Source organism: Flavobacterium enshiense (assembly GCF_040750275.1).
GTDB classification, from domain to species: domain Bacteria; phylum Bacteroidota; class Bacteroidia; order Flavobacteriales; family Flavobacteriaceae; genus Flavobacterium; species Flavobacterium enshiense_B.
In genome coordinates this window covers 115,344-173,014 of sequence record NZ_JBDOCV010000002.1, presented here as the reverse complement: position 1 = coordinate 173,014, position 57,671 = coordinate 115,344, and the positions used below count along the sequence as shown (strand labels likewise).

The 57,671-nt window shown below is 35.9% G+C and carries 56 protein-coding genes and 3 tRNA genes (2 of these 59 cut by a window edge); 35 read left to right on the top strand and 24 right to left on the bottom strand.

The features are described from left to right. The 3 genes from ABGT15_RS03515 to ABGT15_RS03505 form a co-directional block, all read left to right on the top strand. Window positions 1–1,005, top strand: the 3' portion of a protein-coding gene (locus ABGT15_RS03515; RefSeq protein ID WP_367230033.1) for a cupin domain-containing protein. Its footprint begins 105 nt before the window's first position; the window shows 1,005 of its 1,110 coding nt (coding positions 106–1,110); its start codon lies off the left edge, out of view; the stop codon is at window positions 1,003–1,005. Between the two features lie 45 nt (window positions 1,006–1,050). Continuing rightward, window positions 1,051–1,959: a fumarylacetoacetate hydrolase family protein gene (locus ABGT15_RS03510; RefSeq protein ID WP_367230032.1), complete on the top strand. Its 909-nt coding sequence runs from the start codon at window positions 1,051–1,053 to the stop codon at window positions 1,957–1,959. A gap of 65 nt (window positions 1,960–2,024) precedes the next feature. Next, window positions 2,025–2,774, top strand: a complete 750-nt coding sequence (locus tag ABGT15_RS03505) for a maleate cis-trans isomerase family protein (RefSeq protein WP_317245447.1) — start codon at window positions 2,025–2,027, stop codon at window positions 2,772–2,774. A gap of 111 nt (window positions 2,775–2,885) precedes the next feature. Here the strand turns inward: ABGT15_RS03505 and ABGT15_RS03500 are convergent, their stop codons facing one another. Beyond that, entirely contained in the window at window positions 2,886–4,325 is a 1,440-nt protein-coding gene (locus ABGT15_RS03500; RefSeq protein ID WP_367230031.1) for a T9SS type A sorting domain-containing protein, read from the bottom strand. 264 nt (window positions 4,326–4,589) lie between these two features. Between ABGT15_RS03500 and ABGT15_RS03495 the strand changes: the two genes are divergently transcribed. After that, window positions 4,590–5,003 (top strand): OsmC family protein, encoded by a 414-nt coding sequence (locus tag ABGT15_RS03495; RefSeq protein WP_367230030.1) that lies wholly within the window; start codon window positions 4,590–4,592, stop codon window positions 5,001–5,003. 58 nt (window positions 5,004–5,061) lie between these two features. Here ABGT15_RS03495 and ABGT15_RS03490 read toward each other — a convergent pair whose 3' ends face one another. Then, complete coding sequence (locus ABGT15_RS03490) at window positions 5,062–5,685, bottom strand: matrixin family metalloprotease (protein ID WP_367230029.1); 624 nt, start codon at window positions 5,683–5,685, stop codon at window positions 5,062–5,064. A gap of 250 nt (window positions 5,686–5,935) precedes the next feature. Between ABGT15_RS03490 and ABGT15_RS03485 the strand changes: the two genes are divergently transcribed. From ABGT15_RS03485 to ABGT15_RS03475, 3 genes are all read left to right on the top strand, one after another. Continuing rightward, on the top strand, window positions 5,936–6,289 hold the full coding sequence (locus ABGT15_RS03485) for a DUF2200 domain-containing protein (protein WP_367230028.1): 354 nt from the start codon (window positions 5,936–5,938) through the stop codon (window positions 6,287–6,289). Between the two features lie 88 nt (window positions 6,290–6,377). Continuing rightward, entirely contained in the window at window positions 6,378–7,187 is an 810-nt protein-coding gene (locus ABGT15_RS03480; RefSeq protein ID WP_367230027.1) for a cyclase family protein, read from the top strand. A 58-nt stretch (window positions 7,188–7,245) separates the two neighbouring features. Next, window positions 7,246–7,815 carry a dihydrofolate reductase family protein gene (locus ABGT15_RS03475; RefSeq protein ID WP_367230026.1) on the top strand — a complete coding sequence of 190 codons (570 nt, stop codon included), beginning with the start codon at window positions 7,246–7,248 and terminating at the stop codon, window positions 7,813–7,815. A 124-nt stretch (window positions 7,816–7,939) separates the two neighbouring features. Here the strand turns inward: ABGT15_RS03475 and ABGT15_RS03470 are convergent, their stop codons facing one another. Continuing rightward, complete coding sequence (locus ABGT15_RS03470) at window positions 7,940–9,916, bottom strand: alpha-ketoacid dehydrogenase subunit alpha/beta (RefSeq protein WP_367230025.1); 1,977 nt, start codon at window positions 9,914–9,916, stop codon at window positions 7,940–7,942. Between the two features lie 220 nt (window positions 9,917–10,136). Here ABGT15_RS03470 and ABGT15_RS03465 point away from each other — a divergent pair, with 220 nt between their 5' ends. From ABGT15_RS03465 to ABGT15_RS03415, 11 genes are all read left to right on the top strand, one after another. Continuing rightward, entirely contained in the window at window positions 10,137–11,090 is a 954-nt protein-coding gene (locus tag ABGT15_RS03465) for an isopenicillin N synthase family dioxygenase (RefSeq protein WP_367230024.1), read from the top strand. Between the two features lie 75 nt (window positions 11,091–11,165). Further along, on the top strand, window positions 11,166–11,498 hold the full coding sequence (locus ABGT15_RS03460; RefSeq protein WP_367230023.1) for a translation initiation factor: 333 nt from the start codon (window positions 11,166–11,168) through the stop codon (window positions 11,496–11,498). An 84-nt stretch (window positions 11,499–11,582) separates the two neighbouring features. After that, on the top strand, window positions 11,583–12,455 hold the full coding sequence (locus ABGT15_RS03455) for a nucleoside phosphorylase (protein ID WP_367230022.1): 873 nt from the start codon (window positions 11,583–11,585) through the stop codon (window positions 12,453–12,455). Further along, window positions 12,456–12,833, top strand: a complete 378-nt coding sequence (locus tag ABGT15_RS03450; protein ID WP_367230021.1) for a VOC family protein — start codon at window positions 12,456–12,458, stop codon at window positions 12,831–12,833. Continuing rightward, the gene (locus ABGT15_RS03445; RefSeq protein WP_367230020.1) at window positions 12,830–13,366 is read left to right on the top strand and encodes a GNAT family N-acetyltransferase; all 537 of its coding nucleotides are present in this window, start codon (window positions 12,830–12,832) and stop codon (window positions 13,364–13,366) included. The genes ABGT15_RS03450 and ABGT15_RS03445 overlap by 4 nt, the downstream gene beginning before the upstream one ends. Beyond that, entirely contained in the window at window positions 13,363–13,905 is a 543-nt protein-coding gene (locus ABGT15_RS03440) for a GNAT family N-acetyltransferase (protein WP_367230019.1), read from the top strand. The genes ABGT15_RS03445 and ABGT15_RS03440 overlap by 4 nt, the downstream gene beginning before the upstream one ends. Continuing rightward, entirely contained in the window at window positions 13,892–14,446 is a 555-nt protein-coding gene (locus tag ABGT15_RS03435; RefSeq protein WP_367230018.1) for a hypothetical protein, read from the top strand. Before ABGT15_RS03440 ends, ABGT15_RS03435 begins: the two co-directional genes overlap by 14 nt. Before the next feature lie 38 nt (window positions 14,447–14,484). After that, window positions 14,485–15,333 (top strand): substrate-binding domain-containing protein, encoded by an 849-nt coding sequence (locus tag ABGT15_RS03430; protein ID WP_367230017.1) that lies wholly within the window; start codon window positions 14,485–14,487, stop codon window positions 15,331–15,333. Window positions 15,334–15,346: 13 nt separating this feature from the next. After that, window positions 15,347–16,279, top strand: coding sequence for a transglutaminase (locus ABGT15_RS03425; RefSeq protein ID WP_367230016.1), 933 nt, complete (start codon window positions 15,347–15,349; stop codon window positions 16,277–16,279). 43 nt (window positions 16,280–16,322) lie between these two features. Continuing rightward, window positions 16,323–16,913 (top strand): hypothetical protein, encoded by a 591-nt coding sequence (locus tag ABGT15_RS03420; protein ID WP_367230015.1) that lies wholly within the window; start codon window positions 16,323–16,325, stop codon window positions 16,911–16,913. A gap of 11 nt (window positions 16,914–16,924) precedes the next feature. Then, on the top strand, window positions 16,925–17,461 hold the full coding sequence (locus ABGT15_RS03415) for a hypothetical protein (protein WP_367230014.1): 537 nt from the start codon (window positions 16,925–16,927) through the stop codon (window positions 17,459–17,461). Between the two features lie 33 nt (window positions 17,462–17,494). Here ABGT15_RS03415 and ung read toward each other — a convergent pair whose 3' ends face one another. Beyond that, window positions 17,495–18,160 (bottom strand): uracil-DNA glycosylase, encoded by a 666-nt coding sequence (gene ung / locus ABGT15_RS03410; protein WP_367230013.1) that lies wholly within the window; start codon window positions 18,158–18,160, stop codon window positions 17,495–17,497. Between the two features lie 83 nt (window positions 18,161–18,243). Here ung and ABGT15_RS03405 point away from each other — a divergent pair, with 83 nt between their 5' ends. Together ABGT15_RS03405 and ABGT15_RS03400 are read left to right on the top strand one after the other, a co-directional pair. Then, window positions 18,244–20,415 carry an endonuclease MutS2 gene (locus ABGT15_RS03405; protein WP_367230012.1) on the top strand — a complete coding sequence of 724 codons (2,172 nt, stop codon included), beginning with the start codon at window positions 18,244–18,246 and terminating at the stop codon, window positions 20,413–20,415. Between the two features lies 1 nt (window position 20,416). Then, window positions 20,417–20,833 (top strand): thiol-disulfide oxidoreductase DCC family protein, encoded by a 417-nt coding sequence (locus tag ABGT15_RS03400; RefSeq protein WP_367230011.1) that lies wholly within the window; start codon window positions 20,417–20,419, stop codon window positions 20,831–20,833. A gap of 47 nt (window positions 20,834–20,880) precedes the next feature. Here ABGT15_RS03400 and ABGT15_RS03395 read toward each other — a convergent pair whose 3' ends face one another. Together ABGT15_RS03395 and aroC are read right to left on the bottom strand one after the other, a co-directional pair. Next, window positions 20,881–21,834, bottom strand: a complete 954-nt coding sequence (locus ABGT15_RS03395) for a T9SS-dependent choice-of-anchor J family protein (protein WP_367230010.1) — start codon at window positions 21,832–21,834, stop codon at window positions 20,881–20,883. A 69-nt stretch (window positions 21,835–21,903) separates the two neighbouring features. Further along, entirely contained in the window at window positions 21,904–22,947 is a 1,044-nt protein-coding gene (gene aroC / locus ABGT15_RS03390) for a chorismate synthase (protein WP_367230009.1), read from the bottom strand. Window positions 22,948–23,094: 147 nt separating this feature from the next. Here aroC and ABGT15_RS03385 point away from each other — a divergent pair, with 147 nt between their 5' ends. From ABGT15_RS03385 to ABGT15_RS03375, 3 genes are all read left to right on the top strand, one after another. After that, complete coding sequence (locus ABGT15_RS03385; RefSeq protein WP_367230008.1) at window positions 23,095–23,931, top strand: UDP-2,3-diacylglucosamine diphosphatase; 837 nt, start codon at window positions 23,095–23,097, stop codon at window positions 23,929–23,931. Window positions 23,932–23,976: 45 nt separating this feature from the next. Next, window positions 23,977–24,777: a hypothetical protein gene (locus ABGT15_RS03380; RefSeq protein WP_367230007.1), complete on the top strand. Its 801-nt coding sequence runs from the start codon at window positions 23,977–23,979 to the stop codon at window positions 24,775–24,777. A 111-nt stretch (window positions 24,778–24,888) separates the two neighbouring features. Continuing rightward, window positions 24,889–25,398: a hypothetical protein gene (locus ABGT15_RS03375; RefSeq protein ID WP_367230006.1), complete on the top strand. Its 510-nt coding sequence runs from the start codon at window positions 24,889–24,891 to the stop codon at window positions 25,396–25,398. A gap of 54 nt (window positions 25,399–25,452) precedes the next feature. Here the strand turns inward: ABGT15_RS03375 and bshA are convergent, their stop codons facing one another. From bshA to ABGT15_RS03325, 10 genes are all read right to left on the bottom strand, one after another. Then, window positions 25,453–26,604 carry an N-acetyl-alpha-D-glucosaminyl L-malate synthase BshA gene (gene bshA, locus ABGT15_RS03370; protein ID WP_367230005.1) on the bottom strand — a complete coding sequence of 384 codons (1,152 nt, stop codon included), beginning with the start codon at window positions 26,602–26,604 and terminating at the stop codon, window positions 25,453–25,455. Window positions 26,605–26,672: 68 nt separating this feature from the next. After that, window positions 26,673–27,143, bottom strand: a complete 471-nt coding sequence (locus tag ABGT15_RS03365) for a DUF1801 domain-containing protein (RefSeq protein ID WP_367230004.1) — start codon at window positions 27,141–27,143, stop codon at window positions 26,673–26,675. A 37-nt stretch (window positions 27,144–27,180) separates the two neighbouring features. After that, on the bottom strand, window positions 27,181–30,090 hold the full coding sequence (locus tag ABGT15_RS03360) for a glycoside hydrolase family 3 N-terminal domain-containing protein (RefSeq protein WP_367230003.1): 2,910 nt from the start codon (window positions 30,088–30,090) through the stop codon (window positions 27,181–27,183). A gap of 36 nt (window positions 30,091–30,126) precedes the next feature. Then, window positions 30,127–30,609: an ABC transporter ATPase gene (locus ABGT15_RS03355; protein ID WP_367230002.1), complete on the bottom strand. Its 483-nt coding sequence runs from the start codon at window positions 30,607–30,609 to the stop codon at window positions 30,127–30,129. A 167-nt stretch (window positions 30,610–30,776) separates the two neighbouring features. Further along, the gene (locus ABGT15_RS03350) at window positions 30,777–31,391 is read right to left on the bottom strand and encodes a hypothetical protein (protein ID WP_367230001.1); all 615 of its coding nucleotides are present in this window, start codon (window positions 31,389–31,391) and stop codon (window positions 30,777–30,779) included. 174 nt (window positions 31,392–31,565) lie between these two features. Next, entirely contained in the window at window positions 31,566–32,198 is a 633-nt protein-coding gene (locus ABGT15_RS03345; protein WP_367230000.1) for a hypothetical protein, read from the bottom strand. Next, window positions 32,198–32,989, bottom strand: coding sequence for a (Fe-S)-binding protein (locus tag ABGT15_RS03340; RefSeq protein ID WP_367229999.1), 792 nt, complete (start codon window positions 32,987–32,989; stop codon window positions 32,198–32,200). The genes ABGT15_RS03345 and ABGT15_RS03340 overlap by 1 nt, the downstream gene beginning before the upstream one ends. An 83-nt stretch (window positions 32,990–33,072) precedes the next feature. Further along, the gene (locus ABGT15_RS03335) at window positions 33,073–34,407 is read right to left on the bottom strand and encodes a 4Fe-4S dicluster domain-containing protein (protein WP_367229998.1); all 1,335 of its coding nucleotides are present in this window, start codon (window positions 34,405–34,407) and stop codon (window positions 33,073–33,075) included. 19 nt (window positions 34,408–34,426) lie between these two features. Continuing rightward, window positions 34,427–35,386, bottom strand: a complete 960-nt coding sequence (locus tag ABGT15_RS03330) for an MlaD family protein (protein ID WP_367229997.1) — start codon at window positions 35,384–35,386, stop codon at window positions 34,427–34,429. Between the two features lie 54 nt (window positions 35,387–35,440). After that, window positions 35,441–36,544: an N-acetylmuramoyl-L-alanine amidase family protein gene (locus ABGT15_RS03325; RefSeq protein ID WP_367229996.1), complete on the bottom strand. Its 1,104-nt coding sequence runs from the start codon at window positions 36,542–36,544 to the stop codon at window positions 35,441–35,443. A 72-nt stretch (window positions 36,545–36,616) separates the two neighbouring features. Here ABGT15_RS03325 and ABGT15_RS03320 point away from each other — a divergent pair, with 72 nt between their 5' ends. The 3 genes from ABGT15_RS03320 (at window position 36,617) to ABGT15_RS03310 (ending at window position 40,283) form a co-directional block, all read left to right on the top strand. Continuing rightward, the gene (locus ABGT15_RS03320; protein WP_367229995.1) at window positions 36,617–39,337 is read left to right on the top strand and encodes a putative LPS assembly protein LptD; all 2,721 of its coding nucleotides are present in this window, start codon (window positions 36,617–36,619) and stop codon (window positions 39,335–39,337) included. 70 nt (window positions 39,338–39,407) lie between these two features. Beyond that, window positions 39,408–39,893: a GNAT family N-acetyltransferase gene (locus tag ABGT15_RS03315; RefSeq protein WP_367229994.1), complete on the top strand. Its 486-nt coding sequence runs from the start codon at window positions 39,408–39,410 to the stop codon at window positions 39,891–39,893. A 9-nt stretch (window positions 39,894–39,902) separates the two neighbouring features. Beyond that, entirely contained in the window at window positions 39,903–40,283 is a 381-nt protein-coding gene (locus ABGT15_RS03310; RefSeq protein ID WP_367229993.1) for a RidA family protein, read from the top strand. On the opposite strand, the gene ABGT15_RS03305 is transcribed toward ABGT15_RS03310, so the two are convergent. The 5 genes from ABGT15_RS03305 to ABGT15_RS03285 all read right to left on the bottom strand — a co-directional run bounded on the left by ABGT15_RS03305 (window position 40,276) and on the right by ABGT15_RS03285 (window position 48,182). Then, complete coding sequence (locus ABGT15_RS03305) at window positions 40,276–40,644, bottom strand: methylglyoxal synthase (RefSeq protein ID WP_367229992.1); 369 nt, start codon at window positions 40,642–40,644, stop codon at window positions 40,276–40,278. The two genes, ABGT15_RS03310 and ABGT15_RS03305, sit on opposite strands and share 8 nt — an antisense overlap. A 2-nt stretch (window positions 40,645–40,646) precedes the next feature. After that, window positions 40,647–41,498, bottom strand: a complete 852-nt coding sequence (locus tag ABGT15_RS03300; RefSeq protein ID WP_367229991.1) for a BadF/BadG/BcrA/BcrD ATPase family protein — start codon at window positions 41,496–41,498, stop codon at window positions 40,647–40,649. A 58-nt stretch (window positions 41,499–41,556) separates the two neighbouring features. Beyond that, window positions 41,557–42,558 (bottom strand): type I glyceraldehyde-3-phosphate dehydrogenase, encoded by a 1,002-nt coding sequence (gene gap, locus ABGT15_RS03295; protein WP_367229990.1) that lies wholly within the window; start codon window positions 42,556–42,558, stop codon window positions 41,557–41,559. Between the two features lie 33 nt (window positions 42,559–42,591). Continuing rightward, entirely contained in the window at window positions 42,592–43,578 is a 987-nt protein-coding gene (gene pfkA / locus ABGT15_RS03290) for a 6-phosphofructokinase (protein WP_367229989.1), read from the bottom strand. 179 nt (window positions 43,579–43,757) lie between these two features. After that, the gene (locus ABGT15_RS03285; protein ID WP_367229988.1) at window positions 43,758–48,182 is read right to left on the bottom strand and encodes a translocation/assembly module TamB domain-containing protein; all 4,425 of its coding nucleotides are present in this window, start codon (window positions 48,180–48,182) and stop codon (window positions 43,758–43,760) included. Window positions 48,183–48,394: 212 nt separating this feature from the next. Here ABGT15_RS03285 and tsaD point away from each other — a divergent pair, with 212 nt between their 5' ends. The 9 genes from tsaD to ABGT15_RS03240 all read left to right on the top strand — a co-directional run bounded on the left by tsaD (window position 48,395) and on the right by ABGT15_RS03240 (window position 57,349). Continuing rightward, window positions 48,395–49,417, top strand: coding sequence for a tRNA (adenosine(37)-N6)-threonylcarbamoyltransferase complex transferase subunit TsaD (gene tsaD / locus ABGT15_RS03280; RefSeq protein ID WP_367229987.1), 1,023 nt, complete (start codon window positions 48,395–48,397; stop codon window positions 49,415–49,417). A gap of 3 nt (window positions 49,418–49,420) precedes the next feature. Continuing rightward, a complete protein-coding gene (locus ABGT15_RS03275; RefSeq protein WP_367229986.1) occupies window positions 49,421–50,395 on the top strand; it encodes an alpha/beta hydrolase family protein in 975 nt (324 codons plus the stop codon). Between the two features lie 7 nt (window positions 50,396–50,402). Continuing rightward, window positions 50,403–51,107, top strand: a complete 705-nt coding sequence (locus ABGT15_RS03270) for a 16S rRNA (uracil(1498)-N(3))-methyltransferase (RefSeq protein WP_367229985.1) — start codon at window positions 50,403–50,405, stop codon at window positions 51,105–51,107. A 42-nt stretch (window positions 51,108–51,149) separates the two neighbouring features. Further along, a complete protein-coding gene (locus ABGT15_RS03265) occupies window positions 51,150–51,797 on the top strand; it encodes a DUF4159 domain-containing protein (protein ID WP_367230459.1) in 648 nt (215 codons plus the stop codon). Window positions 51,798–52,228: 431 nt separating this feature from the next. Continuing rightward, complete coding sequence (locus ABGT15_RS03260; RefSeq protein WP_367229984.1) at window positions 52,229–53,182, top strand: zinc metalloprotease; 954 nt, start codon at window positions 52,229–52,231, stop codon at window positions 53,180–53,182. 292 nt (window positions 53,183–53,474) lie between these two features. Further along, the gene (locus ABGT15_RS03255; RefSeq protein ID WP_367229983.1) at window positions 53,475–54,428 is read left to right on the top strand and encodes a zinc metalloprotease; all 954 of its coding nucleotides are present in this window, start codon (window positions 53,475–53,477) and stop codon (window positions 54,426–54,428) included. Window positions 54,429–54,511: 83 nt separating this feature from the next. Further along, window positions 54,512–55,600 (top strand): AI-2E family transporter, encoded by a 1,089-nt coding sequence (locus ABGT15_RS03250; protein ID WP_367229982.1) that lies wholly within the window; start codon window positions 54,512–54,514, stop codon window positions 55,598–55,600. 1 nt (window position 55,601) lies between these two features. Beyond that, window positions 55,602–56,780 (top strand): THUMP-like domain-containing protein, encoded by a 1,179-nt coding sequence (locus ABGT15_RS03245; RefSeq protein ID WP_367229981.1) that lies wholly within the window; start codon window positions 55,602–55,604, stop codon window positions 56,778–56,780. Window positions 56,781–56,782: 2 nt separating this feature from the next. Then, window positions 56,783–57,349 (top strand): hypothetical protein, encoded by a 567-nt coding sequence (locus ABGT15_RS03240; RefSeq protein WP_367229980.1) that lies wholly within the window; start codon window positions 56,783–56,785, stop codon window positions 57,347–57,349. A 54-nt stretch (window positions 57,350–57,403) separates the two neighbouring features. Here the strand turns inward: ABGT15_RS03240 and ABGT15_RS03235 are convergent. The 3 genes from ABGT15_RS03235 to ABGT15_RS03225 form a co-directional block, all read right to left on the bottom strand. After that, window positions 57,404–57,477: transfer RNA gene (locus ABGT15_RS03235), tRNA-Arg, on the bottom strand. A gap of 45 nt (window positions 57,478–57,522) precedes the next feature. Beyond that, window positions 57,523–57,597, bottom strand: a tRNA-Pro gene (locus ABGT15_RS03230). A 5-nt stretch (window positions 57,598–57,602) separates the two neighbouring features. Further along, window positions 57,603–57,671 (bottom strand) — tRNA-Ser (locus tag ABGT15_RS03225) (it continues 15 nt past the right edge of the window).

The following is a 57,671-nucleotide window of genomic DNA, read 5'->3' as shown; positions in this document are numbered from 1 at the left end:
TTATGGACGGTTGCCAACGATATTGAGCCTTGGGAACCACGCACATCCTCTGTTCCAATGCTTTGGAAATACGAAGATTTGCGCGAATTAGTTTTAAAATCATCCGAATTGGTAACGCCGGAACAAGCGGGACGTCGCGTGGTTTATTTGGTAAACGACAAACGTAAAGATGTATCAGCTGCTGTGGGTTGGTTGTACACCGGAATTCAGGTGACACGTCCAGGAGAAAGTACATCGGCACACCGACATAAGGCTTCTGCCCTACGCTTCATTATGGAAGGCGAAGGTGGTTATACCGTAGTGGATGGCAACAAAGTAACGTTTGAAGTAAATGATTTTGTAATCACTCCAAATTCTGCTTGGCACGAACATGGTGTTGCAGAAGGTGGAAAAACTTGTGTTTGGCAAGACGGTTTGGATATACCGCTAGTGAACGCATTGGAAGCAAATGATTATGCGGTTTTTGACGGAAAACAACCTTTACAGGCACCAGTTAATTATTTGCCTTTATCCTATGGTGGCGCCGGTATTATTCCTGCTGATAAAGTATGGGACAAGCCTTATTCACCATTGTTCAAATATTCCTGGAAACAAGTTTATCCGGCTTTATTGGAAGCTGCCAAAGTAAACGATGGTTCTCCTTATGATGGGATTATCATGCAGTATTCCAATCCGTTAACAGGCGGTCATGTGATGCAGACTATGGGCGCTTCGATGCAAATGCTGCGTCCGGGAGAGCATACCAAAGCACATAAACATACTGGTTCTTTTGTGTACCAGTGTGCAAAAGGAAAAGGCTATTCGATCATTGGTGGAAGACGCTTTGATTGGAAGGAACGCGATATTTTCTGTGTTCCGTCATGGGTATATCACGAGCATGTGAATTTATCAGAAACGGAAGACGCTTGTTTATTCTCTTTCAATGATTTACCGGTAATTGAAAAATTGGGATTATATCAGGAGAAAGCGTATCCGGAAAATAATGGACATCAAAAAATAGATTAACGATTTAAGGCTTAAAACCTTAGTAACTTAGTACCTTTATACAAAATGAAATTAGCAACGTATCAAATAAACCACGCGGCACCAAGATTGGGTGTTGTTCAAAATAACCACATGATCGATTTGGAAGATGTGGCGCAAATCAAAAAAGAGAATATGCCAAAAACCATGTTGGATTTAATTGACATGGGATTGATTGAAGTAACTCGTATTCAAGGAATTATCAATAGTTTAACTTCGGAAGAATTGAGTAATTGCTCGTATCCGTTATCAAATATTACGTTCTTGGCTCCTATCCCAAAACCTAGAAAAAACATCATCGGGATTGGTTTAAATTACACCGAACACGTTGCGGAAAGTGCAAGAACATTGGATACTACTGGGAAATTACCTCAAAAACCAATTATTTTCTCTAAACCACCAACATCGGTAACGGCTACCGAAACCAACATTTTACTGAATCCTAAATTGACACAACAATTAGATTGGGAAGTGGAATTGGCTGTAATTATTGGTAAAGGAGGAAAATACATTTCAAAAGACGAAGCGTTAAATCACGTTTTTGGTTATACAGTAATCAACGATATTTCTGCGAGAGATTGCCGTCGTGAAGGACAATGGATCGTTTCCAAAGGACAAGATACGTTTGCACCGATGGGACCGGTTTTGGTGACTGCGGATGAAATAGAAAATCCTCACAATTTAAACCTGTCTTTAAAATTGAACGGCGTTGAAAAACAGAATTCAAACACAAAATTCTTGTTGTTCAACATCAACGATTTAATTGAAGATTTGAGCACGGTTTTCACTTTAGAATCTGGTGATATCATTGCTACTGGAACGCCTGCTGGTGTAGGTGCCGGAAGAAATCCTCAGGAATGGATGTGGGACGGTGATGTGGTGGAAGCTACTATAGAAGGCATCGGGACAATTGTTAATACGGTTAAGGAGATTTAATTAAAGTAAATAGAATAAAAAAGACTTTGTTACTTTGTAACTCAGTTGCTTTGAAATTAAAGAAAATGAAAAAATATAGAATTGGTCAGATTGTACCTTCATCAAACGTAACTATGGAAACGGAGATTCCGGCAGTTTTTCGTTCTCGCGAAACAATTTTACCGGAACGCTTTACTTTCCATTCGAGCCGTATGCGCATGAAAAAAGTAACCAAAGAAGAATTAGAAGCGATGGATGCCATGAGCTTGAAATGTGCCACGGAATTATCTGATGCGCATGTTGACGTTATGGGTTACGCTTGTTTAGTTGCTATCATGAGCATGGGACGCGGTTACCACTGTGTTTCGGAAGTAAATTTGCATCAGGAAACAATTAAGAATGACTTCCCTACTCCAATTGTAACTTCAGCCGGAGCTTTAATCAACGGATTGAAAGTTTTGGGTGCTAAAAAAGTGGCGGTAATTACGCCGTACATGCGTCCTTTAACGGATTTGGTTGTAGATTATATTGAACATCAAGGTTTTGAAGTGGTCGATTCTATCGCTTTGGAGATTCCTGATAATTTGGAAGTGGCAGCGCAAGATCCGATGAATTTGTTGGAAATCTACAAAAGATTAGATTTGACTGGAGTTGATGTGTTGGTTGCATCGGCTTGTGTACAGATGCCATCATTGGAAGCAATTGATTTGATTCAGAAAGAAATTGGTATTCCGGTAACTTCAGCAGCAGTTTGTACGACTTATGAAATGATGAAGAAATTAGGTATTGAAGCAAAAGCGCCTATTGGCGGGGAATTGTTAAGCGGAAAGTATTAATAATAAAAAAAGCCTCTTATGAAGAGGCTTTTTATTTGATTAAATATACAAAAATGAGGCTAAAAAATGGTTATAAAAAGATTTCTTTCCTTATAATTTCAATTCTCTGAATCATTCTTTCAGAAACTTATTTATGAAATATCCATCACTGGTTTCCACTTTAAGCATATAGACACCATTACTTAAATGACTGACGTTAATTGAATTATAATTTAAAACAGTAGCCGTTGTGGCACCTTTTGACAATAAATCATAAATTTCATATTGTTTTGCGGTAACCCCTTGCGGTAAATCCAAATGCAGAATATCTTTTACCGGGTTTGGATAAAACTTAACTGTTTTACCACCAAACTCTTCTGATGATAGACTTGACGTACTGTTGATACGGGCAATGTGATTTCGAGGAACACCATCGTATTCAGTAAAAATTCCTGTTATTATTATTTTTCCGTCTGGTTGAACAACAGCACTGGAAATCCCTCCATTAGACCCCGAACCTATATCAAAATCAGTATCTATTTGACCATTGGGCTGTAATCTCGCAATGTTATTTATAACCTGACCATTGTAATCCGGATAATATCCTGTAACAATTATTTTTCCATCAGATTGAATTGCCGAAGGATAAAAACTATTAGTATCGGAAATGTTTAAATCTGTATAAAAACAGGTATCTAAAGTTCCATTGGCATTTAAGCGGACCATATTTGACCCTAATAGTTGTGTGTGATTTATATCGTTATATACATCAAAAACTCCACCAATTAAAATCTTATTGTCTTTTTCCAAAAACACTGAATAATAACCACATCCATAATCACAATACATATAGATAAACGGTGTGATATTAATAAAACTTTCATCTTCCGAACCATCCGAATTTAAACGATTTATTAATTTAAAAACTCCGGAAAAAGATAATAGCCCACTTACCAAAATTTTCCCATCATTTTGAGTAATAATTTTTGTAATATAATTATTATCCGTAAAACCTATACTAGTATTAAAAGTCAAATCTAAAGAACCATCCAAATTTAATCGAGCTAAGCCGTCTCTAGAAACACCATTGTAATTTTGAAACACCCCCCCTACAAGTATTTTCCCATCAGCTTGAATAGCTACAGACAGTAAAGATCCGTCTATTTCGGGATTGTTATTAAAACTCATATCCAATGAACCATCAGGATTCAATCTTACCAAATTATTTACCGTAACATTATTTAACTCAGTAAAAGGTCCTACAACTATTATTTTCCCATCAGGCTGTATTGCTAATGATGCCATAAAGCCACCTTCTGTTACAATCAAATCATTAAAACTTCCGTCAACATTTCCATTATTGTTAAATCTTTTGACTTTTGATGGAGAGGTATTACCATTACTATCGACAAAATTTTCAACAATTAGGATTTTCCCGTCAGCCTGGACAATTGCCTGACTATATTCAGCCACACCATCTTGCACAACAAAACTCAAATCCAGTGATCCATCTTGTGCGAAACCAATTAATGAGGCAAAAAAAACTGTTATAAAATAGATAATTTTCTTCATGACATTAATCTTTAAGATTAAACAAATAAGAAAAACAAAGTATACAAAGTTACAACATATAAAATAAATTATTGATTATCAATTATTTACATTAAAAATAATTTTGAATCAAGAAAAATATAGTTACAAAAGAAATTAAAAGCAACTGCTATCTTAACAGACATATCCCTTAAAAATATTTTAATACATAATCGCATTTAACAAGCTATTCATCCTACAATTTTGTAAATTAGTACTCCTTTTAATTTTTAAAAAGCAACACATATGAAAAGAAGAGCAACCGCCGTTTGGAATGGCACAGGCAAAGACGGGAAAGGTCATTTAACCACACAAAGCACCGTTTTAAACAAAACACAATATTCTTTTTCTTCCCGATTTGAGGAAGGTATTGGAACTAATCCCGAAGAATTAGTTGGTGCAGCACATTCTGGTTGCTTTACTATGAAACTGGCTTTCAATTTACAGGCTGCAGGTTTTACTCCCGATGAATTGAAAACCGATTGCGAGATTGTATTTGAAGATGGCAATATTGTAGCGTCCAACCTCTCTTTATTGGCGACTGTTCCGGGTATCGATAATGCAAAATTTGAAGAACTCGTGCGAGATGCCGAAGCCAACTGCCCTATTTCGAAGTTGTTGAACACAAAAATTACAGTTGTGTTTAGTTTAAATCAATAAACAATTTACATGCAAATAAAAAGCCATGACTCTCAGAGTACGTGGCTTTATTTTTTAATCAAGTTTTTTTGATTTTCATTTTACAATCGTAGCATAAAGCAAGTTTAGCATTATCGATAGTTGCAATTTTCTCCACAGCATCCGTCATTACGCATTTTTTATCTTTACAGTGTGGCAAACCTAAATTGTGTCCAAACTCATGTACAGCAACTTTTTGCAAGCGAACGTTTACAGTTGCTGCATCTTTATGTTTAATGCGAAAAGTAGAAACCACACAACTGTTTCCAGGGCAGTATCCCAATCCCATTACGCCCCAATCCTGATATTTGTAGGCAGGCTGAACCATTTTTCTGCCACTCTTATATTTTGTGGTTGAAATATCCTTAGAGGTAAGTCCTATAATAAAATCCAATGAATCAGGAATATCCCGATGCTGGAATAAGATTATGCTATCAGCTCTGTAACGAGGTGATTTCACATTAATAAAAGCTTTTTTACTAATTAGCTTATCCTTCAGTATAATTGTCTTTACATCATAAAAATCCGCAATGGTTTTAGAAATCATATTAGCTTTTTCTTCAGAAAAACTATTGTATGGCTGAATACCAACCACTTTATTTTCAGACGGATAATCCGAACAGGAATACTGAAGCAATATCAGTAACGCAATAATAAAACGCATACCATAAATTTTACTAAAAATACAAAACAAGACAATTAAAAGTTTAACCCTGATTAATTATTTAGCAAATCAAAAAATATAAATTATTAACGGTAACTTGGCGTAATGCAAGTACAATGAAATATCTTTTGAATAGTATAGTGCCAATAGTTGAAAAAATGCTCGCAAAAGACATGGATTCTAGCTTATTAACACTAAATATTCTTGAGAACAAAAACAGAAATCGTTAATCAAATAATTTTAAAAAGATATGAAGGATAATTCGAGAGTTTACAAAATGTCTTTTGCGGGGGTTTATCCGCATTACATTACAAAAGCTGAGAAAAAAGGGCGTACAAAAGAAGAAGTGCATCAAATCATCTTTTGGCTTACCGGATATAATGAAGAAAGCTTTCAAAAAATCCTTGCTGATCAAACAAATTTTGAAGATTTTTTCAATAACGCTCCACAAATTAATCCGAATGTTTCAAAGATTACCGGTGTAATTTGCGGCTATCGTGTGGAAGACATCGAAGACAAACTGATGCAGCAAATTCGCTATTTAGACAAATTGATTGATGAATTAGCGAAAGGAAAAACTATGGAGAAGATACTTAGGGAATAAAATAATATATTGATTTTAAGATAATTAATTTTTTTTTCTAAAACTTTTCTCCATTTATCAGTATATTTATAATAAAAATAGTTAACTGATGAAAGCAACACTATTTTACGCATTAGTTATACTATCCGCATTAGCTTCATGTGATAGAAAATCAGAAAGTCCACAAGAGTCTGATTCATCAAATTATATTGATTTATCCCATGATTTTTCAGAAGAAACTATTTATTGGGTAACTGCCGAAGAATTCAAATTGGACACAGTATACAATGGAAATACTCCAAAAGGTTATTATTATTCAGCCAATAATTTCAGTGCTGCAGAACATGGCGGAACCCACGTAGATGCCCCTATACATTTTTCAAAAACAGGACAAACCGTAGATGAAATTCCACTTGATAAATTAATCGGACAAGCGATTAAAATCGATGTTTCCTCAAAAGCACTTACTAATCCAGATTATTTGGTTAGTGTTAACGATTTTCTTGATTGGGAAAAAAAAGAAAAAAACAACATTCCTGATGGTAGTATTGTTTTATTAGAAACCGGATATTCCAAATATTACCCTAACAAAATCAAATACCTCGGAACTAGTGGACGTGGTGATAAAGCTGTAAAAGAACTACACTTCCCAGGACTTTCTCCTGAAGCGGCAAAATGGTTGGTCGAGCATCGTACTATTAAAGCAATCGGAATCGATACACCAAGCATTGATTATGGCCAATCTACTTATTTTGAAAGTCATGTGACATTGCTTTCAAAAAACATTCCTGTTTTTGAGAATCTCGCTAACCTTGATAAATTGCCAATTCAAGGATTTGAAATAATCGCATTGCCTATGAAAATAAAAGGAGGAAGTGGCGCTCCTTTGAGAATTGTTGCCGTTGTTGATAATCAGTAGTTAGCGATCATTGTAACGGACGACACGAATAAAACAGCCAGAAGACTAAAATTTCAATATGAGAAAAGTAATTGCAGCAATCAATATGACACTTGATGGGTTTTGCGACCATACTGCTGGACTCATTGCTGATGATGAATTACATTATCATTATGCTGATCTGTTGAACAATGCAGGAGTTATATTATACGGACGAACAACCTACCAACTTATGCAATTTTGGCAAGCATTATTGAAGAATCCTTCTGACGAAAAATCAATGAATGACTTTGCAATTTCAATAAACAAAATTGAAAAACTTATTTTCTCCACTACTTTAAAAGACACAGGCTGGAACACAGCAAAACTAGCAAACAGACCTCTTGAAGAAGAAGTTTTAGCATTAAAACAACAATCAGGAAAAGACATTTTTATTGGAAGTCGGAGTTTGATTATTCAACTATTAAACTGCAATCTTGTTGACGAATTTCAAGTTTGCATTCATCCCGTCATAGAAGGCAAAGGTCTGCCATTGTTTGACCAAATAAAGGAAAGGATTGTTCTTAAACTCACTAAAACAAAATACCTAAATTCGGGTGCGACAGTATTTTACTATGAACCAACATTAGAGAAAACAAAGAACCGTTAACAAGGTTTTTATGCAAGTTGGATATCGGTGCGCATCGAGACAATATAAATCAACAGAACGATATGCCAGTAAATAAAAAAGCCGTAATGTGAGTTACGGCTTTTTAAATATCTAAACTAAAATCTTAGTATTTCAACAATTCCAATAATTCGGTTTCAAATCGTTGTTTCGGTAAATACTGATCTTCCAACGATTTCATAAACGGAATAGCCGATTCTAAACTTCCCACACGTTTTACCGGTGCATCCAAGTATTCAAAACAGTTCTCCATAATCATCGAAGAAATATCACTTGCGACACCTCCAAACAAAGTATCTTCCTGAAGGATGATTACACGGTTGGTTTTCTTAACAGATGCATAAATCGCTTCCCAATCTAACGGTTGTAAACTTCTCAAGTCTAACAAATCAGCTGAAATATCGGAATGTTTAGCCAACGTTTCCAAAGCCCAATGCACACCTGCTCCGAAAGAAATAATAGTTACATCGTTACCTTCTTTAAGTAATGATGCTTTTCCAAAAGGTAAGGTGTAGTAATCTTTAGGAACATCCTGATAAATGCTTCTGTACAATTGTTTGTGCTCGAAGAACATTACCGGGTTCGGATCGTTAATTGCTGTAGCCAACAATCCTTTTGCATCATATGGGAACGCCGGATAAACTACTTTCAATCCCGGAGTTTTAGTAAACCAAGCCTCATTGGTTTGTGAGTGGAAAGGTCCAGCCTGAGTTCCGCCACCGCAAGGCATACGCACTACCACATCGGAGTTTTCCTGCCAACGGTAGTGTTGTTTCGCTAATAAATTCACGATTGGGTTGAATCCTGTAGAAACGAAATCGGCGAACTGCATTTCCACCACTGCTTTATGACCATTGATAGACAATCCGTTAGCTGCAGAAACAATTACGCTTTCGCAGATTGGCGTATTACGAACACGCTCTTTTCCGAATTGGTCTACAAAACCATCCGTAATTTTAAAGGCACCACCATATTCCGCGATGTCTTGTCCCATGATTACTAAATTTTCATGGCGCTCCATCGATTGACGCAATCCATTGGAAATCGCATCAATTACACGGATATTTTCAACTTCATCAGAATGATTTACTTCTTCATATTCCCACGGACGGTAAACATCATTTAATTCCTCATTCAAATCCGCAACAATTGCCGGTTCTTCCTGAACTTTTGCCCAATCCGTATCGATTTCTTTTTTGATTTCCGCACGGATAGCTTCATCAGCTTCCTCCGATAAAACCGCCGTAGCTTTCAAATAGTTTCTGTAATTCTCAACCGGATCTTTAATCGCCCACATGTCCATCAATTCCTGAGGAACATACTTGGTTCCACTCGCCTCTTCATGCCCACGCATACGGAAAGTCATAAATTCCAATAATACAGGACGCGGATTGTCAATCATCGAAGTTTTCAATTCGGAAATCAAATTAACTACTTCTAAAAGATTGTTCCCATCTACCACATGGCTTTCCATTCCGTAACCTACACCTCTATCTGCCAATTGCTTGCAACGGTATTGCTCGTTAGTTGGCGTGGATAATCCGTAACCATTGTTTTCAATCACGAATAAAACCGGCAAATCCCAAACGGAAGCTACGTTTAACGCTTCATGGAAATCTCCTTCAGAAGTTGCTCCTTCACCAGTAAATACAGCGGTTACTTTTCCGTTTTTCTTCAGTTTATTGGCTAAGGCGATTCCGTCAGCAATCCCCAACTGAGGTCCCAAGTGCGAAATCATACCTATAATATTGTATTCCTGAGTACCAAAGTGGAACGAACGGTCACGACCTTTGGTAAATCCGTTGCGTTTTCCTTGCCATTGCGAGAACAAACGATGTAACGGGATTTCTCTCGTAGTAAATACACCTAAGTTGCGGTGCATCGGTAAAATATATTCGTCTTTGTCTAAAACCGAGGTAATACCTACCGAGATAGCCTCCTGCCCGATTCCTGAAAACCATTTGGACACTTTCCCCTGACGGATAAGGATTAACATTTTTTCCTCAATCAGTCTTGGCTTTAAAATCTTTTTATATAAATCTAATAATTGCTCGTTGGTTAGATTTTTTCTATCGAAGTTCATTGTATTGTGCTTTTAAAACGCTCCCAAAAGTATAAAAAATAACACTTTCAGCCTAAATTGTTGTGGATAAATATTTCGTTAAAATCTACCTTACCCAAACTCTGGATTTTCAAACTTTGAAATTGTTAACAACTTAATTGGTTTTTTACAGAAATTATTCTCTACATTTGTTTTTATAATGGTTTCAAACCGAAAAAGTTATTAACAAAAACTAAGTACAATGCAAAACATTCCTAGTGTTGACTTACGTGATTTCCTGTCGGATGATCCGGCACGTAAACAAAAATTTGTAAATGAAATCGGAAAAGCCTACGAAGAAATCGGCTTCGTAGCATTAAAAGGTCATTTCTTAGATGACAAATTAGTTGATGAACTTTACAGTGAAGTTCGTAATTTCTTCAACCTTCCTCTGGAAACGAAAAGTAAATACGAAATCCCTGGAATCGGCGGACAAAGAGGCTATGTTTCTTTCGGAAAAGAGCATGCTAAAGGTCGTTCAGCCGGAGACTTAAAAGAATTCTGGCACTTTGGCCAGTATGTAAGCGAAGGTTCAAAATACGCTTCTGAATACCCTGATAACGTTACTGTTTCAGAATTACCAAAATTCAATACCGTTGGAAAAGAAGCATATCAAATGCTTGAAAAAACTGGTGTTTATGTTTTAAGAGCTTTAGCAATTTACATCGGATTGGATGAGTTTTATTTCGATAAATACATTAAAGACGGAAACAGTATCTTACGCCCTATCCACTATCCGCCTATTACTGATGAACCAAAAGACGGTGCCGTTCGTGCTGCTGCTCATGGCGACATCAACTTGATTACCTTATTGATGGGCGCTCAAGGCAAAGGTTTACAAGTTCAAAACCATGACGGTAAATGGATTGATGCGATTGCTGAACCAGACGAATTAGTAATCAATGTTGGTGATATGTTGTCACGTCACACTAACAATAAATTGAAATCCACGATTCACCAAGTAGTTAATCCGCCAAGAGAATTATGGGGAACTTCTCGTTTTTCTATTCCGTTTTTCATGCACCCGGTTGGTGACATGTCTTTAAACTGTTTAGAAAACTGTATCGACGCAGAACACCCAAAATTGTACGACGACATCACTGCTGGTGATTTCTTATACGAACGTTTAGTAGATTTAGGATTAATTAAAAAATAATCTTTAATTTTATACTCTTATGAAAAGACATTGAGTTTTTACTTGATGTCTTTTTAATTTTTAAGAATGTTTATTATGGATTTACAAGACCAATTAAAAAACCTTTTCCCAGACCACGTTCCTTCAAATGAACCGGAAGAAATTCAAGAAGAAGAACATGCACTTTTCATACAAAAAGAACCTTTAATCTGTAAGTATGAAAAACGCAAAGGAAAAGCGACCACAATTATCGAAGGTTATGAAGGCGATGTTGAAGATTTCAAGATACTGGCCAAAGAAATAAAAACCAAATTGAGTGTTGGCGGAAGTTTCAAAGACGATGCTATCATTCTTCAAGGAGATTACCGCGATAAAATCATGGAAATCCTTAAAGAAAAAGGATTTAAAGTAAAACGCGTTGGTGGTTAATTAATTTGTTTTCGGTCGCAGTTGAGCTACTAATACATACACAACTAAGTAAATCAGGAACTTAACCAACTCAGAGCTAAAATTATGACAGCAATAAAATCATCAGAATTAATATTAAATCCGGATGGAAGTGTATATCACCTGAATCTTAAACCGGAACACATCGCTCATGACATTATTTTTGTGGGTGATCAACACCGAGTGGAGAAAATTACACAACATTTTGACTCTGTGGAATTTACCACTCAAAAACGTGAATTCAAAACACAGACCGGAACTTATAAAGGAAAGAAATTAACGGTTATATCAACTGGTATCGGACCGGACAACATTGATATTGTTTTAAACGAATTGGATGCTTTGGTAAATATCAATTTGAACACAAAACAACCAAAAGCAAATCTGACATCCTTAAATATTGTTCGCATCGGAACTTCCGGTTCTTTACAGGCTGATATTCCGGTTGACGGTATCGTAATGTCGGAATACGCCATTGGTTTAGACAACATGCTTCGCTCCTATTTAATTGATGAGGTAACCGACAAAAACATCGAAGAAGCCTTTATCAGTCACACCAACTGGGATTTAAGAAAAGGCAAACCTTATGTTGTAAAAGGAAGTGAAAAATTAGCCAAATTGATTGAAAGTGATACTATTCACAAAGGTTTTACAGGAACTGCAGGTGGTTTTTACGGCCCACAAGGGCGTGTTTTGCGTTTGAATATTCAGGACGAGAACCTTAACCAAAAAATGGACAGTTTCAATTATAATGGCATCAGAATGACCAATTTGGAAATGGAAACCGCTGCAATTTACGGTTTAGGAAAACTGCTTGGCCATGAAACTTTGTCCATGAACGCTATTATTGCAAACAGGGCCAACGGAACTTTCAGTGAAGATCCCTACAAAGCGGTTGATGAGTTAATTATTTATGTTTTGAATAAATTGGTCGGATAAATGACGTTGAGAATTGCCAGGCATACCGATAATCTCGAAAAAATCAAAACATTCTATGTTACTATTTTAGGGCTTGAAGTACTCGGTAGTTTTGAAAATCACGATAATTACGATGGGATTTTCATTGGGAAACCGAATTTAAATTGGCATCTGGAGTTTACAAAATCAAACGAAAAGGCCAATCATATTTCGGATGAAGACGATGCTTTAGTTTTTTACCCTGAAAATTCATGTGAATATAACATTTTGATTAACAAATTAAAAGATAACAACATCTCAAGCATTACTTCAAAAAATCCGTATTGGAATACAAACGGAATAATGTTTATTGATCCTGATGGCTTCAGAATAATCATTTCTAATTTAAAAGCAACATGACAAACTTAATCCTAGAAACCGAACGATTACTCATGCGTCCGTTAGAACTAACCGATGCCGAAGATATGTTCACTATGGACAGTAATCCAAACGTTCACAAATACTTATGGCAAAAACCATATCAGAGTATTGAAGAATCTATTGCTAATATTGAATACGTTCGAAAACAATATGAGACTAACAATATAGGCCGTTTTGCAACAATTTTAAAAGAAACCGGTGAATTCATAGGCTGGACAGGCATTAAATTTGTAACCGAAGAACCCGAAAACGGAAACATTAATTTCTACGATTACGGTTATCGCTTAAATGAAAAATTTTGGGGTAAAGGTTACGCATCCGAAGCTACTTTGGCTTGGTTTGACTACGGATTTAACAAAATGAAAATTGAAATCATGAATGCGTATGCACATTCTGAAAACGGTGCATCAAACCATATTCTGCAAAAATCAGGAATGCGGTTTGTGGAGTCCTATTTAGATAAAGAAGGTATTTTGTGGAATTGGTGGCAAATGGAAAATAATCAGTTATGAAAATAATCATCGAAACCGAACGTTTATTACTTCGTGAAATGCTTCCTTCCGATAAAGAAGGAATTTTTCATTTAGATTCCGATATGGATGTTCATGAGTTTTTGGGCAAAAATCCAATAAAAACGATTGAAGAAGCTCAAAATGTAATTGATTTTGTTCGTTTGCAATATCAGGAAAACGGAATTGGACGCTGGGCTGTTTTACTTAAAGAAAATCATGAATTTATTGGCTGGGCCGGTTTAAAGCTGGTTAAAGAAGAAATCAACGGACATCAAAATTTTTATGATTTAGGTTATCGTTTCATTAAAAGTTTCTGGCAGAAAGGTTACGGTTACGAAGCCGCGAAAGCCTGTCTTGATTATGCTTTTAATGAAATGCATTTAAAAAACGTTTATGCTCACGCCATGATTGGTAACGAAGGTTCGAAACGTATTCTGGAGAAAATCGGAATGAAACACACCGGTAATTTTTTTCATGAAGAAGACGAATGCGCTTGGTTTGAATTAAGCCGAAATGATTATCAGAATGAGCAACTTTAACTCAGACGGAACTTTAACCCATTTAGTGCGTTCAAAAGGAATCACATCGTGGGAAATGCTATTGGAATACATCAAAAATATCCCTTACGGAAGAAATAAAAATAGAGAAGATTTTTCTTTGGTTTTGCTGGAAAACAAAGGCACTTGTAGTTCAAAACACGCTTTAGCCGCAGCTGTGGCGCTTGAAAATAAAATTTCAGAAGTAGTCTTAATTGTCGGGCTATACAAAATGAATACTCAGAATACACCTATTGGAACAGTTTTGTCCGAAGCCGGTATAGCGTATATCCCCGAAGCGCATTGTTACTTAAAAATCAATGGAATACCAACAGATTTGACCAGCGAAAACTCAAGTTTTGAAAAAATAAAAAACGATTTGCTGGAAGAAATTATTATCCAGCCAAATCAAGTAGGTGATTATAAAGTTGCCTATCATAAAGATTTTCTGAAAAAATGGATTTCAGAAACACAACAGAAGCATAATTTTGACGAAATTTGGGCTATTCGTGAAAAGTGTATTCAAAAACTATCTGAATCCTGAAAATTGAAGATTTACGATTAGACAAAACCAACAAGAAAATGAGCAAAACAATAAGAATAGCGGGTGTTCCGGAACATTTCAACTTACCTTGGCATTTATGTATTGAAAACGGAGAATTCGACGAGGTTGACATCGATTTACAATGGACTGATGTACCTGAAGGAACCGGGAAAATGTGCCAGATGCTTCGTGAAAATGAAACCGATATTGCTGTAATTCTCTCAGAAGGAATTGTACGGGATATTGCTGCCGGAAATGACGCTTCTATTGTTCAGGTTTATGTGCAATCACCTTTAATTTGGGGAATTCATGTAGCTAAAAAATCTAACTATAAGCTGCTGCCCGATTTAGAAAACAAAAAAGTCGCCATTAGCAGAATGGGTTCCGGTTCGCATTTGATGGCTATTGTAAATGCTAAAAATCAAAATTGGGACACACAAAATCTGCAATTTGAAATTATAAACACTATTGATGGCGCTGTTGAAGCACTTACTTCCGGTCAGGCCGATTATTTCATGTGGGAACGATTCATGACAAAACCCTTAGTAGACAACGGAACTTTCAGAAGAATTGCCGACTGCCCTACGCCTTGGCCATGTTTTGTTATTGCCGTTCGCAATGAATTCCTGAAAGACAATAAACATGTTATCAATCAGATTCTGGAAATCGTTAACAATACAACTATCGAATTTAAAGAGATTCCAAGTATCGACAGAACACTTGCAACTCGATATGACCAGAAATTAGAAGACATACAAGAATGGCTTAAATTAACGCGTTGGTCGCAGAAAAAATTAGACAAAAACACTTTTGATAAAATTCAAAACCAATTATTTGAATTACATTTGATTACAGATAAAAAAGATTACGAAACTGTAGTTAAATAAACTGTTTTCAGGAATGCTCCCGTCAATACCAACAAAACTTCAAGCGCTTAAAGAAAAGCTTTCACTGCCAAAGCCTTGGGATACTGTTGTTATTTTTTTACTGAACATTTTGATTGCTATCCCAATATTCATTATTGCACATCAAAATCTTATTGATCCGGAATGGCCGGGACACATTGACCGTGTTTTCCTTTTCTTACTTATTCTTACTGCTATACAACTGGTTTTAAGATTGTTAAAAACTGTAATCATCATTTGTATTTTCTTGTACCTTATTGCCTTAGTTTGGGGAACACTTTTCGGCAGTTATGGTTTTGCTTCCGTTTTTGAAGATTACCAGGCGATGATTTTTACTATGAATGACACGCCTAACCCTCAGGATGTTATCATTTCAAAACTTTTACCTTTTCCTAATAAATCACAAATTATTGATGCGGTAGATTACGACAATCCAAGGGTTAGAAACTTTGCTTTAAAAGCTACTACGCTTCATTTTCAAGACGTTAAAGGACATCGGGAATACCGTCAGATTATTCAATGTTTTGCTGTTTTTAAAGAAATCCGTAATCGTTGGAATTATGTAAACGATCCGAAAGGACGCGAATATATTGCTTATGCCAGTGAATCATTACAGCATTTTTCCGGTGATTGTGATGACCATGCTATTTTCACATCAGCCCTGATACGTGCCATTGGTGGGACACCCCGAATCATCCACACAGGCGGCCATTTATATCCTGAAATGTTAATTGGAAATAAAGCCGATTTTGAAAACATCAACTATCTGATTAAAGAAATATTGTTTAAAGAAGAATCTGAGGGCAAAGATGTTCACTATCATATCGACGAGCGCGGACAGATTTGGTTAAACCTTGATTATACGGCAAAATACCCAGGTGGGCCATTTATGAGTGAAGAAATTCTGGGCGCCCTTACTTTTAATTAAGCAACCTTTTGCTATATTTACCATCATTAACTAAAGAGCTTTTATGAAAAAACTTGCATTACTGGGTTTACTTTTTCTGTTTCAAATAGGATATTCCCAGCAACAGGATTCAACAGAAGTTGTCAGCCCGATTACACTTAAAAAAAATGAAGTCAGGCTTGATATTGTTTCACTTATTGCCAAAACCCGATTTCATGTTAGTTATGAACGATTCCTTAATAAGGATTTTTCCGTTGGATTAAGTGCGAGTCTGGCTAAAAGCAAAAAGGCCAAAGATGATTTTGAGGAAAATTTCAACAGCACATTACCGGAATATGAAATAAATCCTTTTGTTCGTTACTCGTTATCGAAAAGTCAGAAAACCTACTATTTTGTAGAGGCTTTTATGTCTGTAAACGGCGGAAAGTATAAAGAGCTAAAACACGAACCAAGCATTCTTGGCAGTAATAAAGTGATTGTAACAGACGATAACTACACTGATTTAGCAATTGGAGGAGCTGTCGGATACAAACTTTACTTCAGTGATAAATTTACCGTGGAACTTTTCGTAGGGGTTGCTAAAAATATTTTAAATACAGATGTTAGTCCAACGTATGTACAACGCGTGGGCGCTAATTTCGGTTACAGATTTTAAACAGACATATCATGAAAACGTTAAAAATACTATTAATATCGGTTTTAAGTGCACTAACATTTATCGCTTGTAAAACGGACGATGAATTTTATAATGCCGTCTATCTAAGTGCACCCGATTTGATTACGGTTGATGCTTCATCTGGAAATGCTGTTAGTTTCCATACCGAATTTTCAAGATTTCTTCCCGAATTAGGACAAACCGCCCCATTGGATGTTTATGCTACCAGTGGCGCAGAATCTTTCGGTTTTGCTTATCGCATACAAATGAAAGACTCCAACAACAATTGGGTATCGGTTCTTGGTGAAGGCGACGAATTTACTTCAGCCGATGCTGTTTACGATGCGACATCATTGACCTACAAATCAGATGTAACTATCCCGATTACTATTGCTGGCGAATACCGTCTGAAATTTGAAGACAGTTATATTGGAATTCAATCTACGGATTTAATCTCAAGAAATCCTTCCAATAAAACACTGATACGACTGACTACAAATCCGGTGGGATTAAATAGTGATGGTCATTACTACTTTACTATAAACTAATAAAAAAATCCACCAAATTGGTGGATTTTTTTATTACCAGACTATTTCATTTTTCCCCATTTTCTTCAAAAAAACATTGGTCTGATTAAAATGATTATTTCCAAACCATTTTTTGTGCACGCCTGCAAATGAAGGATGTCCTGAAATCAATACGTCGTGCTTCTTTTCATCGATTAAATTGGCTTTCTTTTGTGCAAAAGCGCCCCACAATAAAAAAACCAAATGTTCTTTTTCGTCTGAAAGCTTTTTAATTATAGCATCCGTAAATCTTTGCCACTCAATTTGTTTATGGCTGTTTGCGATATCTTTTCTAACCGTTAATGTGGCATTTAACAACAAGACACCTTGTTTTGCCCAACGCTCAAGATTACCGGAATTTGGTAGTATAATACGGTTATATTCACAATTAATTTCTTTGTAGATATTTAACAATGATGGTGGAATTTTTACCGTATCATTTACAGAAAAAGCCAAGCCATTTGCCTCTCCTTCACCATGATAAGGATCCTGACCAATAATAATAACCTTTACATCATCAAAGGGACAATGATTAAATGCGTTAAATATTAAATGTTTCGGAGGGAAACAAGTGTAAGCGTCGTATTCTTCTTCTACATTACGCAATAATTCTTTAAAATACGGTTTTTCGAATTCCTCCGATAAAACAGCTTTCCAGGAAGCGTGAATATCAACTTGCATTGGCTAAAATTTTGTCAAAAATATGAAATTCTGTTGCAACAAGGCCGACAACCTTTGTAACTTTGATGCTTTCATACATCAGCATGATAGCAATTAACGATAAGACATTACAGGATTTAGAATTTAACACAGTGCTTGAAACTGTTTCCGATTTGTGTACCACAGATTTAGGAAAACAAAAAGCAATTGATATAAAGCCTTTTAAGGATAAAGAAACGCTGATGAATGTATTATTGCAAACATCGGAATACGTATCTTCCTATACCAACAACAACGCAATTCCTAATCATTATTTTGATGAGGTTACAAATGAATTAAAGTTTCTTGCCATTGAAGACAGTTTTCTGGAATCGGGAAGTTTTAAGAAGATTGCCACTTTATCAGAAACCACTAATACTTTACTGCTTTTTCTTAGAAAATTTGAAGATTATTATCCGAAATTAAACGAAAAAGCAACGGCCGTTGAACTCACAAAATTTATCATTCAGAAGATTGATGAAGTGCTTGATAAATATGGCGAAATAAAAGACACTGCTTCTCCTGCTCTAGCCGAAATCCGCAAAAACATGAATCTGGTACGCGGCAAAATCAACCAGAGTTTCGGCATGGCACTTTCAAGTTATAACAGTCTGGGATATTTAGACGATATACGGGAAACTATTGTGGACAACCGAAGAGTACTGGCCGTTTTAGCCATGTACCGAAGAAAAGTAAAAGGAACCATTTTAGGCAGTTCCAAAACAGGAAGTATTGCCTATATCGAACCGGAAGCTACTTTGCGCTATTCAAGAGAGTTAGGAAATCTGGAATATGAAGAACGGGAAGAAATAACCAGAATTCTGAAACAGCTCACCAACGCGATTCGACCTTATACGGAATTATTGCACCAATATCAGGATTTCCTGAGTGATATGGATGTGGTGGCCGGAAAAGCGCGTTATGCTAACAGAATCAACGGTATATTGCCTACCATTACAGAAGAAAAGCACTTGTATTTCCGGGATGCCTTCCATCCTATTCTGTTTTTAAATAATAAAGCGAAAAACAAACCAACTTTTCCACAGACCATTGAACTCCAAAATGACAGCAGGATCATTGTTATTTCCGGGCCAAATGCAGGTGGAAAAAGTATCACCCTGAAAACCATCGGCTTGCTTCAGTTAATGCTGCAATGCGGTATGCTGATTCCGGTACACGAGCGAAGTGAAACTTTTTTATTTGACAGAATTCTTACCGACATAGGTGACAATCAATCCATTGAAAATCATTTAAGTACTTATAGCTACCGATTGAAGAACATGAATTACTTTCTGAAAAAATGTAATGCCAAAACCTTGTTCTTAATTGATGAATTCGGTACAGGTTCTGATCCGGAATTGGGTGGTGCCTTGGCCGAAGTTTTTCTGGAAGAATTTTATGAACGTGAGGCTTTTGGAATCATTACAACACATTATACTAATTTAAAAATATTGGCCAATGAATTGCCTTTCGCCATCAATGCCAATATGCTTTTCGATGAAAAATCATTGGAACCGATGTATAAATTGCATTTAGGTCAGGCAGGTAGTTCTTTCACCTTTGAAGTAGCACAGAAAAACGGTATTCCTTTCGGATTAATCAATCGTGCGAAAAAGAAAGTGGAAGGCGAAAAAGTGCGTTTTGACAAAACCATTGCTAATCTTCAGAAAGAACGTTCCAAGCTTGAAAAAACCTCGCAAAATTTAAAAGAAGAGGAAACCCGTGCCCGTGAGGAAAGCAAAAAAATGGAAGGGATAAACACCAAAATCCAACAGAAACTGGAAAGTTATCAGGAATTGTTTGACGCCAACCAACGTTTGGTATACATGGGGCAAAAAATTGACGATATTTCTGAAAGATACTTCAACAATAAGAACAAAAAGGAGCTAATTGGTGAATTCCTGAAAATGGTTGAAATTGAAAATTCGAAACGTAAGAAAATCACCGCTAAAGAAAAGAAAGCTAAAGAAGTAGTTCAAAAACAGGTTATTGAAGAAGTAAAAGAAAAAGTCGAGGAAATCCGAAAGGAAAAGAAAGAGAAAAAAATAAAAGCACAGAAAGAAGAAGCTAATAAACCCAAAATTCCATTAAAAGTTGGAGACAGAGTTCGAATGATAGACGGAAAAGCCGTGGGAAGTATTGATGTAATTGAAAAAAACAAAGCCACCGTTAACTACGGAATTTTCACATCTAAAGTGGATTTGGATAATCTGGAATTGGTAGAGCGAATGAAATAATATGGAAAAATTACCAAAAAATAAAAAAATTATTCTTTTTGACGGCGTGTGCAACTTGTGCGATGCTACTGTACAAAAAGTAATCAAAGTCGATACAAACGACAATTTTCGATTTGTCCCCTTACAATCTGAGTTGGGTAAAGAGATAATTTCTTATATCGGAATAGATATTCAAAAAACTGACAGCATCATTCTGTACGAACCCGGAATTGCTTATCATATAAAAGCTGAAGCTGCTATTGAAATTGCCAAAACTATTGGTGGAATATATGCTTTATTGGGTATATTTTCGGTTTTTCCGAATTGGTTAAAAGATATTGGATATGATTTTGTGGCACGAAACCGTTACAAATGGTATGGCAAAAAAGAAAGCTGCATGATGCCTACTCCTGAAATAAAAGCTAAATTCCTTGAATAAAAAAGTCCCGAAATATTCGGGACTTTTCATTTCTATTAAGTGAAACTTTATTTCTTAACAATTTTCTTTGTTGCAGAGCCTTCGTTGGTATCAATATTCATGAAATAAACTCCGGCATTTAATTCAGAAATATTAATTTGAGATTCTGAAACACCATTTAAATTTAATGATTTAACTGTTCTTCCGTTAATATCTGTAAACACAATTTTATTGATTTCCAAATCACCATAATTTGAAATATTTACAATATCGTTCACTGGATTAGGATAAACAGATAATTTAGATGCAACGAAATCAGAAGAAGACATCGTAGCCGCTGTTACCGTAAAATCATCAATCATAAACATATACTTATCATCACTTACACATTGAATACCAATTCTGATTGTTTGACCGTCGTAAGCAGACAGCGATTGCGTTCGCTGTGTCCATGCGGTCCAAGAAGAAGAAGTAAGATTTCCTAATCCTGAAATAATTGTAAAATCCGATGATTGTATAGGATTTCCTGATCCAATATAAACACCAATCTTGTACTTTTCTAGACCATAACAATCTGATAATGATTTTACCCAAAAATTTAACGAACTTCCAGTTGCACCTGTTAAATTAATTGGCGGACTAACTAACCAGTCATTATTTGCTGTCGGACCTCCTGTAGTTGATGGAACAGCTGCCCAACATGCAGCAAACTTTGCTCCGGTTCTTGGATTAAAGTTTATATTCTCTGTTGTACTCGAACATCCTGCATTCGAATTAGTGACTAATGCTGTTGTAGGATTGAAAATCTGATAAGCTTGTGGAGCTCCTGCGTTAGCCCATGTTGGATCACCAACTGTACCACCTGTGTAAGTAGGCAACAAATCCAAATCTAATGTTTGCCATTGGCCAAATCCTGAGATTAAAAAATCATTGTAGGTATCAAAGCTATCCTGGAAAACGGTTACCTGTGAAAAACCAAATGATGTAGCCAATAAAGAAAGTGAGAGTAATAGTTTTTTCATATAATTTTATTTAATTCATTACAAGTTAAATAAAAAATATTATAAAACACTAAAAAATTAACTGTTTTTTCACAATAAATTATCTACAATAACTAACATTGCCATGGCTTCTACAATCGGAACGGCTCTTGGAACCACACAAGGGTCATGTCTTCCCTTGCCTTGCTGTTCTGTAAGATTACCTTTATCATCTAAAACTTCTTGCTTTTGCATTATAGTTGCCACTGGTTTAAAAGCAACCCTGAAATAAATATCCATACCATTTGATATACCTCCTTGTATACCTCCTGAAAAATTAGTTCTAGTTGTCCCGTCTGCATTAAACAAATCGTTATGTTCACTCCCTTTCATTTTAGCTCCCGAGAAACCACTTCCGTATTCAAATCCTTTCACTGCATTTATCGACAACATGGCTTTACCAAGATCGGCATGCAGTCTGTCAAATACGGGTTCACCTAAACCAACGGGAACATTTTGGATAACACAGGTAATCACACCTCCAACCGTATCCCCGTCTTTACGGATTTGTTTAATATAATTTTCCATTTTTTCGGCAACTGCCAAATCAGGACAACGTACCGGATTGCTTTCAATTAAAGAGAAATCCAAATCCTGATACGTTTTATCAATCGAAATGTCTCCTACCGATGAAACAAAAGCATGAATCTTAATCTCCGGCGCAATTTGTTTTGCAATGGCTCCTGCAACAACTCTGCTGGCAGTTTCCCGGGCAGAACTCCTTCCTCCTCCACGATAATCGCGTATGCCGTACTTTTGTTCATAAACATAATCTGCATGACTTGGGCGATACGTATCTTTAATATGAGAATAATCGTCCGACTTTTGATTTTCATTCGGAATGATAAAACCTATAGGTGTTCCAGTGGTTTTCCCTTCAAAAATTCCGGATAAAAAATGAACCGTGTCTGACTCTTTTCGCTGGGTTACAATTGCTGACTGACCAGGCTTTCTTCTGTCCAGTTCTTTTTGAATGGCATCAAAATCCAACGCAATTCCAGAAGGACAACCATCAATTACACCTCCAATTGCTTCACCGTGCGACTCCCCAAAAGTCATTAATTTAAAGTTATTCCCAAATGTATTACCTGCCATTTTTATTGCTTTTTAAACAAATATAAGCTTTTTAAAAGAGATTCGGTTATCAAAATCTTAATATTATATTGATTTTTCTAAAGATAAATTAACAATCGCCTAACTTTGGATTTAACTTCAAGAACTTGTTTTGAAACAAAATTAGCATTGAAAAAGAGAAATTTAGAAATCGTAGTACTATCCGATGTACATTTAGGGACTTATGGCTCTCACGCAACCGAACTTCTGGAATATCTGAAATCCATCAAACCAAAAATTCTGATTCTTAATGGCGATATTATCGATATCTGGCAATTCAGAAAATCGTATTTCCCAAAATCACATCTTAAGGTTATTAAAAAAATCCTTGATTTTACATCAAAAGGCACTACGGTTTATTATATCACCGGAAATCACGACGAAATGCTTCGGAAGTTTGCCGATACCAAAATGGGCAACTTTTCCATAATAAATAAACTTGTTCTGGAATTTGACGGTAAGAAAGCGTGGTTTTTTCATGGCGATATTTTCGATAATTCGGTTCATCAGGCAAAATGGATTGCTAAACTTGGTGGAATCGGTTACGACTACCTGATTCTGTTAAACCGTTTCATCAATTGGGCTTTAGTGAAGATCGGTAAAGAACCGTATTCCCTTTCCAAAAAAATTAAAGCCAGTGTTAAAAAAGCAGTTCAGTTCATTTCTGATTTCGAAACTGCTGCTGTCGATTTAGCAATAGACAATCAATACGATTATGTGGTGTGCGGACATATTCATGAACCAAAACTGGAAGAACGAAGCACTAAAAAAGGAAAAACAATTTACATGAATTCAGGTGACTGGATAGAAAATCTGACGGCACTGGAGTATAGCAAGAAGCGTTGGTCGCTTTATACCCATCAAAAAATTGCAGCAGTTGATGAAGACAAGGAATACTTTGAAATGGAAGAAAAATTAGTAGAACAATTAATAATTTCCAATATTTTAACAACTTCACGAAAATAAATTCATTTTTAGTATATTCGCCTAAATTTGCTAACCTATACTACTATGAAAAAAAAATTACTTATGCTTGCGGCTTGCTGCAGTGTTTTATTTTCTTGTTCTTCAGATGATTCCGGTTCCGGAGACAACGCACCAGTTAACTTCACGATTCCTTTAAATAATGGCAAATATTGGACGTATGATGTAAAAACAAATGAAGATCTTCCAACAAGAGATTCACTTTATATTTCCGGAGACAGCCTAATTAACGGAGTTACTTACAAACGATTTGAAACCCGCGATAATTTAGCAACAGGATTTTATTCCTCTTCATTAAGAAACAACGGTGTAAGGGAATCAGACAACAAATTGTTATTAACCGGAGATTTGTCTTTAGCTGCAGGACAGCAATTACCTTTAAACTTAGATTTAACCTTAACGGATTTCATTATCTTTAAGAAAAATGCAACGGTAGATGAACTTTTATCTTCTATAACTGATTCCTTTCAGCAAGATGTAAACGGATATCCGTTAACAATAACTTATACTTTAAGATCATACGGCGGAGAAACGTTGTCAACTTTCACCCCACCTTCTCCAAACACAACGACTTATAGTAATGTAAAAACTTCAAAAATTAAGCTAAATGCTACTGTAACGACTCAAATTCCTGGTGTTCCGTTACCAATAACTGTTTTATCGGATCAGACTATTTTGTCATCAACACAGTATGTTGCGGATCAGATTGGTATGGTTTATACGAATACTGTAACAAGCTATTCCATTAATGAGAGTATTGCTGCTGAGATTGGAATTGACCCTAACGGTACGCAAACACAACAGGAATTTTTAGACAATCACAATTAATTTGTTGAAAAAAAAATGCTTTCATACACAATAATTTTGTTTGTTAATTTTTCTTAAAGAATTTGAACTGTTCCGGATTATAGGTATAAATTTGTTAAAATTTAATCATTTATGAGGAAAATAATTTTATCTGCTATTGTGTTAATTGGATTAGCATATAGCGCTCAGGCTCAAGATCGTAAGAACGCAATAGGTCTACGTTTAGGTGACAACGACGGATTTGGAGGAGAAGTTTCATACCAAAGATGGATTTCCAACAAAAACAGACTTGAGTTTGATTTAGGCTGGAGAGACACCAAACATTATGATGCAGCAAAATTAATAGGTTTATACCAATGGGTATGGGACATCGACAACGGTTTCAAATGGTATGCCGGACCCGGAGCCGGTTTGGGTTCATGGAGAGCACAATACTGGAACAATGGTCATGATGTATATTATGATGAATCCGGTGTGTTTTTTGTAGCAACAGGTGATATCGGTATCGAATACAACTTTGACATTCCATTACAGATTTCATTGGATTTTCGTCCGGAATTATATATCAGTGAAGACTACAATGACATTAGAGATGATGGATTTGGAGCTGATGTTGGTTTAAGCGTACGCTATAAATTCTAAAAGAACGAATTAAAAATTTTAAATAAAAAGTCCCGAAAATTCGGGACTTTTTATTTAACTGACCATATTTTTATTTTCATACTTCTGTAGTGCCTTTTCATACAGTCTTTCATACAAGGGCATAATTTGTTTAATATCGAATTCTTTTGCTAATTCAAGAGCGTTCTTCTTAAACTGAAGCAGATTATTATCATCTGATAAAATTGAAATTGCATTTTTAGCCATATCCTCAACATTCCCTACATCACTCAAATATCCTGAAAAACCTTGTTTGTTAACTTCCGGCAATCCTCCTGAATTACTTGAAATGACTGGTACTCCAGAAGCCATGGCTTCTAAAGCCGCCAATCCGAAACTTTCTGTCTCAGATGGTAAAAGAAATAAATCGGAATAACTCAATATCTGATTAATTTCATGACTGTTTCCAAAAAAAATGACTTTATCATTAATGTTCAGATCAGCACACATTTTTTCTGCAACTTCCTTTTCCGGCCCTTCTCCAACCATCATCAGTTTTGAAGGAATCTGTTTTTGTATTTCGTAGAAAATTTTAACAACATCCGGTATACGTTTTACTTTTCTGAAATTACTGATGTGTGTGATGATTTTCTGATCCTGTGTAGCCATCAAAGAACGATAACAAGCCGAATTTACATCCGTTCTTTCCTTGTCAATTTCAATGAAATTTGGAATAACTTCAATTTCTTTCTTTATATCAAAAAGTTTATACGTATCATCTTTTAAACTTTGTGAAACCGAAGTAACATAATCGGATTTATTAATACTGAAAGACACTGCCGGTTTATAAAACGGATGATTTCCCACTAAAGTAATATCTGTGCCGTGAAGCGTTGTAATCATCGGAATCTTTATGCCTTCACTCTTTAGCATTTGCTTAGCCATATAACCGGCATAAGCATGAGGAATCGCATAATGCACATGCAAAATCTCAATTTTATGCAATTTCACCATATCTACCAATTTACTGGAAAGTGCCAATTCATAAGGCTGATAATGAAATAAAGGATATTCCGGAACATTAACTTCGTGATAATGAATGTTAGGGTTTAGAAGCGCTAAACGTACCGGCTGGCTATATGTTATGAAATGGATTTCATGTCCGCGACGAGCCAGTTCTAATCCAAGCTCTGTTGCCACTACTCCGCTTCCGCCGAAGGTCGGGTAACAAACAATTGCAATTTTCATTTTTTGGTTTTAAGTGGACACTAATTTACAGCAAAAAAGCAAGGAAATAACCTTACTTTTAGATAATATTAACTTTGTTTAAAACCTTTGCTTAACGCGTTTTCATAGGTTAGAATCCAATCGGCGGGAGTCATTTTTTTAACCAGTTCGCCTATAAGTTCAAATGGAATTTGGTCCGGTTTTTTAAATCGGATACAACTTTTACCCATATCCAGTTTTGTTTTAACATGTTTGGGATATTCGGAAGTAAACCAGTTGTATAAATTCGGATCAGAATAAATCCCCATATGGTACACTGCTATAAAGTTCTTTTGAGAAGCAATACCTAAAAAAGGAAGCGGGACTTTAGGATCGCAATGATAGCCTTTCGGATACATCGAATGGGGAACTACCCACCCCAACATTCCGTATCCCATAGTTTCTTCAAAGCCTTTTGGAAGGTTTTTAAGGATGGTATTTCGCAACTTATCCATAGCCGGTTTTCTGTCTTCCGGTAAGGATTCCATATACTCTTCTGGTGATTTTGCTGTTGACTGCATACAATACAATTATTTTTACTCTAAAATAAGAATTTAGTTAATTGATTATAGCTTCGTAAATCACTTTTTGTATGTCTTCGCGAATATTATTCTTAGAAAGTTTATTTTCAGCACTATCCGGGAAAGTTCTGTTGGACAGGAATATATAAATCAGGTCTTTATCGGGATCTGCCCAAGCGATCGTTCCTGTAAATCCGGTGTGCCCAAAACTGGTCATCGAAGCACAACCACATGTTGGCCCTTCACCCGTTAACTGAGGCTTATCAAACCCCATTCCTCTTCGGTTTCCTACGTTACAGTATGCACAATCATTAAATGCATCAAACGTTTTCTCTGAAAAATATTGGTGTCCTCCATAATTTCCTTTCTGAAGAAACAGCTGCATCATTTTAGCAACATCAACGGCATTGGCAAACAATCCGGCGTGACCGCCTACGCCATCCTGCATGGCTGCTCCCATATCATGAACATAGCCCTGCACTGTTGTATATCGAAAATAGTTGTCCTTCTCTGTTGGCGGAATTACACTCATATCCATTTTACGCAACGGGTTGTACATCATAGTGTTCATCCCCATTGGCTTATAAAAATTATGATAACTGATAAAATCTAATGATCTGTGCAAAGTTCTTTCTAAATAATCCTTCAAAATAATAAAGGTAAAATCACTGTATTTGTATTGTTTTTTGGGCAATAACTTACTGTCTGCAATAGCTTTCATAATAGTATCCTGGTAATCTTTTCTCAGGAATAAATTTTCAGATACCTGCAATGGAAACTCAGGAGAATAGGTTTTTCTGTAATATTTTTTCGAAGGATGTTTTGTGCTGTCCAAAGTAGTCTGATAAAATGGAATCCAAGCCTGCAATCCTGCCTGATGCGCCAACAACTCCTTCAGTGTAATATCCTTTTTGTTTGTATTCTGGAAAAGCGGCAGCATTTGTCCTAATTTAGAATCGAATTTTACTCGACCTTTATCATACAATTGCATCATGTTAGGCAACGTAGACAAGATTTTAGTAAGAGAAGCCAAATCGTAAACATCCTGATTATTTACTTTTGTATCTTTCTTATAATCGTGATACCCAAATGATTTCTGATATACAATTTTTCCTTTTCGGGCAACCAGAATCTGCATTCCAGGCGTCATATTTCCATCAATAGCTTTATTGGCCAATGCATCAATTCTAGCTAATATTGCCGGATTCATTCCAACATTCTGAGGCGTTGAATAAGCAAGAATATTGATTTTATTGGTTTTATGTCCTTCATCGACCTTGAAGAAACTGTTTATAGAAACGGGTGTCTTTCCTTTAGCACCAATTGCACCAAACACGACTTCTGCTGCCACCGTTTGGGCGATATAATTGTTCTGATACGCTACTACAACGTTTTCGATATTGCTGAAATCCTTGATTGCCAATAACGTATAGGGTTTTGCAAAAACAGTAAGTGTAACGTTATGATGTTTTGAAATCGAGTCTAAAACAGCTAATTCATTCGACTTAAAATCATGTTTTTTCCAAGCTCCATCCGCTTTGTGAAAGCCTACAATTACTTTGGAAAACTTCTGCAAATTTTTAAGCATCAAATGAATACTATCATTCTCTATTTCCGTTATTTGTGCATAGGTTTTTATTCCATTCAGAAAAGAATCATTTACATCATCTCCTAATTTAACATAAGCGATATTTTCATGTTCAACATTGGTTATAGGAAAATTGTGTTCTTCCTTTTTAAGAACAGTAACCGCATTTTCATAGAGTTGATAATTCAAATCTTCATATTCAGAGGCATTTAAATCCTGATACAAATTCTTCAAATTAATTGGCTTATAGTTGTTTAAACCTGCTTTGTATTTGTATTTTAAAATTTTCTTTACAGAATGCTCCAAACGTTCGTCGGTAAACAAGGTGTCGTTATAGGCCTGGCAGAATTTTTCTAAAGCCACAGGAACATTTTCGGCAAAAAGCAGAATATCATTTCCAGCCAAAAATGCTTCCAAATCAATATCTCCAGGTTGTTTGAAGTTACTGGCTCCTTTCATATTTAAGGCATCGGTAAAAATCAAACCTTTGAAATTCAGGTCTTTCTTAAGAATATTAGTTACAACATTTTGTGATATCGATGTAGGATAACCTTCCCGGGGTTCAATACTTGGAACATTCAAATGCGCCACCATAACACTAGCCAAGCCTTCTCGGAATAGTTTTCGGTAGGGATATAATTCTACTTCGTCTAGCCGGTCTTTTGAAAAGCTAACCGTGGGTAAGGTATGATGGGAATCTGTAGCGGTATCACCATGTCCGGGAAAATGTTTCCCTGTGGCAAAAACACCCTCACTTTGTATTCCTTTCATTAAAGCTAAGGCTCTTTCCGTAACATTTTCTTTGTTTTCTCCAAAAGATCGGTTCCCGATAATGGGGTTCAACGGATTAGTATTAATATCCAAAACCGGAGCAAAATTAAATTGTAAGCCCAATCGTTTGGCCTGTTTCGCCATTTGCTTCCCCATTTTCTCAATGAGTTTCATATCCTGAACAGCACCAAGAGTCATGTTCCAGGGATAGCGGTAGGTGGAATCCAATCGCATACTTAATCCCCATTCTGCATCAATACCCACAAATAGAGGCACTTTGGATTTTGCCTGATATCGGTTAGTTAATTTCGCCTGACGTACCGGACCACCCTGAAAAAAAATCAATCCACCGATTTTATACTCTTCCACCAGTTTTTCGATAGATTTGACGTGAACGGAATCTTTATTAGAATAGGCTGCGACCATAAACAATTGCCCTACTTTCTCTTCAAAAGTCATTTGGTTGTAAACACTGTCTACCCATACTTTTTCAAGAACATCTTCGTACTTATCCAAAGGCAAGGCGGTTTCGGTTTGTGACCAGACAAATTGAGTTACAAAAAGGAAAATATAAATGATCTTACGCATTACAAAAAAATCGAAAGGGTTTAAAAAATAAAACTTTTAGAAAAAACGGCTATGCCAGCTTTCTTTAGCGGGAACCTCCCAAAAATCTTGCCATTCTCCAATGGTATTCACCAAATTATTAAAAACGATTGTGTTCTCGGAAACCGCTTTTTCTTTAGCCATTTTTTTGAAATCAATTAAAGTCTTATAAGCAATATAATCGCCTAAACGGAAAGTAACATTCATTCTGTCTAATAAATCGACTCCGTATTTTTTCTCCAGACTTTGGATGAAGCTCACCGATGCATCAATGGAACAGCCTGTAGCGTTTTGTACATTCTGGTTGATGGCAAGAATAATAAATCGATTGTATTTCGTAAGAAAAGAAGCCTCAAGTCCTGTTCCGTGTGCGGACCAGTCTTTAATGAAATCCGCAAGAGCGGCATCAATTTCGGTTATTTCATCATCTGTGAATTTTCGGTCTGACTGATAAACCCAAATTCTTGAATCTTCGGGAAGTGTATTGAAATCTACGTGCATAATTTTAAAAGTAAATCACAAAAATAAACCTTTAGAATCAGATTGTAGTAATCTTAAAACTATTTTAGCATAAAAAATAAACCATCACATTTAAAATGTGATGGTTTATCGCCACAATTATTAACCCCTTAATAATATAACTAACCTATAATAACTAACTTTAAATTTTAATCTCTGATGGAAATAACAATCCATTTAGAAGCATTTCCGTCATAAACCAATTCTACCGTACCAATACCAGAAGTAGATGTTGCTGTACCAATCGTATCAATAGTATTTGTTGAAATTGTAGAAATCATATGATCCATTTTCATGTTAACCGGTGAAGAATTATAAAGAATGATATGTCTTCCTTCCGTTCCGCCCTGAATTCCTCTAATTGAAAAATTATGCAATGACCCGTATAACCTAAAGACTACTACACCCGCATTGACACCGTTTAACTGTAAATCTAAATTATCAAATACTTGATTTGCTGCAAGTGTTGTCAGTTTAACAGACGCTACCTTATAAGTTGAATTATCGGTCCCTGCCGCACTCAGCTCATTGTTTATTAATGTTAGATTTTGTCCGATCTTAACATCGGCAATAATACCCTGACCACATGTTCCTGCCAGCTTAGTGGTCGTTGTTGTATTATCTGTGTTTGTAACCCGCATTGTTCCGTTAACATGTAATGTGGAAAGCGGATTCGTTGTTCCCACTCCAACTTGGGCAAAGCCCAATTGGAAGAACAGTAATGTAGCCACACTTACTGTTCTTAATAAGTAATTTTTTTCCATTTTGACCCCTTGTTTTTTAATTCTGTAACTAAGTTACTTTTACAGAATACAACTTTTAAAATAATCCGTTGAAATGCTATAAAATTTGTTTAAAAACATAAGAATCGACAAAAAAACATTTAATATCGATGAAAATTTTCAATAAAAAAGCCAAACTTCCGTTTGGCTTTTTGACTATCTTTTTTTAAGTGATTGCAATATCTTGAAATACTTATAATCTTTGATTTTAGGATCATAAAATTCCTCCTCAAAATATTTTAGTTCAACATCATCATTTTTCTTTACTATTTCATTGATCAGTAAATCTGCGCCTTCAAAGGGTAATAAAAAAATAAGATTGTGGACTCTTTTGGCTGCATCCTCAACAGAAATAGTGATGAACTGTTCTTTTTTAATGGCAACCACTCTTCCCATAAGCGACGGCTTGAATACTTCAGAAGAATTCTTTTGTTCCTGCTCTTCTTTATTTTCAATAATAGAACTTACAATTGTTTTAAAAACATCGGGGCATTCCACCACCATTTTTAAACCAACTTCTTCACCCAGTTTAGTCGCCATTTCATCGTTTCCGATAACTTTACCAATAAGCTTTTCACTAAGTTCTAAATTTTCACTGTATTTTTTAAGAACACATATTCCTAATTCCGCTTGGATATCTGCTTTTGTTATGGAATCATTGGACTGCTTGTTTTTAATACAGGTACAGGCCTCTCTTGCCAACATCGTCAAATACTGATCCCTATCCATCTCCTGAGCAAACGAGGCGGTGGAAAAACAAAAAAGAAAAATCCAGAAAAATATCTTCATTATAAATCCTGAGCGTTTGCTATCAATTCAGCAACATCCATTACTTTGATTGAACCTTCTTTCTCTTTAAATTTAACACCATCCGTTAACATGGTATTACAGAAAGGACAACCTGCAGCTATAATTTCAGGTTGCGTTTCCATAGCATCCTCGGTTCTTTCCACATTAATGTCTTTATTACCTTTTTCAGGCTCTTTGAACATTTGGGCACCTCCGGCACCGCAACATAAACCGTTTCTTTTGGAACGCTTCATTTCAACCAATTCAGCATCAAGCTTTTGTATTAAGTCACGAGGCGCTTCGTAAACATTGTTCGCCCTTCCCAAGTAACAGGGATCGTGGAACGTAATTCTTTTTCCTTTGAACTGACCGCCTTCAATAGAAAGTCTTCCCTCATCCAATAACGATTTTAAAAATTCCGTATGATGGACAACTTCATATTTCCCACCCAATTCAGGGTATTCATTTTTTATCGTATTGAAACAGTGAGGACATGCCGTTACAATTTTCTTAATTTCATAAGCATTCATTACCTCAATATTGGTCATGGCCTGCATTTGAAACAAAAACTCATTTCCGGCACGTTTCGCAGGATCTCCGGTACAGCTTTCTTCGGTACCTAAAACCGCAAAAGGAACATTCGCCTGATTTAATAATTTTACAAACGCTTTTGTAATTTTCTTTGCTCTATCATCAAAACTACCTGAACAACCTACCCAGAATAATACTTCCGGCTGTTTGCCCTGCGCCATCATTTCGGCCATTGTAGGTACTGTTAAATTTGCTGACATATCTTTTTATTTTAGTTGCTAAGTCACTAAGTAGCAAAGTAGCTAAGTTTTGATTATACTTTATAAGCTTCGTCTTTCCAGAATTAAGCTTCGTCTTTCCAGTTTAAACGGTCCATTTGGTTGTACTGCCAAGGCGCTCCGTTGTTTTCGATATTGGTCATCATGTTATTCAATTCCATTGGAGCGGCACTTTGTTCCATCACCAAATACCTTCTCATATCCATAATGATGGAAAGCGGACTGATGTTAACCGGACATTCTTCCACACAAGCATTACATGAGGTACATGCCCAAAGTTCTTCCGGAGTAATATAATCGTTTAACAATGATTTTCCATCCGGAACAAATACACCTTTATTTTTATCGATATTCTTACCTACTTCTTCCAAACGATCACGGGTGTCCATCATAATCTTACGAGGCGACAACATTTTACCAGTCTGATTTGCAGGGCAAGATGATGTACAACGACCACACTCCGTACAAGTATAGGCATTCATTAACTGAACCCAGTTTAAATCCTGAACATCACTCGCTCCAAACTTTGCCGGAGCTGCATCAGCATCAGGAGCCGGAGCCGCAAACGGATCAGCATTGGGATCCATCATCAATTTTACTTCATTGGTAACCGATTCTAAATTGTCGAATTGGCCCTGTGGTTTTAAATTCGCGAAATATGTATTCGGAAATGCTAATAAAATGTGTAAGTGTTTTGAATAGTATAAATAGTTTAAGAAAACTAAAATACCACAGATATGCAACCACCATGTCGCTCTTTCAAGCATTTCGACTACATGATTGTCCATTCCATCAAAAATTGGAGCCATATATTGCGAAATCGGGAAAGCCCCAGCCTGATTGTAATGACCAAATCCGCCAGGTACATGCTGTAAGTGGAAATCAGCTGCATTCATGAATAAGAACAAGAACATCAATACTGTCTCAAAATACAAAATATAATTAGCATCATTTCTCGGCCAACCTTTTAAGTCGCCATGAATAAAACGCTTAAGCTTCACAATATTTCTTCTGATCCAAAAAGTCACTACGGCAATAATCACCAATAACGCTAAGATTTCAAAAGAACCGATCAGAAAATCGTAAAAACCTCCCATGAAAGAAAAGACACGGTGTGTTCCGAAAAGACCGTCGATGACAATTTCCAAAACCTCTATATTGATGATAACAAACCCAATATAAACGAAAATATGCAAAATACCCGCAACAGGTCTTCGAACCATTTTGGACTGTCCTAAAGCAATCATGGCCATATTTTTCCAGCGCTCCGAAGGATTATCAGAACGATCTACTTTTTGACCTAGTTTAATGTTTCGGATTAACTTTTTTACATTTTGAGCGAAATACCCTCCTCCTAAAATAAGAAGTATTGCAAATAAAATATTTGGTAGAATACTCATATGGCTGGTTTAAATAGTTCTATTTTTTTGGTTGTGTACTTGTTGTTGGCGCTACATAAGGTTTCTCTTTTTTTCCAAACAAAGAAACGTTTACATAACGTGTTGGGTGCAATCTTAAATCTTCTAACAACAATTCAAGCTCTTTAGATGCTTTGGTAAGGTTGTTATACATCGCTTCATCTTTCATTAATTTACCCATGGTTCCTTTTCCGGATTCCATATCGGCCATTAATTTATTTACATTCACCAATGTTTTTTCAAGATTTTCAACAGTTTGACCAAGTTTCGCTTTCTCCAAATCTTCAGAGATTTTAGCAAAATTCCCAGTCGTTTTGTCAAGATTCGCTACAGCCGAACCTAATTTATTTTTATTTTCAGCTAAAATTTTATCAGCATTTGCAGAAACGGAACTAAAGTTCGTCATTGTGGTATTTAATTCTGCAATTGTTTTCTTTAAATTGGCTTTTGTGTTAGCATCTAAAACATCATTCAAATTGGCTAATAAAGCATCGGCATTAGCTAAAACTTTATTTAATTTTTCCTGAATTGGTGTTAGATTTTTTTCTAAAGATGCTGTCAAACCCAATTTTACTTCCGGTTGAAGATAATCTCCGGATTTAGCATATTCTTTACTGTTAAAATCAGGATTGATAGAAATTTGCTTGCCACCAATGAAGCCCGGTTCATAAATACTTGCCGTACTGGATTTTGAAACTGGAAAATCATTGTTCATCTGAATTTCCACTAAAAGTTTCCCAGAATTCTGATCTATCGTAATTGTACTTACCTTTCCAACGGTTAATCCGTTAATCGTAACTGGTGCGGATGGCGTCAACCCCTCTACATTGTCGTAAACAACATAAAATTTTCTTGAAGTATCAAATAAATTTTTCCCTCTTAAAAAGCTGTACCCCCAAAAACAAAGCAAAATAGAACTGATTACTAATATTGCCGTCTTTACTTCTCTAGTAATTTTCAAAATCAATATATTTTTAAACAAAATTAAAACAAAATAGTTTAGAATGGTTTTATATTATCGTAAAGCCTCTTTGACAGAGATTTTTTTACCATTCTTATACGCTACAATAAAGGCAGATGTGTATCCTTTGGCTTTTGCCCGTTCTAAATCTTTTTTAGACTCATCATAATCATTAGTGTTTCCGTAAAAATACTTGTTGATACTTCCTTCTTCTACAGAAATACTATCCAAACCGTTAAAATTATTAGGGCGCAGTTCAAGCTTCTTGGAACTGGCCGAAATTTGAATTTTATACACTATTCCTTTTACATTTACCGCTTTAGGAGTGATTACTTTAGGTGTATCTACTTTTTTAGGTTCCGGCGCAACGTATTCTTCCGTACCTGGAACAAAATATTCTTTTTTATAATCTAAGATTGCCTTTGCAATTCCTTCTGCAATTTTATTCTGGCCTTCCTCTGAACTTAAAAAAGCGCCTTCTTCTTTGTTGGATACAAATCCCATTTCTATAAGGATACGAGGCATATAGATCTTTCTCAGTACAAGAAAACCCGCCTGTTTCACTCCCCTGTTTTTTCGTCCTACATTATTATCAAACTCCTCTTGTATTCCCGCTGCCAACTCAATACTCTGATCCAAATATTCCTCCTGGATAACCGTCATACCGATAACCGATTCCGGTGAATTAGGATCGTATCCGTCATATTTAACTTTATAATCTTTCTCTAAAGTAACTACCTCATTCTCTTTTCGTGCCACCTCAAGGTTTGCAGCATTTCGGGTAACCCCCATCACATACGTTTCCGAACCACTCGCAGCAGTATTTTTATTTGCATTACAGTGAATCGAAACAAAAATATCCGCTTTTGACTTGTTGGCAATATCGGCACGCTCATCCAACGGAATGAAAACATCTGTTTTACGTGTATAAATTACTTGTGTTCCGGCGTCTTTATCAAGAAGCTGCCCTACTTTCAAAGCAACATTTAAAGCATTATTTTTTTCAACAAAGCCGTGATATGTCGCACCAAAATCGTTTCCTCCGTGGCCGGCATCAAGCACCACTCTGAATTTTGCATTATTCTGAGCCGAAACCGATAGTCCGGATATCATTAACATCCCTGTAAAGAAGAGCTTTTTTACTGTAATCCCCATCATATTCTTTTAATTTAATCTGTGTCAGTTATAATTTTACTAAATGCTTATTTTTGACAAAAAATATATGTAAGTTTGAACCGTCAAAAATTAAGCCAGATTTTTACAAAAATAGTATTAAAAGCGTTGCGTACAAACTTATTTCATATCGTTTTATTATCAATTTTCCTAACACTGGGAAATTTAAAATCATACTCACAGGAAATTCCTTCCAAATCCGTTTCGATATCCGCTGATAAACAAAAAGATAGCGTAAATCTTGGTGTTGCAGATGTGCTTAAAATAAAAGATTCGGTAAAGAACGATTCCATTAAAAAGAAACCTCTTTTAGAAGGAATTGTCAAACGAAAAGCTGTTGATTACGAGAAAATCGATCAAAAGAAAAAAAGACTTACCTTATACAATCAGGCCGAATTGTATTATAAGGACTTTGAATTAAAATCCGGAATTATCGTTTTCGATTACGAAAAAAACGAAGTTTATGCCGGACGAATTAAAGACAGTGTAGGTAATTTGAGTCAAAATCCGGTATTCAAACAGGGAGCAAATGTTATTGAACCCGATTCTATACGTTTTAACACAAAAACCAAAAAGGCTTTAGTTTGGAATTCCAGAACACAACAAGGTGACTTTAGGGTAAAGGCAGAAATCAGTAAGCGTGAAAACGACTCCGTTTATTTCATGAGAAACGCCCGCTTCACTACTTCCGAAAATATTGACGACCCTGAATATTATTTTCTGGCAAGAAAAATAAAGTTTGTTCCCGGAAAGAAAGTTGTTGCCGGCTTTACTAATATGGTTATTGCCGATGTTCCAACACCTCTGAGCTTACCGTTTGCCTATTTTCCCATGAGTGAAAAGGCGGTTTCCGGTTTTATTATCCCTACTTTCGGGGATACCAATCAACGAGGATACTTCCTTCAGAACGGTGGATATTATTTTGCTTTGAGTGATTATTATGATTTAGCTGTTTTAGGGGATTATTATACCAACGGAAGTTATGCCCTTCGATTTGAAAGCGGCTATGCAAAACGTTACAAATTCAACGGCCGTATAAATGTTCGTTTTGAGAACCAGATTTTCAGTGAAAGAGGATTTCCGGATTACTCGAAATCCCGACAGTACAACATCCAATGGAGTCACTCACAGGATATGAAAGCGAATCCGACTTCACGTTTTTCTGCTTCGGTTAACTTGGGAAGTAGTCAATATTTCAGGCAGTCTTTAAATCAGGTAAACATTGGGTCATCAGTAAACAACAACCTTAGTTCCTCAATATCTTACGCTAAGACCTTTCAAACGGTTCCTCAAGTAAATATGTCACTTACCGCTACCCATTCACAGAATACGAATTCGGAACAAATTGACATGACCTTACCGACACTTCAGGCCAGTGTGGATCGTATATTTCCTTTCGCACCAAAGAACGGGGTGAAAAAAGGACTTTTAAAAAATATTAATTTCCAATACAATTTAAGAGGTGAAAACCGAATCAGGACTACAGACTCTCTTTTCTTCAAATCGGAAATGTTCCGGGATGCAAAAAATGGTTTCCAGCATACCATCCCTATCGGTACAAACTTTAAAGTTTTCAAATATTTAAGTGTTTCCGGAGGAATGTCTTATAACGAAACCTGGTATTTTAAAACCATTCGTAAAGGATACAGTACACTAACCAATACCATTGAAACAAAAGAAGTTAGTGGTTTTGATACTTTTAGAACTTACAACTTCAATGCCAATATAGGAACAACGATTTACGGAACTTTCAATTTTGGAGATGATAAAAAAATACAGGCAATCCGTCATGTAATGCGACCAGGAGTTTCATACGGCTATACACCTAGTTTCGATCGCTATTTTGAAACTTATGCTTTGGATGCCACAGGAACTACTTATGCGGATTACACACGTTTTGAGAACGGTATATTTGGTGCTCCGGGAAAAAATAACTCCAATAATATTGGTATGTCATTAAGCAACACTTTTGAAGCTAAAGTGCGTGATAAAGACGAAACCAAAACAGAACCTAAAAAAGTAATGCTTCTAAACAATCTTAACTTTTCAACAAGTTATAATGTTGCAGCAGATTCTTTACCATGGTCGCCTGTTAGACTTACAGGAGGAACAAATCTTCTTAAGGATAAAATGAACGTCAATTTCGGAGCTACTTTAGACCCTTATGCAATTGATAATTCCGGAAGAAGAATCGAGAAATGGAATATTGATAATGGTGGTAGCCTTTTCCGAATGACAAGTGCCAACATAACTGTTAATTATTCCATCACAAGCAATGAATTAGAAGGCAAACCGGATGCACAACAAACACAGACTGCACTAAATGGTGGCCGTGAAGACGACTTATTTGGACGTGGCGTAGACTTAAGCGATCAGAGACAGAGTCTTTTTAATAAAGATGATGACAAAAAATCGAATGAGCCAAGTGAATTTTACAGTCTTAAAATCCCTTGGGATTTGCGTTTTGCCTACTCCTTAACATTCTCGAACAGCAAGCGTGAAAGTGAAATTGTTGGAAACTCACTGATGTTGTCCGGAAATATTGAAATGACTCCGCGTTGGAAAATGGGTTTCTCTTCAGGATATGACTTTGTGAACAAAGGGGTAACTTTTACGCAACTTCGATTTGAAAGAGATTTGTTGAGCTGGCGAATGGACTTTAACTGGGTTCCGATTGGTACATACACTTCATGGGGATTCTTTATCGGAATCAAATCATCTGTTCTTAGTGATATTAAATGGGACAAACGTAGTTTACCGGATAGACGTTTGAGGTAAACAGTTATGAGTTTAGAGTAATCTAATTTTAACGCACACCGATCCCAAAAGCAGACTCAAATAAAGCAAAATGGCAAAGGATATGCTTGATATAAAACTTAGACAAACAGAAGTTGCAGACTTGGACATCTTGTTTTTATTTCAACTTGACGAAAAAGCAAGGTACTTAGCTGCATTCATGTCTAAAGACTCTGAGGATAAATCAGCATACTTAGCCAAATACACAAAACTGCTGAGTGATCCAACAGTAAACAATCAGACAATTATTATTGATGATATTATAGTGGGAAGCATTGCAAAGTTTGTAATTGACGATGATGCAGAAATAACGTATTGGATAGACCGAAGATTTTGGGGAAAAGGAATTGCAACAAAAGCACTAAAACATTTCCTGTCAATTGAAACTACAAGACCAATATTTGGACGTACTGCGTTTGACAATTATGGTTCACAAAAAGTTTTAGAAAAATGTGGCTTTATCAAAGTCGAATCAGATGAGGGTTTTGCAATTACCAGGCAAACAGTAATCAAAGAATTTATTTATAAACTAGCTTAATATAGTCGTATGAAAAAAATAATTTTTACAGAGAAAGCTCCGGCTCCTATTGGCCCTTACAATCAGGCTGTTTTGGTTGGGAATACTTTATATACTTCAGGCCAGATTGCCATTAATCCTGAAAACGGAGCGCTTGTTTTAGACAATATTGAAATTGAAACCAAACAGGTTATGGAAAACATGAAGGCTGTTTTAGAAGCTGCTGATATGACTTTTGAGAACGTATTCAAAACCACCATTTTTATTAGCGACATGAATGATTTTGCTAAAATTAACGGTGTTTACGGAAGTTATTTCGATGAAAAAACCGCTCCGGCTCGCGAAACGGTTCAGGTGGCATGTTTGCCTAAAAACGTTAATGTTGAAATTTCAATGATTGCTGTTAAATAGCCATTGCCTTCAATAATAATTCAGCGGTTGCCTGATTGGTGGCCAGCGGAACATTATGCACATCACACACCCTTATGAGCATGTTAATATCAGGTTCATGAGGGTGTTTTGCTAATGGATCTTTGAAAAACAAAACCATATTACACTTCCCTTCCGCTACACGAGCGGCAATCTGTGCATCACCACCCAAAGGCCCCGACAACATTTTCATGACTTTAAAGCCTGCATTTTCAGCTTTGCTTCCTGTTGTACCGGTAGCAATTAAAGTAATATTCTCCGATTGCAGAAAATCTTTATGCTGATTCAGAAACTGAACCAGATCGGCTTTCATACCGTCGTGTGCGATGATGGCTATTTCCATAATTAAACTGAAACCGAGTGGTAATGAATTAATCCGTCTATAGGTTTTCTGAATACGTTTCCAAGTTTCATTCCGTTTCGGGATAAAATCATGTCTAATTCGTCTTTCAGATAATAAGCAATAGAACCAATAAAATGAATCGGAACTTCTTTACAATTATCAAATTGCTTGATGTATAAATCGACAAATGTCTGCATATCGTTCAATACAATTTTTTGAATAAATTCATGGTCTTTGTGCTGAATCAGGAATTTTGCAAAAGTTGCCAGGTACGCATTTGGATTTGGCACTTTATATAAATTGTGCTTGATCGCATCGGCATCCAAATCGTATTCTTTTTCAAATACTTCAGCCAGTTCTTTTGGCATCGTATTGAAATAATAAGCGCGGATTAAATGACGACCAAATTGATTTCCGCTGCAATCGTCCATTGCTAAATAGCCTAACGACTGGACTTTCTGATGTAATTCTTCTCCATCAAAATAACTGCAATTCGAGCCCGTTCCTAAAATGGAAACAATGGCCTTCTCTCCTCTTGGTGTTGTGGCAAAAACAGCTGCATACGTATCTTCTTTAACTTCTATATGAGCATTTACAAATAGTTCATGCAAAATATCGGCAAGATGATTTTTCATTCGATCCGTTCCGCAACCCGCTCCATAAAAATAAAGCTCTTTTACGATATCCTTATTTTGAACTATATCGAATCGATCGTTAATACGGTTAATTACTTCATCTTTTGTTAGAACTTCCGGATTTAATCCTAAGGTACTTGCGGTAAACTGGATGTTTCCATTGTCATCCATTGCAATCCAATCGGCTTTGGTAGAGCCACTGTCAACTATTAATTTCATTGTGTGTTGTTTATAAAAAATCCCGCTTAAAACGGGATTCAGTAAAAATACTCTTTTTTTATAAACTAGCAATATGCACCGATAAATCGATCAATTTTGATGAGTAACCATATTCGTTATCATACCAGGCTACAATTTTATAAAAAGTTGAATTTAAGCCGATTCCAGCTTTAGCATCAACAGTGCAGGTATGCGAATCGGAAATAAAATCCTGCGAAACCACATCATCTTCGGTGAAAGACATTATGCCTTTCATTGTCGTTTCAGAAGCATTTTTTAAAACCTGCATGATTTCATCATAAGAAGTTGATTTCTTTAATTTTACCGTTAAATCAACCACGGAAACATCGGCAACCGGAACGCGCATGGACATGCCTGTTAATTTCCCTTCCAAGGACGGAATAACTTTTGTTACCGCTTTAGCAGCTCCGGTAGAGGCTGGAATTATATTCAATAATGCAGCGCGTCCACCACGAAAATCTCTTTTGGAAGGTCCATCAACCGTTAATTGTGTAGCCGTTGTAGCGTGAATGGTTGTCATTAAACCTTCCACTATTTCAAAATTATCATGCAGGACTTTTGCCAATGGAGCCAAACAGTTCGTAGTACAAGACGCATTGGAAACAATAACATCCGAAGGTTTTACTTTGTCATGATTTACTCCCATCACAAAGGTTGGTGCATCATTGGATGGTGCTGATATTACAACTTTTTTTGCTCCTCCTTTAATATGGGCATAGGCCGTTTCCACTGTGGTAAAAATACCGGTACATTCCGCAACTACATCTACTCCTACTGCGTCCCATTTTAAAACGGAAGGGTCTTTTTCCGCTGTTACACGAATCTGTCTGTCATTAACGTACAAATGCCCGTCTTTTACTTCAACTTTACCGTCAAAACGCCCGTGAACAGAATCATATTTCAACAAATAAGCCAAATGATCAACTTCCAATAAATCGTTAATCGCCACAACTTCTACGTTATCTCTTTTGATGCTCTCTCTGAAAACTATTCGTCCTATTCTTCCGAATCCGTTAATTCCTAATTTTACTTTCGTCATTTTTCTTTCTTTCTGATTTGGTTAATAAAATATCTAAGTAGACATAATGTCTGATACTCTCAATAATTCTTCGTCTATTTTCGACTTGCCTTTTACAGCCTGCTCCAATGGCGTAAGTTCGATTTTATCGGCTACAAGACCCACCATATAATTGGTTTTTCCTTCTAAAATGGATTCGACCGCTTTTACACCTAGTCTGGAAGCTAAAACTCTGTCAAAACAAGAAGGCGAACCTCCACGCTGCATATGCCCTAAAACGGAAACACGAACATCGTATTCCGGCATGTTTTCTTCAACATAATCACGCAATTCAAAAACATTTTTACCGATTTTATCACCTTCTGAAACTACAACTATGCTCGATGATTTCCCGGAAAGTTTACTTCTTCGCAAAGACTCCAAAAGTCTGTCTAATCCCAAATCTTCCTCAGGGATAAGAATTTCCTCCGCTCCAGCACCAATCCCGGCATTTAAGGCAATGTGACCTGCATCACGGCCCATTACTTCCACAAAAAACAAACGACTGTGGGAATTTGCTGTATCTCGGATTTTATCAATTGCTTCGACAACAGTGTTTAAAGCGGTATCATAACCTAAAGTAAAAGTGGTTCCGAAAATATCATTATCAATTGTTCCGGGAATTCCCATTACGGGAAAACCATACTCTTTGTTAAAAATCATTCCTCCGGTAAAACTGCCGTCACCACCTATGATTACCAAAGCATCTACTTCTGATTTTTTAAGGTTTTCATATGCTTTTTTACGACCTTCCGGAGTTTTAAATTCCATGGAACGTGCCGATTTTAGAATCGTACCCCCTTTGTTTACTATGTTTTTTACGGTTCTGGGGCCCATTTCTACAATGTCACCTTCAATCATTCCTTCAAAACCTCTATAAATGCCCATACAGGCAATATTGTGATACGCACAAGTTCTCACTACGGCACGAATGGCAGCATTCATTCCGGGTGAATCCCCTCCTGAAGTAAGCACACCAATTCTTTTAATGTTCTGCAACATAAAATATTTTTTATTTATAAATTTAAGAATTAGACACGAAAAACCTTATAAGACATCGTGATATTTTATCATATCATAACATCTGTAAAAAATCCGATAATAAAGAAGTGTTGTTGTTGTTTCCGGTACGCTCCGTACTGTTCGGCTCGGCTCGGTGTTGTATTGTGCTGTCGTTGCAGTTAGTCAACTTCAGGAACTTTCGGAACATCTTTTTTAGGCGTTTCTGCTTTTTTGTTCTTTCTGTTCTCGATAAAGTTAATAAAATCCGGTGACAAATCCGAATCCGGAAGCTGATCTGTCGGATTATTATTCTGATCTTCCTCAGCTTTGTTTAAAATTTTACGGATTAATTCTTTAAAAGTATCAAAATCAACCTGATAGGTCAAACCAACGCCCTGAGTATACCCAATGCCTTCTCCAATATAATTGATATCATTCTCACGATTGAAAACGCGGGCTTTCAAAGTACCGTCTTCATTTAATCGCAACTGAAGTTCTACATCTCCCACAATTACGGATTCTTCAGTCCCACCAACCGGCACACCTAATTTACCGTTAATGGTAATTTTTTCATTGATTTGCGTTGATAACGTTACCCCAACGCGGCCTTCGGTTTCCAATAATGGATTTCTGTCTGCCTGAACGTAATTCAAACCTACCTGAAACTTATCATCGTCTCCTGAAAATATATCGTTAAACAAACTTCCGGCTCTTTCAAATAAAGTACCATATACGGTATTGGTAGCATTTTCCGGAGTTAAGAAACCACCTCCGGATAATAATGCAATGGCCTGTGTCTGACGAACGTCTTTATCACTTAACTTATAATCGATTTCCGATTTTAAAACCGAACTTACCGTTGGAAACTCAATTCTGAAATCAGGTTCCGGATTGCTTAAGTTTCCGTTGATGGCAATAACCACTTCGGTTGGCACTTTTTTATTAAATGACGGATTTTCCAATATTACAGCCGGATTGGATTCTGTTTTATAAACGGCTTCCAAATCCAATGCAGCATTCATAGGCTCGCCATCCCAACGGATAGTCCCAAATTTTTTAACTTTGAATTTTTTATCAATAAGCCCGTAACTTCTGAAATTATATTCTCCTTCCCATACCTGAAAGTCACCCCACATATTGAATTTTCCTAAGGTACTGATTTCCATTGCAATGGTTCCCACTCCTTTTCCTTTCATGGCATGGCCTGTGTTTCTGTCCAGAATAATTTCAATTTCAGCATCTGGTGTGATTTCAAAATCGAAATCCAATTCCATTCCGCTGTAATTTTTAAGGTCTTTAAAACCGCTGTTATTTTGTTTATTCAGTTTTTCTTCAGCCGTAACGAAATGAATAAAAGAATTATTACCGATTCCCTGAGCATCGTTTAACGGAATTTTAATCGAAGTGCCTTTGTTAGAACTTGCTTTCATCTTAACAACTAAAGCATTGGTCGGACCTGAAATATTAGCCTCACCATTAATAAAAGCAGTACCGTAATACAATGCATCATCACTGTCTTTAGTATCTAAAGCTAAAATATTATTAGACTTAATATCCAAATCCAGCGCCCAGTCTTTCAGCTTATTATGACGTACACTTCCATTCAGATACCCAGAAGTTTTGTATTTTGTATCGGTAATTTTAATGCTTCGGAATAAGAACTGATGTTCAGTAACATCTACAATGGCATTAGGTTCCATAAGAAAATCGACACCTAAATAAGGTACCATCATACCGGCATCGTTTAAATACAACCTTCCGTCAATTTCGGGGTCACTAAATGTTCCCACAATTGATGCCTGCCCCGTAGCAAACCCTCGTACATTTTTGAAAACGCTTCCCAAAAGCGGACCAAAAGCACCAATGTTAAACTTGGAAAAATTTGTCTCTAGGGATAATAAACTCTGTTTATTAACTACTTCAACATTTCCTTTCAGGTTAAAACTTTCGGCGTTTTCATTTTCAATCGTCGAATACACGTTAAATTTCCTGAAGGAATTATCACCCGTTACCTGAAGTGCCATATTTCCGAGTTTATACTCATTGATTTCGAGGGAATCAATCGTAACTTCGGATGTTGGCTGAAAAACTTCGTTATTCTGTTTAAAATCAATTTTTCCGTTTAAGTTACCGCCAAAAGACATATTGGTGAGCGATGGCGTTACTTTGGCCAGATCGACATTATCAAAAGTAAGCTGAATATCTTTGTAATTCTTTCCTTTTAAAATACCCGAAACTTCCATTTTCTGACCGTTATGGGAAAGACCGATTTTTTCAATGGAGAAATCCGTCAGTTTTTTATTGAAAACTACTTTATTGTCTTTGGAATCGTTTTCATTTAAAAACCATAAATAATTTTTGAAATTAACCTCTGATTTTTTTAACCCAACTACAGAACGATTTTCCTCATCAATTGTATGGTACAAGTTCAGATTATAAAAATCCTGATTTTTCTCGCCGCCTTTAAACTCTGAACGCACAAAAAGTGTATCGTTCATGGTTACGTTGATTAAGCTGAAATCTGAAATTTTATAGTTCTTATTTTTAATACTGTCAAGCTCAATAAAAGCATTATACAGCGGATTTTTATTGTCAATTTGGATAGAAATATTGTCAAATGAATTATCATAAGCCATTACATTAGGGGAATTAAAATTCATTTTAAAATTCCCTTCATCGGCGTTGATTTTTCCTCTCAAAACCGTATTCTCTGCCAGCGTGATGTTTGGATTGAATATTTCGACAATCTTATTATAGATCGTAAAATCAAAATCCAAAAACTGGCCTGGTTTTAATTTATTTGGTGAATAGTTAGCATACAGACTTCCTAGGGCATTCTCAACAATATCCTCTACTTGTTTTACCTGAAATTTACCAACAACTTTCCCTTGAATAATATCCGGAGAATTAATCGTTATGGTTCTTACGCGTTGTGCATCAAAAGTAGATTCAACCTGAAAATCATCGAAGAAATAATTGTCTTTGGAGTTTTGATAAGCTGCATTTACAACCTCTAGCCTACCTTCTATATCGTCAACCGTATTTCCTTTAGCTTTAAACGTAAGATTCCCTTTGAAAATAGAGATCGAATCTTTCTTCATAAAATTCAGCAGGTGCAAATCCGCATAATCGATATTAGCCTGAAAGTCATAATTCTTAACTTTGGAACTTAAATCGACCACTCCGTTAAAATCCATTTTTAAATTTGGATCATTACTGTTAAAATACCCTTTAAAATATGGCATTTTCAGCTTACCATCAATCGTAATATTCTGATAAGTATAACCGTTATAAGTAAAGTCGTGAATTTGACCTTTTACGGAAGTGTCCAGGAATTTTTTATTAAATCCTTTTCCGTCCACTTCTAAATCCAGCGTAGTTCGCTTAATGTTTTTCTGGTCAGTTAAATTCCCGATATCAAAATTTTGAAGTGAAATGGTTCCTTTGTATGAGGCATTGTTAATATTATTGATGTTACTCATGGAAAGTTTCGATTCCAACTCACCAAGCTCCGACATCAGGTAAATATCAGCATTAATTTTTGTTTTTGTCAATTCAACATCGCCGACCAAATCTACTTTACCCAGTTTTTTCAATGTCTGGGGCAATTTTTTCCCAAGAATTCTAGGTAAAATCGCATTCAGATTGTCGTAATTGGAAGTAACACGATCAAAATTTCCGTTCATGTAAAACTCCCCTTTTTTATTGAAGAGATTTTTAAAATTGACTTTTCCGATAATTTCCGACTGATTGCGATCTACCAGTTTCAGGTTGTAAAGGACAAAATTGTTCAGAGTCCCTTTGGCATGGGTTTTTAAGAAAAAGCGTTGGTTCTTCCCAAATTCATTATAGAAATAATTCAGTTCATTGGAAGAAACAGAAGCTTTTTCCATATCGACATCGAACACTACTTTGTTATTGAAATCAGTAAAATCTTTTGGATTGTACTTAAGCGTAACATCTCCGAAAACTGTAGATTCCGAAGTATTTAGCTCCATCTTTTTAAGGATAATATTCTTCTTGGTATACGTAAAATCCGAAGAAAGATTTTCAACAATCAAACCGCGATGGTCTTTCAGCGCCAGTTTTTTAATAATCGTGGTAACGTTTGGCCCTTTGATAAAAAAGTCTTCCAGTTCTCCGTTTACATTAGTAAAATCAAGGGCTTTATGTGTTTTTAGGTTTTCATCGATTAATCGAAAATGACTGTTCGTTACATACAAATCATCGGCTTTTAAACGGAATTTCCCGGAGCCTGGTTTACCGTCGTCAAAAGCTGCAACAAATAAATCGAGATTGGTTTTCTGTTCACCCTTATATTTTTTCAGTTTGAAATTCAGTCCGTCCATTCGAGCTTCACCAAAAAACAAACGGGAATTTTTAGCTTCTTTAAAACTGAGAATATTGGTTTGCAAACGGTTGATGTAAAACAAAGTATCTTTGTGATGATCCGCTACATATATCCCTTTCAGCTTTATGCCTCCAAAAACGGAAATTGCAACTTTGTCTATTTTAATGTCGGTTCCAAAATCTTTATTGATCTCTTCGGTTGCATATTTGGCAATTTCTGTCTGTACTACGGGTAATGAAAGGGCTATCCCCAAAAGTAAAAGCAGGAGGATAATCGCCAGTAAAGTTCGAAGCAGTATTTTTCTAAATTTTTTGATACCCGTAGTATTTATATTAATTTTGTCGGAACGACCTTGAAATTATCAGTATTAACAAGCAAAAGTAAAAATTTTGAACTTGAAAAAAAGTAACAAATCAAAGATAATACAGTCGTTGTAAATAATTACTCAAATTTCATGCCTTTTTTATGACAAAATCGCCAATTTATATACTTGCTATAGAAAGTTCTTGTGATGACACCGCCGCTGCGGTACTTAAAGATAATAAAGTTTTGTCAAATATCGTTGCAAGACAAGCCATTCATGAAGAATATGGCGGTGTGGTTCCTGAATTAGCTTCACGTGCCCATCAGCAGAATATTGTTCCGGTAATTGATGTCGCACTAAAAAAAGCAAATATTAACAAATCGGAACTTTCCGGAATAGCTTTTACACAAGGCCCAGGTTTAATGGGATCCTTATTAGTAGGCAGTTCGTTTGCAAAATCGATGGCAATGTCGCTGAATATCCCATTGATTGCCGTTCATCATATGCATGCTCACGTTTTGGCGCATTTTATTGAGGAAGAAGGATTTGACAAACCCGATTTTCCTTTTTTAGCCATGACGATTTCCGGTGGTCATACGCAGATTATCAAAGTGAAAAGTTTTTTTGAAATGGAAATTATCGGTGAAACCACAGATGATGCAGTTGGTGAAGCCTTCGATAAAAGCGCAAAAATATTAGGTCTGCCCTATCCCGGTGGCCCTCTAATTGACAAATATGCACAATTGGGGAATCCGAAAGCCTTTCCGTTCACTAAACCAAAAGTTCACGGACTGGACTTCAGTTTCAGCGGATTAAAAACCCAGATTTTATATTTCGTACAGAAAAAAACAGCCGAAAACCCCAACTTTATTCAGGAAAACATGAATGATATTTGTGCTTCCATTCAGTATACCATTATTCAAATTCTGATGGAAAAACTAAAAATGGCTGTGGAAGAAACCGGAATCACTCAAATTGCAATTGGTGGCGGTGTTTCAGCAAATTCAGGAATCCGTACCACTTTGAAAGAAACAGAAACCAAATACGGTTGGAAAACCTTTATTCCGAAATTTGAATACACTACCGATAATGCTGCAATGATCGGTATTGTCGGCTATCATAAATTTTTGGGAAATCAATTTGAAAATGCTTCCGTAGTATCTAAAGCCCGAATTGAATTTTAAGATATGAAGCAATTATTTTCCGTTATAATCGTATTGCTTTACGGTTCACTTTCTGCACAAAAAACGCCTGCAGATTTTGGTTATCGTCATTTAAAAATTGATTGTAAAAACGACGTTGCCGATGTAATCATTCAAAGCAAAAAAGGTGAAGAGAATAAAAAGAAACCTATGCTTTTCTGGTGCCAGGGAAGTTTGCCACAACCTGTTCTTAAATATGATGAAAAAGGGATTTATGGTACATTTCCTTTTAATCCAGATGATTTTTTGACTACTTACCACTTAGTAATTGTAGGCAAACCGGGCGTGCCGGTTATTTCGGATGTAAAAAAATTGGAGCGAGATTACACTTACCGCGATTCTCAAGGAAAAACACCAAAGCAATATTCCGAGCACAATCATCTTGATTTCTATGTTCAACGAAATAATGTCATTTTGCAACGCTTATTGTCGGAAAAATGGATCTCGGACGAGAAAGTTGTAGTAGCCGGACATTCGGAAGGCAGTGGTATAGCAGCAAAAATGGCGTCTGAAAATAAAGCGGTTACCCATTTAATTTATTCTGGCGGAAACCCATACGGAAGAATTTTGAGCATTATAGCGCAAAGTCGATTTTACGATTCCGATAACAACACTATTGAATACTGGAAAGCTGTTGTAGATAATAAAAATGATCTGACTTCGGAAGAAAGTGACAGCTTCAAAACCACTTATGATTTTTCTGTCCCTGTTAACGAAACGATTGAAAAACTGAAAAAACCCGTTTTGATTACTTACGGAACAAAAGACTGGAATGCGGCTTACAATGATATGTTTTATGTGGAAGCAATTCGTAAAGAAATAAAAAACATTACTTTTATCCCTTTCCCGGGACTTGAGCATAATTATTTTCCTGTAAATGAAAAAATGGAACCCAATCACCAAATTTACAATTGGGAAAACGTCGGCAAGGAATGGGTAAAATGGTTAACCGTTAATTAATTTCAGTATGCAGTTATTCTATAATCCTGATATACATTCTGCTTTAAATGATTTTTCTTTTGACAAAGAAGAAAGCAAGCATATTGTTAAAGTTTTACGTAAAAAAGAAGGCGATATTTTACACGTTACCAACGGATTAGGCTATTTATTTTCAACTGAAATTATTTTAGCTTCCGACAAAAAATGTACGGTTAAAATAGTTGAAACAAAAATCCAGCAGCCAACTGACTTTTATCTTCATTTAGCTGTAGCGCCGACCAAAATGAATGACCGTTTTGAATGGTTTCTTGAAAAAGCTACAGAAATAGGTATTCATGAAATCACCCCTATTATTTGCGAACATTCAGAAAGAAAAGTGATTAAAACAGAACGCTTTGACAAAATCATACAATCCGCGATGAAGCAATCACTTCAATATTTTTTACCAAAATTAAATGAACCGATTTCGTTTAAAGAATTTGTTGCAAAAAAACACGAAGGAAATTTATTTATTGCACACTGTGAAGAGACTCATAAAACACTACTGAAAGAAGCTGTTAAACCAAAAGAAAAGTACACCTTATTAATAGGCCCTGAAGGTGATTTTTCAGAAAAAGAGATTAAAACCGCTTTGGAAAACAAGTACATTCCTGTATCTTTGGGAAACACGCGTTTACGGACTGAAACAGCTGCAGTAGTAGCATGTCACAGTATTGTTTTCAGTAACGAATAAATGAAAGAAATTCCAACTATGAAGAATCCAAATTCCAAAATCATGAATTTAAAGAACACCGTGTTGCTGATTCTTTTCTTTGTCTTTTCAATTGGATTTTCTCAGGAAATAGCGCTTTTAAAATATTCCGGTGGTGGGGATTGGTATGCAAACCCAACGGCTTTACCTAATTTGGCTAAATTCTGCAATCAAAACATCAACACTAAAATCAATACCAAAATTCCAACGGTTGAAGTGGGAAGCCCGGATTTGTTTTCCTACCCATTTGTACACATGACCGGACACGGAAATGTTGTTTTCAGTGATAACGACATTGTAAATCTCCGAAATTATTTAAACTCCGGCGGTTTTTTACATATCGATGACAATTACGGCATGGATCAATATATTCGCAAGGAAATCAAGCGAATCTTTCCAAACGCCGAATTAACGGAAATCCCTTCCAGCCACATCATTTTCCAAAAACCTTTTACTTTTCCGGGTGGTATTCCTAAAATACATGAACATGACAACAAACCTCCTAAAGCTTATGGCATTTTTATAGAAGGGCGACTGGCCTTGTTTTATACCTATGAAACCGATTTAGGCGACGGATGGGAAAATCAGGAAGTTCACAACGATCCGATTGATGTAAGAACCAAAGCACTGAGGATGGGTGCTAACATTATCAATTTTGTTTTTAATAACTAATGCGGGATTCTAATTTGGGTATCGCAAGCTTTCTCCACCCCTTCCTATAGTATTTATCATCCTTTTATTTTCAGAATAAAAAGGGTTCCTATTTTAATTACCGAATTATTTGGTATTGAAAGCATTATGATTAATGATCGTCATATAGCTTGAATTAGGCAATGAAACTTCAGGTATTCAACTGCCATTTCTTGAAACATCAAATTAAATTACACAAAAAAAAATGTGTAAATAAAAAAATTAGTGCTGTAAATTTCGTACAAGTCTCAAAAATAGCACTTTACAAATTCACAAATTTTATTAAATGATTTTTTTATCGATTTTTTTTACATATTAGACAATATTTTTCACAAAATGATGTTTTATGTTTAATATTGCTATGGAATTGTTGCAACAATCTTAATTTTTAACCTATTTAAAAACAACACGTTATGAAAAAAATTATCTGCGCAGTAGCTATGCTGGCTACTTTGATTTCCTGTAACAATGAGGAATCATCAAACAATCAAGAATCAGTTTCAAACGTTACAGGCAGAGGATGTGCCGCCAATGAAGTTTTGGAAGAACAATTAAAAGCTGATCCTGGCTTAGCTACAAAAATGAATGAAATCGAATCGTTTACAGAAAGAGCCATCCGAGAAGGCAGACTTGTTAACGGTAAAATTGTCATTCCGGTTGTTGTAAACGTTTTATACAAAACTTCTGCGGAAAACATTTCGGATGCACAAATTCAATCTCAAATTGATGTATTAAATAAAGACTTTAATGCTCTAAATTCTGATTTTAACCAAGTTCCTGCTGCATTTTCAGGAGTGAAAGCGAATGTTGGTATTTCATTTGAGTTAGCTCAGGTAATCAGAAAATCTACCACAAAAACCTCATGGGGAACTCGTGATGCAATGAAAAAAACCAAACAAGGTGGCATTAACCCAACTTCTCCAACTACACATCTTAATCTTTGGGTTTGTACTATTGGTGGCGGAATCTTGGGGTATGCACAATTCCCCGGAGGCTCTTCTTCAACAGACGGTGTTGTTATCGACTCTAAATACTTAGGAACTACCGGTACTGCTACTTATCCGTTCAATTTAGGTAGAACTGCTACTCACGAAGTTGGTCACTGGATGAACTTACGTCATATCTGGGGTGATACTACTTGCGGAAACGATCAAGTTACAGACACACCATTACACAATACTGCAAATTACGGAGCTCCAGCATACCCTCACTACAGTACTTGTACCGGAACACCAATTGAAATGACCATGAACTATATGGACTATACTGATGACAGAGCTATGTATATGTTCTCTGAAGGACAAAAAACAAGAATGCTTGCTGTTTTCGCCTCTGGTGGTCCAAGAAATTCTTTTGCACAACCATAAAAAACATTTCATAAATTGAAGAAAAATCGCTCAAAAGGCGATTTTTTTTTGTTTTATAAATTAACCGTTAAGAAACCTTACAGAAAAAGTTATAGATAATTACTAATTCAAGAGGGTTAAAATAAATCAAAAATGAATTATTTACATAAAATTCACATTTTAAATGATTAAAAAATAAAAAATCAATGTGAAAAATATTTTTTATACAACTATTTTGTAATTTACATTTTTGTTATATTATTGCATCAAACTAATGAACCAATAAACTATTTAACAAAACCATTAATTTTTTATGAAAAAAATTCTTTTATCTGCTGCTTTAGTGATGTCACTATTCTCATGTCAAAATGAAGAATCAATTAATGAAACAAACAATTCATCCGCTGCTGCTCACAGAGGTTGTGCTTCTAACGAAGTATTAGACCAACAAATGAGAGAGAACCCTGAATTAGCAATCAAAATGAATGAAATCGAATCATTCACTGACAGAGCTATTGCAGAAGGACGTTTAGTAAACGGAAAAGTTCAGATTCCTGTTGTTGTAAACGTTTTATACAGAACATCTGCAGAAAACATCTCATTGGCACAAATTCAATCTCAAATTGATGTGTTAAACAAAGATTTCAACGCTCAAAACTCAGATTACAACACAGCAAACAACCCATACTCTTCAGTAAGAGCTAACGTTGGTATTTCTTTTGTTTTAGATGCTGTTTACAGAAAATCTACAACTAAAACTTCTTGGGGAACTAACGACGCAATGAAAAAATCTACTCAAGGAGGTATGAACCCTACTTCTCCAACTACTAAATTAAACCTTTGGGTTTGTACAATTGGTGGTGGAATCTTGGGGTATGCACAATTCCCTGGAGGTTCTTCTTCAACTGATGGTGTTGTTATCGATTCTAAATACTTAGGAACTACCGGAACAGCAACTTATCCGTTCAATTTAGGTAGAACTGCTACGCACGAAGTTGGTCACTGGATGAACTTACGTCACATTTGGGGTGATACAACTTGTGGTAACGATTATGTATCTGACACTCCATTACACAATACTGCAAACTATGGTGTTCCTGCAGTAGGTCACAGAAGTACTTGTACTGGTACACCACTTGAAATGTACATGAACTATATGGATTACACGGATGATAGAGGAATGTATATGTTCTCTAACGGTCAGAAATCAAGAATGTTAGCAATTTTCGCTACTGGTGGTGCAAGAAATTCATTCGCACAACCATAATAAACAGTCAAAATAATACAGAAAACCCGTTCATAGTAACGGGTTTTTTTATATTTTTAATTCTGAATCTTAAACACATTCTGATGACTTCAAAAGAAATTTCAGGAGGAATAATAAGGGCTGTCCTTACACTCACCGCATTAGTCCTTTTGCTCTTTGTTTTATCAAAAATCAGCACTATTATTGTGTATCTGCTTGTTTCGGTAGTAATTGCCTTAATAGGAAATCCAATTGTGGAGTTTTTAAAAAAAAGATTAAAATTTAAAAACACATTGGCCGTAATTACAACATTGCTGCTCTTTATTGGTTTAATAATTGGCTTTGTGATGATGTTTGTGCCACTAATTATTTCTCAAAGTCACAACTTATCATTATTAGACACCAATTCAATTCAGAAAAACTTCAACACGGTTCTACTTCAGGTTAACACCTATCTCGCTAACCACAATATCGATATTCTTGCGTTAATGGAGAAGGCCGATCTGACATCAAAGCTAAATTTTAACTTCTTACCTACTATTCTAAATTCTGTGTTTGGAGTAATCAGCAATTTTGGAATGGGATTAGCCTCTGTTTCTTTTATTTCGTTTTTTCTTTTAAAAGACAAAATCCGATTTCAATATATTTTCCGAAAAGTACTTCCGGACAATCACGAAGAAAAAATTTTAACTTCTGTTGAAAAGATCAACCACTTATTAGCACGCTATTTTAGCGGTATCTTACTGCAACTTTTTATTGTTTTCATCCTATATTTTATTGTATTACTTATTTTTGGCGTTAAAAGTGCGTTTACAATCGCCTTTATCTGTGCTATTTTAAACATCATCCCTTATATCGGACCACTCATCGGAACTGTACTAGCTGTAATTTTGACCATGATGGGCCTTTTAGGAACCGATTTCAGAACCGAAATATTACCAACTTCATTGTATGTTTTAATTGGCTTTACAATTGTTCAGATGATCGATAACAATGTGAGCCAACCCATCATTTTTTCCAACAGCATTAAATCACATCCATTAGAAATTTTTCTGATTACTTTAATTAGCGGTTTTCTTTTTGGAATAACCGGAATGATTCTAGCAATTCCAACCTATACCGTTTTAAAAGTTATTGCTAAAGAGTTTTTACCGGAAAATAAAGTTGTAAAAATTTTAACTAAAGACATTTAATTTGGATTCACCTCTATTACGAACAGAAGTTCAGGAGTTTATAGCGCAATCGATGACAGCCAATTTCACCAAAATTGCGCTGATGAAAAACCCTTTTCCCGATATCCGCTGGAACGACATTTTAAATCAGATTGCTTCAAAAGCAAAAGCCAAGGATAAACTGCCAACCTGGTACAGTCACAAATGCGTGTTGTACCCTTCCAAAATTTCTATTGAGCAAACTTCTTCTGAAACTACCGCAAAATATAAAGCTTCATTAATTGACGGAGTTACTCTAATTGACTTAACAGGAGGTTTCGGAATTGACGATTACTATTTCGCACAAAAATTCAATAAAGTAGCGCATTGCGAGATGAATGGAGAATTATCTAAAATAGTGCAACACAACTATCAGATTCTCAGTCAACGAAATATTGAGTGCTACCAAGGAGACAGTCTGGATATCCTAAAAGAACTGAACCAACAATGGAGCTGGATTTATATCGATCCATCCAGAAGAAGCGACGCAAAAGGAAAAGTATTCATGCTAAAAGACTGTTCTCCGGATGTACCAGCCCAACTTTCAACTTATTTTCAATTTACAGACAACATTCTTATAAAAACTGCTCCTATTTTAGATATTACGTCCGGTTTAAACGAATTACAGTTTGTAAAAAAAATTCACATTATTGCCCTGAACAACGAAGTAAAGGAACTCCTTTGGGAAATTGAAAAGGATTATTCCGGAAGTATTACTTTAAACGCTGTTTCACTAAACAAAGACCAAACAGATATTTTCACAGTTTCCTACGGCGAATCTTCTGAGAATGCATTGTATTCGCTTCCTAAACATTTCTTATACGAACCCAATGCTGCCATGATGAAAACTGGAGCTTTTGAAGCAATTGGTATTCATTACGGTCTTGAAAAACTGCATCAGCACTCCCATTTGTACACTTCTGATACTGAAATTGAATTTCCTGGCAGAAAATTTGCAATCAAAAAAGTAATACCATTTGACAAATCCGAAATGAAAGCAAATCTTGAAGGAAAGAAAATGAATATTACAATTCGAAATTTCCCTATTTCAGTTGAAGAAATTCGAAAAAAATGGAAAATAAAAGAAGGTGGAAACGAATATTGTTTTTTTACCACAGATCTAAAAAATGAGAAAATAATTTTACTTTGCGAAAAAATATAAAAATGAATAAGATTGTAGTTAGTTTATTAATGATTATTGGTTTGACAGCTAATGCTCAGATTAAATGTGAATATGAAATTGAAGAAAAAACCGATTCTACATTTCTGAAGAAAACAACCGATTATCTGATTTACGAAAAAGATTTTGTAAACACCACAGAATATTTAACCTTTTCACTGATTGATTCCGATGGTGTACTTTATTTACAAGCGCAATTACTTCAAAAAAGCAACAATTTCATTCCTGCTAAATGCCTTGACACCACATCAAAAATTTACCTTCAATTAGCTAACGGAAAGATTTATACTTTAATAAATTCTGAAGAAAGCTGCAGTCAGTTGGTTTATAACGAGAAAGAAAAAAACAGCATACGAGTACTTAATGGCTATTTCCTTTTCAGTAAAGATAATTTCGAGGAATTAAAAAAATCCCCAATTAGTATTGTAAGGATAAAATATGCCTCAGAAACTGTTGATTATGTTATGAAAAAAGAATTGAAATCATCAAATTTTCCAGGCACATACTTACCTGAAAACTATTTTGTAAATTATTTAAAATGCATTCAATAGTCTGCAAATAAATTACAAACAAAAAAAGCCTAGCAAATTGCTAGGCTTTTTTTGTGATCCCGTCAGGATTCGAACCTGAGACCTACTGCTTAGAAGGCAGTTGCTCTATCCAGCTGAGCTACGGGACCTTAATTTTACTTTCAGTTTTATTGGGAATACTGAAATCCTTTTCGTCGGGGTGGCAGGATTCGAACCTGCGACCTCCTGGTCCCAAACCAGGCGCGATGACCGGGCTACGCTACACCCCGAAAAGCGGAGAGACAGGGACTCGAACCCTGGCGACAGTTACCCGTCGACAGATTAGCAATCTGCTCCGTTACCA

Coding starts and splice junctions, on each gene's coding strand:
- bshA (WP_367230005.1), bottom strand. CDS start 26,604: ATGAAAATTGCAATTGTTTGTTACCCGACCTTCGGCGGAAGCGGAGTA.
- ABGT15_RS03260 (WP_367229984.1), top strand. CDS start 52,229: ATGAAAAAAATTATCTGCGCAGTAGCTATGCTGGCTACTTTGATTTCC.
- ABGT15_RS03250 (WP_367229982.1), top strand. CDS start 54,512: ATGACTTCAAAAGAAATTTCAGGAGGAATAATAAGGGCTGTCCTTACA.
- ung (WP_367230013.1), bottom strand. CDS start 18,160: ATGCAAGTTGATATTCACGCTTCCTGGAAAGCTGTTTTATCGGAGGAA.
- ABGT15_RS03470 (WP_367230025.1), bottom strand. CDS start 9,916: ATGAACTTCGATAGAAAAAATCTAACCAACGAGCAATTATTAGATTTA.
- pfkA (WP_367229989.1), bottom strand. CDS start 43,578: ATGTTGCAGAACATTAAAAGAATTGGTGTGCTTACTTCAGGAGGGGAT.
- ABGT15_RS03365 (WP_367230004.1), bottom strand. CDS start 27,143: ATGCAGTCAACAGCAAAATCACCAGAAGAGTATATGGAATCCTTACCG.
- ABGT15_RS03460 (WP_367230023.1), top strand. CDS start 11,166: ATGGATTTACAAGACCAATTAAAAAACCTTTTCCCAGACCACGTTCCT.
- ABGT15_RS03465 (WP_367230024.1), top strand. CDS start 10,137: ATGCAAAACATTCCTAGTGTTGACTTACGTGATTTCCTGTCGGATGAT.
- aroC (WP_367230009.1), bottom strand. CDS start 22,947: ATGGCAGGTAATACATTTGGGAATAACTTTAAATTAATGACTTTTGGG.
- ABGT15_RS03510 (WP_367230032.1), top strand. CDS start 1,051: ATGAAATTAGCAACGTATCAAATAAACCACGCGGCACCAAGATTGGGT.
- tsaD (WP_367229987.1), top strand. CDS start 48,395: ATGACAAAATCGCCAATTTATATACTTGCTATAGAAAGTTCTTGTGAT.
- ABGT15_RS03445 (WP_367230020.1), top strand. CDS start 12,830: ATGACAAACTTAATCCTAGAAACCGAACGATTACTCATGCGTCCGTTA.
- ABGT15_RS03265 (WP_367230459.1), top strand. CDS start 51,150: ATGAATTTAAAGAACACCGTGTTGCTGATTCTTTTCTTTGTCTTTTCA.
- ABGT15_RS03505 (WP_317245447.1), top strand. CDS start 2,025: ATGAAAAAATATAGAATTGGTCAGATTGTACCTTCATCAAACGTAACT.
- ABGT15_RS03300 (WP_367229991.1), bottom strand. CDS start 41,498: ATGAAATTAATAGTTGACAGTGGCTCTACCAAAGCCGATTGGATTGCA.
- ABGT15_RS03440 (WP_367230019.1), top strand. CDS start 13,363: ATGAAAATAATCATCGAAACCGAACGTTTATTACTTCGTGAAATGCTT.
- ABGT15_RS03455 (WP_367230022.1), top strand. CDS start 11,583: ATGACAGCAATAAAATCATCAGAATTAATATTAAATCCGGATGGAAGT.
- ABGT15_RS03310 (WP_367229993.1), top strand. CDS start 39,903: ATGAAAAAAATAATTTTTACAGAGAAAGCTCCGGCTCCTATTGGCCCT.
- ABGT15_RS03405 (WP_367230012.1), top strand. CDS start 18,244: ATGATAGCAATTAACGATAAGACATTACAGGATTTAGAATTTAACACA.
- ABGT15_RS03355 (WP_367230002.1), bottom strand. CDS start 30,609: ATGCACGTAGATTTCAATACACTTCCCGAAGATTCAAGAATTTGGGTT.
- ABGT15_RS03500 (WP_367230031.1), bottom strand. CDS start 4,325: ATGAAGAAAATTATCTATTTTATAACAGTTTTTTTTGCCTCATTAATT.
- ABGT15_RS03490 (WP_367230029.1), bottom strand. CDS start 5,685: ATGCGTTTTATTATTGCGTTACTGATATTGCTTCAGTATTCCTGTTCG.
- ABGT15_RS03435 (WP_367230018.1), top strand. CDS start 13,892: ATGAGCAACTTTAACTCAGACGGAACTTTAACCCATTTAGTGCGTTCA.
- ABGT15_RS03345 (WP_367230000.1), bottom strand. CDS start 32,198: ATGAAGATATTTTTCTGGATTTTTCTTTTTTGTTTTTCCACCGCCTCG.
- ABGT15_RS03275 (WP_367229986.1), top strand. CDS start 49,421: ATGAAGCAATTATTTTCCGTTATAATCGTATTGCTTTACGGTTCACTT.
- ABGT15_RS03360 (WP_367230003.1), bottom strand. CDS start 30,090: ATGCGTAAGATCATTTATATTTTCCTTTTTGTAACTCAATTTGTCTGG.
- ABGT15_RS03340 (WP_367229999.1), bottom strand. CDS start 32,989: ATGTCAGCAAATTTAACAGTACCTACAATGGCCGAAATGATGGCGCAG.
- ABGT15_RS03270 (WP_367229985.1), top strand. CDS start 50,403: ATGCAGTTATTCTATAATCCTGATATACATTCTGCTTTAAATGATTTT.
- ABGT15_RS03240 (WP_367229980.1), top strand. CDS start 56,783: ATGAATAAGATTGTAGTTAGTTTATTAATGATTATTGGTTTGACAGCT.
- ABGT15_RS03380 (WP_367230007.1), top strand. CDS start 23,977: ATGAAAAAAAAATTACTTATGCTTGCGGCTTGCTGCAGTGTTTTATTT.
- ABGT15_RS03315 (WP_367229994.1), top strand. CDS start 39,408: ATGGCAAAGGATATGCTTGATATAAAACTTAGACAAACAGAAGTTGCA.
- ABGT15_RS03255 (WP_367229983.1), top strand. CDS start 53,475: ATGAAAAAAATTCTTTTATCTGCTGCTTTAGTGATGTCACTATTCTCA.
- ABGT15_RS03335 (WP_367229998.1), bottom strand. CDS start 34,407: ATGAGTATTCTACCAAATATTTTATTTGCAATACTTCTTATTTTAGGA.
- ABGT15_RS03480 (WP_367230027.1), top strand. CDS start 6,378: ATGAAAGCAACACTATTTTACGCATTAGTTATACTATCCGCATTAGCT.
- gap (WP_367229990.1), bottom strand. CDS start 42,558: ATGACGAAAGTAAAATTAGGAATTAACGGATTCGGAAGAATAGGACGA.
- ABGT15_RS03350 (WP_367230001.1), bottom strand. CDS start 31,391: ATGGAAAAAAATTACTTATTAAGAACAGTAAGTGTGGCTACATTACTG.
- ABGT15_RS03420 (WP_367230015.1), top strand. CDS start 16,323: ATGAAAAAACTTGCATTACTGGGTTTACTTTTTCTGTTTCAAATAGGA.
- ABGT15_RS03485 (WP_367230028.1), top strand. CDS start 5,936: ATGAAGGATAATTCGAGAGTTTACAAAATGTCTTTTGCGGGGGTTTAT.
- ABGT15_RS03415 (WP_367230014.1), top strand. CDS start 16,925: ATGAAAACGTTAAAAATACTATTAATATCGGTTTTAAGTGCACTAACA.
- ABGT15_RS03305 (WP_367229992.1), bottom strand. CDS start 40,644: ATGGAAATAGCCATCATCGCACACGACGGTATGAAAGCCGATCTGGTT.
- ABGT15_RS03475 (WP_367230026.1), top strand. CDS start 7,246: ATGAGAAAAGTAATTGCAGCAATCAATATGACACTTGATGGGTTTTGC.
- ABGT15_RS03430 (WP_367230017.1), top strand. CDS start 14,485: ATGAGCAAAACAATAAGAATAGCGGGTGTTCCGGAACATTTCAACTTA.
- ABGT15_RS03425 (WP_367230016.1), top strand. CDS start 15,347: ATGCTCCCGTCAATACCAACAAAACTTCAAGCGCTTAAAGAAAAGCTT.
- ABGT15_RS03375 (WP_367230006.1), top strand. CDS start 24,889: ATGAGGAAAATAATTTTATCTGCTATTGTGTTAATTGGATTAGCATAT.
- ABGT15_RS03495 (WP_367230030.1), top strand. CDS start 4,590: ATGAAAAGAAGAGCAACCGCCGTTTGGAATGGCACAGGCAAAGACGGG.
- ABGT15_RS03325 (WP_367229996.1), bottom strand. CDS start 36,544: ATGATGGGGATTACAGTAAAAAAGCTCTTCTTTACAGGGATGTTAATG.
- ABGT15_RS03395 (WP_367230010.1), bottom strand. CDS start 21,834: ATGAAAAAACTATTACTCTCACTTTCTTTATTGGCTACATCATTTGGT.
- ABGT15_RS03400 (WP_367230011.1), top strand. CDS start 20,417: ATGGAAAAATTACCAAAAAATAAAAAAATTATTCTTTTTGACGGCGTG.
- ABGT15_RS03450 (WP_367230021.1), top strand. CDS start 12,456: ATGACGTTGAGAATTGCCAGGCATACCGATAATCTCGAAAAAATCAAA.